The 56,952-nt window shown below is 61.8% G+C and carries 52 protein-coding genes and 2 pseudogenes (1 of these 54 only partly in view); 23 read left to right on the top strand and 31 right to left on the bottom strand.

The window, feature by feature from the left end:
• The 5 genes and pseudogenes from NKH83_RS19275 to NKH83_RS19255 all read left to right on the top strand — a co-directional run.
• Positions 1-713, top strand: partial view of an ABC transporter permease gene (locus NKH83_RS19275; protein ID WP_352801598.1) — the 3' portion only. The gene continues 115 nt to the left of window position 1, outside the view; 713 of the gene's 828 nt are visible here — the last part of the coding sequence; its start codon lies beyond the left edge, outside the window; it ends in the stop codon at positions 711-713.
• Positions 714-771: 58 nt separating this feature from the next.
• A pseudogene (locus tag NKH83_RS19270) lies at positions 772-1,647 on the top strand (NAD(P)-dependent oxidoreductase); the annotation flags it as partial.
• Between the two features lie 9 nt (positions 1,648-1,656).
• Positions 1,657-2,361: a DNA alkylation repair protein gene (locus tag NKH83_RS19265; RefSeq protein WP_352478878.1), complete on the top strand. Its 705-nt coding sequence runs from the start codon at positions 1,657-1,659 to the stop codon at positions 2,359-2,361.
• Positions 2,321-2,902 carry a GNAT family N-acetyltransferase gene (locus NKH83_RS19260; protein ID WP_352478879.1) on the top strand — a complete coding sequence of 194 codons (582 nt, stop codon included), beginning with the start codon at positions 2,321-2,323 and terminating at the stop codon, positions 2,900-2,902. Before NKH83_RS19265 ends, NKH83_RS19260 begins: the two co-directional genes overlap by 41 nt.
• A gap of 68 nt (positions 2,903-2,970) precedes the next feature.
• The gene (locus NKH83_RS19255) at positions 2,971-3,543 is read left to right on the top strand and encodes a DUF3299 domain-containing protein (RefSeq protein WP_352478880.1); all 573 of its coding nucleotides are present in this window, start codon (positions 2,971-2,973) and stop codon (positions 3,541-3,543) included.
• An 11-nt stretch (positions 3,544-3,554) separates the two neighbouring features.
• Here NKH83_RS19255 and NKH83_RS19250 read toward each other — a convergent pair whose 3' ends face one another.
• The 4 genes from NKH83_RS19250 to NKH83_RS19235 form a co-directional block, all read right to left on the bottom strand.
• Complete coding sequence (locus NKH83_RS19250) at positions 3,555-4,046, bottom strand: Lrp/AsnC family transcriptional regulator (RefSeq protein WP_006333679.1); 492 nt, start codon at positions 4,044-4,046, stop codon at positions 3,555-3,557.
• 196 nt (positions 4,047-4,242) lie between these two features.
• Positions 4,243-4,860, bottom strand: coding sequence for a uracil-DNA glycosylase family protein (locus NKH83_RS19245; protein ID WP_502895591.1), 618 nt, complete (start codon positions 4,858-4,860; stop codon positions 4,243-4,245).
• Between the two features lie 13 nt (positions 4,861-4,873).
• A complete protein-coding gene (locus tag NKH83_RS19240; protein WP_352478881.1) occupies positions 4,874-5,485 on the bottom strand; it encodes a glutathione S-transferase in 612 nt (203 codons plus the stop codon).
• Positions 5,486-5,526: 41 nt separating this feature from the next.
• On the bottom strand, positions 5,527-6,150 hold the full coding sequence (locus tag NKH83_RS19235) for a thermonuclease family protein (RefSeq protein ID WP_352801605.1): 624 nt from the start codon (positions 6,148-6,150) through the stop codon (positions 5,527-5,529).
• A 75-nt stretch (positions 6,151-6,225) separates the two neighbouring features.
• Between NKH83_RS19235 and NKH83_RS19230 the strand changes: the two genes are divergently transcribed.
• Positions 6,226-7,740 carry a sensor histidine kinase gene (locus NKH83_RS19230; RefSeq protein WP_352478883.1) on the top strand — a complete coding sequence of 505 codons (1,515 nt, stop codon included), beginning with the start codon at positions 6,226-6,228 and terminating at the stop codon, positions 7,738-7,740.
• Between the two features lie 4 nt (positions 7,741-7,744).
• Here NKH83_RS19230 and NKH83_RS19225 read toward each other — a convergent pair whose 3' ends face one another.
• On the bottom strand, positions 7,745-8,743 hold the full coding sequence (locus NKH83_RS19225) for a nicotinate-nucleotide--dimethylbenzimidazole phosphoribosyltransferase (RefSeq protein WP_254817266.1): 999 nt from the start codon (positions 8,741-8,743) through the stop codon (positions 7,745-7,747).
• A gap of 174 nt (positions 8,744-8,917) precedes the next feature.
• Between NKH83_RS19225 and NKH83_RS19220 the strand changes: the two genes are divergently transcribed.
• The gene (locus NKH83_RS19220; RefSeq protein WP_031193575.1) at positions 8,918-9,151 is read left to right on the top strand and encodes a DUF1289 domain-containing protein; all 234 of its coding nucleotides are present in this window, start codon (positions 8,918-8,920) and stop codon (positions 9,149-9,151) included.
• A gap of 13 nt (positions 9,152-9,164) precedes the next feature.
• The gene (locus NKH83_RS19215) at positions 9,165-9,869 is read left to right on the top strand and encodes a TIGR02281 family clan AA aspartic protease (protein WP_352801607.1); all 705 of its coding nucleotides are present in this window, start codon (positions 9,165-9,167) and stop codon (positions 9,867-9,869) included.
• A gap of 6 nt (positions 9,870-9,875) precedes the next feature.
• On the opposite strand, the gene dusA is transcribed toward NKH83_RS19215, so the two are convergent.
• On the bottom strand, positions 9,876-10,862 hold the full coding sequence (gene dusA / locus NKH83_RS19210; RefSeq protein ID WP_352806719.1) for a tRNA dihydrouridine(20/20a) synthase DusA: 987 nt from the start codon (positions 10,860-10,862) through the stop codon (positions 9,876-9,878).
• A 317-nt stretch (positions 10,863-11,179) separates the two neighbouring features.
• Between dusA and NKH83_RS19205 the strand changes: the two are divergent.
• Positions 11,180-11,359 (top strand): annotated as a pseudogene (locus NKH83_RS19205) (ATP-binding cassette domain-containing protein); the annotation flags it as partial.
• A 572-nt stretch (positions 11,360-11,931) separates the two neighbouring features.
• Here NKH83_RS19205 and NKH83_RS19200 read toward each other — a convergent pair.
• From NKH83_RS19200 to NKH83_RS19180, 5 genes are all read right to left on the bottom strand, one after another.
• Positions 11,932-12,886 (bottom strand): IS630 family transposase gene (locus NKH83_RS19200; protein WP_502895590.1). Its coding sequence is split into 2 segments (ribosomal slippage): positions 11,932-12,559 and positions 12,558-12,886, totalling 957 coding nucleotides; the frame shifts between segments, so codons are not numbered across the junction.
• Between the two features lie 83 nt (positions 12,887-12,969).
• Positions 12,970-14,007: a phosphatidylglycerol lysyltransferase domain-containing protein gene (locus NKH83_RS19195; RefSeq protein WP_352801643.1), complete on the bottom strand. Its 1,038-nt coding sequence runs from the start codon at positions 14,005-14,007 to the stop codon at positions 12,970-12,972.
• Positions 14,008-14,233: 226 nt separating this feature from the next.
• Positions 14,234-14,956: a glycosyltransferase gene (locus tag NKH83_RS19190; RefSeq protein ID WP_352801645.1), complete on the bottom strand. Its 723-nt coding sequence runs from the start codon at positions 14,954-14,956 to the stop codon at positions 14,234-14,236.
• Between the two features lie 108 nt (positions 14,957-15,064).
• On the bottom strand, positions 15,065-15,838 hold the full coding sequence (locus NKH83_RS19185; protein WP_352806713.1) for a glycosyltransferase family 2 protein: 774 nt from the start codon (positions 15,836-15,838) through the stop codon (positions 15,065-15,067).
• Between the two features lie 113 nt (positions 15,839-15,951).
• Positions 15,952-17,115 (bottom strand): glycosyltransferase family 4 protein, encoded by a 1,164-nt coding sequence (locus NKH83_RS19180; protein ID WP_352806710.1) that lies wholly within the window; start codon positions 17,113-17,115, stop codon positions 15,952-15,954.
• A 225-nt stretch (positions 17,116-17,340) separates the two neighbouring features.
• On the opposite strand from NKH83_RS19180, the gene NKH83_RS19175 reads away from it, so the two are divergent.
• Positions 17,341-18,321 (top strand): glycosyltransferase family 2 protein, encoded by a 981-nt coding sequence (locus NKH83_RS19175; protein WP_352806707.1) that lies wholly within the window; start codon positions 17,341-17,343, stop codon positions 18,319-18,321.
• A 29-nt stretch (positions 18,322-18,350) separates the two neighbouring features.
• Here NKH83_RS19175 and NKH83_RS19170 read toward each other — a convergent pair whose 3' ends face one another.
• The 11 genes from NKH83_RS19170 to NKH83_RS19120 form a co-directional block, all read right to left on the bottom strand.
• Positions 18,351-19,046 carry a sulfotransferase family protein gene (locus tag NKH83_RS19170; protein ID WP_352806704.1) on the bottom strand — a complete coding sequence of 232 codons (696 nt, stop codon included), beginning with the start codon at positions 19,044-19,046 and terminating at the stop codon, positions 18,351-18,353.
• A gap of 14 nt (positions 19,047-19,060) precedes the next feature.
• Entirely contained in the window at positions 19,061-19,840 is a 780-nt protein-coding gene (locus NKH83_RS19165) for a sulfotransferase domain-containing protein (protein ID WP_352806701.1), read from the bottom strand.
• 301 nt (positions 19,841-20,141) lie between these two features.
• Positions 20,142-21,320, bottom strand: coding sequence for a glycosyltransferase family 9 protein (locus tag NKH83_RS19160; protein WP_352806698.1), 1,179 nt, complete (start codon positions 21,318-21,320; stop codon positions 20,142-20,144).
• A complete protein-coding gene (locus NKH83_RS19155) occupies positions 21,310-22,494 on the bottom strand; it encodes a glycosyltransferase family 9 protein (RefSeq protein WP_352806695.1) in 1,185 nt (394 codons plus the stop codon). Before NKH83_RS19155 ends, NKH83_RS19160 begins: the two co-directional genes overlap by 11 nt.
• Before the next feature lie 9 nt (positions 22,495-22,503).
• Positions 22,504-23,685, bottom strand: coding sequence for a glycosyltransferase family 9 protein (locus NKH83_RS19150; RefSeq protein WP_352806693.1), 1,182 nt, complete (start codon positions 23,683-23,685; stop codon positions 22,504-22,506).
• Between the two features lie 6 nt (positions 23,686-23,691).
• Entirely contained in the window at positions 23,692-25,404 is a 1,713-nt protein-coding gene (locus NKH83_RS19145) for an ABC transporter ATP-binding protein (protein WP_352806690.1), read from the bottom strand.
• A 311-nt stretch (positions 25,405-25,715) separates the two neighbouring features.
• A complete protein-coding gene (locus tag NKH83_RS19140) occupies positions 25,716-26,258 on the bottom strand; it encodes a class I SAM-dependent methyltransferase (protein ID WP_352806687.1) in 543 nt (180 codons plus the stop codon).
• Between the two features lie 430 nt (positions 26,259-26,688).
• Positions 26,689-26,874 (bottom strand): DUF6894 family protein, encoded by a 186-nt coding sequence (locus NKH83_RS19135; RefSeq protein WP_502895589.1) that lies wholly within the window; start codon positions 26,872-26,874, stop codon positions 26,689-26,691.
• Between the two features lie 175 nt (positions 26,875-27,049).
• On the bottom strand, positions 27,050-27,274 hold the full coding sequence (locus tag NKH83_RS19130) for a hypothetical protein (RefSeq protein ID WP_352736519.1): 225 nt from the start codon (positions 27,272-27,274) through the stop codon (positions 27,050-27,052).
• A 249-nt stretch (positions 27,275-27,523) separates the two neighbouring features.
• Positions 27,524-27,685 (bottom strand): hypothetical protein, encoded by a 162-nt coding sequence (locus tag NKH83_RS19125; RefSeq protein ID WP_352507299.1) that lies wholly within the window; start codon positions 27,683-27,685, stop codon positions 27,524-27,526.
• A 593-nt stretch (positions 27,686-28,278) separates the two neighbouring features.
• The gene (locus NKH83_RS19120; protein ID WP_502895588.1) at positions 28,279-28,656 is read right to left on the bottom strand and encodes a DUF982 domain-containing protein; all 378 of its coding nucleotides are present in this window, start codon (positions 28,654-28,656) and stop codon (positions 28,279-28,281) included.
• A gap of 179 nt (positions 28,657-28,835) precedes the next feature.
• On the opposite strand from NKH83_RS19120, the gene NKH83_RS19115 reads away from it, so the two are divergent.
• The 5 genes from NKH83_RS19115 to NKH83_RS19095 all read left to right on the top strand — a co-directional run bounded on the left by NKH83_RS19115 (position 28,836) and on the right by NKH83_RS19095 (position 36,490).
• On the top strand, positions 28,836-29,897 hold the full coding sequence (locus NKH83_RS19115; RefSeq protein ID WP_352801665.1) for a glycosyltransferase family 4 protein: 1,062 nt from the start codon (positions 28,836-28,838) through the stop codon (positions 29,895-29,897).
• Between the two features lie 48 nt (positions 29,898-29,945).
• The gene (locus NKH83_RS19110; RefSeq protein ID WP_352478897.1) at positions 29,946-32,108 is read left to right on the top strand and encodes an amylo-alpha-1,6-glucosidase; all 2,163 of its coding nucleotides are present in this window, start codon (positions 29,946-29,948) and stop codon (positions 32,106-32,108) included.
• 175 nt (positions 32,109-32,283) lie between these two features.
• A complete protein-coding gene (locus tag NKH83_RS19105; protein ID WP_352806680.1) occupies positions 32,284-34,065 on the top strand; it encodes an alpha,alpha-trehalose-phosphate synthase (UDP-forming) in 1,782 nt (593 codons plus the stop codon).
• On the top strand, positions 34,062-34,904 hold the full coding sequence (gene otsB, locus NKH83_RS19100) for a trehalose-phosphatase (protein WP_352806677.1): 843 nt from the start codon (positions 34,062-34,064) through the stop codon (positions 34,902-34,904). The genes NKH83_RS19105 and otsB overlap by 4 nt, the downstream gene beginning before the upstream one ends.
• A gap of 128 nt (positions 34,905-35,032) precedes the next feature.
• The gene (locus NKH83_RS19095; protein ID WP_352474257.1) at positions 35,033-36,490 is read left to right on the top strand and encodes an NCS1 family nucleobase:cation symporter-1; all 1,458 of its coding nucleotides are present in this window, start codon (positions 35,033-35,035) and stop codon (positions 36,488-36,490) included.
• Positions 36,491-36,519: 29 nt separating this feature from the next.
• On the opposite strand, the gene NKH83_RS19090 is transcribed toward NKH83_RS19095, so the two are convergent.
• The 5 genes from NKH83_RS19090 to tpiA all read right to left on the bottom strand — a co-directional run bounded on the left by NKH83_RS19090 (position 36,520) and on the right by tpiA (position 41,544).
• On the bottom strand, positions 36,520-37,059 hold the full coding sequence (locus NKH83_RS19090) for a DUF1697 domain-containing protein (protein WP_352806674.1): 540 nt from the start codon (positions 37,057-37,059) through the stop codon (positions 36,520-36,522).
• An 11-nt stretch (positions 37,060-37,070) separates the two neighbouring features.
• On the bottom strand, positions 37,071-38,699 hold the full coding sequence (gene pyrG, locus NKH83_RS19085; RefSeq protein ID WP_352806671.1) for a CTP synthase: 1,629 nt from the start codon (positions 38,697-38,699) through the stop codon (positions 37,071-37,073).
• Between the two features lie 147 nt (positions 38,700-38,846).
• Positions 38,847-39,962: a L,D-transpeptidase gene (locus NKH83_RS19080; RefSeq protein ID WP_352507307.1), complete on the bottom strand. Its 1,116-nt coding sequence runs from the start codon at positions 39,960-39,962 to the stop codon at positions 38,847-38,849.
• A 199-nt stretch (positions 39,963-40,161) separates the two neighbouring features.
• Positions 40,162-40,614: a preprotein translocase subunit SecG gene (gene secG, locus NKH83_RS19075; RefSeq protein ID WP_254817294.1), complete on the bottom strand. Its 453-nt coding sequence runs from the start codon at positions 40,612-40,614 to the stop codon at positions 40,162-40,164.
• Positions 40,615-40,776: 162 nt separating this feature from the next.
• Positions 40,777-41,544 carry a triose-phosphate isomerase gene (tpiA, locus tag NKH83_RS19070; protein WP_352507308.1) on the bottom strand — a complete coding sequence of 256 codons (768 nt, stop codon included), beginning with the start codon at positions 41,542-41,544 and terminating at the stop codon, positions 40,777-40,779.
• A gap of 141 nt (positions 41,545-41,685) precedes the next feature.
• Here tpiA and NKH83_RS19065 point away from each other — a divergent pair, with 141 nt between their 5' ends.
• Genes NKH83_RS19065 through NKH83_RS19045 form a run of 5 tightly spaced genes read left to right on the top strand, consistent with a single transcriptional unit; the run spans position 41,686 to position 47,109 of the window.
• Complete coding sequence (locus NKH83_RS19065) at positions 41,686-43,578, top strand: SurA N-terminal domain-containing protein (protein WP_254817296.1); 1,893 nt, start codon at positions 41,686-41,688, stop codon at positions 43,576-43,578.
• On the top strand, positions 43,575-44,585 hold the full coding sequence (gene trpD / locus NKH83_RS19060; RefSeq protein WP_352806667.1) for an anthranilate phosphoribosyltransferase: 1,011 nt from the start codon (positions 43,575-43,577) through the stop codon (positions 44,583-44,585). The genes NKH83_RS19065 and trpD overlap by 4 nt, the downstream gene beginning before the upstream one ends.
• Before the next feature lie 4 nt (positions 44,586-44,589).
• A complete protein-coding gene (gene trpC / locus NKH83_RS19055) occupies positions 44,590-45,402 on the top strand; it encodes an indole-3-glycerol phosphate synthase TrpC (RefSeq protein WP_352806664.1) in 813 nt (270 codons plus the stop codon).
• Position 45,403: 1 nt separating this feature from the next.
• A complete protein-coding gene (moaC, locus tag NKH83_RS19050; RefSeq protein ID WP_352806661.1) occupies positions 45,404-45,904 on the top strand; it encodes a cyclic pyranopterin monophosphate synthase MoaC in 501 nt (166 codons plus the stop codon).
• Positions 45,904-47,109: a molybdopterin molybdotransferase MoeA gene (locus tag NKH83_RS19045; protein ID WP_352806658.1), complete on the top strand. Its 1,206-nt coding sequence runs from the start codon at positions 45,904-45,906 to the stop codon at positions 47,107-47,109. Before moaC ends, NKH83_RS19045 begins: the two co-directional genes overlap by 1 nt.
• Positions 47,110-47,116: 7 nt before the next feature.
• On the opposite strand, the gene NKH83_RS19040 is transcribed toward NKH83_RS19045, so the two are convergent.
• Positions 47,117-47,947 carry a hormone-sensitive lipase gene (locus NKH83_RS19040; RefSeq protein WP_352806655.1) on the bottom strand — a complete coding sequence of 277 codons (831 nt, stop codon included), beginning with the start codon at positions 47,945-47,947 and terminating at the stop codon, positions 47,117-47,119.
• Positions 47,948-48,043: 96 nt separating this feature from the next.
• On the bottom strand, positions 48,044-49,291 hold the full coding sequence (gene kynU, locus NKH83_RS19035) for a kynureninase (protein ID WP_352806652.1): 1,248 nt from the start codon (positions 49,289-49,291) through the stop codon (positions 48,044-48,046).
• A gap of 441 nt (positions 49,292-49,732) precedes the next feature.
• Between kynU and lexA the strand changes: the two genes are divergently transcribed.
• Complete coding sequence (gene lexA / locus NKH83_RS19030) at positions 49,733-50,467, top strand: transcriptional repressor LexA (protein ID WP_023674949.1); 735 nt, start codon at positions 49,733-49,735, stop codon at positions 50,465-50,467.
• Here lexA and NKH83_RS19025 read toward each other — a convergent pair.
• Entirely contained in the window at positions 50,461-52,926 is a 2,466-nt protein-coding gene (locus NKH83_RS19025; protein WP_352806649.1) for a ComEC/Rec2 family competence protein, read from the bottom strand. The genes lexA and NKH83_RS19025 overlap by 7 nt on opposite strands.
• 96 nt (positions 52,927-53,022) lie before the next feature.
• Between NKH83_RS19025 and gltX the strand changes: the two genes are divergently transcribed.
• Both gltX and gltA read left to right on the top strand, forming a co-directional pair.
• Entirely contained in the window at positions 53,023-54,444 is a 1,422-nt protein-coding gene (gltX, locus tag NKH83_RS19020) for a glutamate--tRNA ligase (protein WP_352645652.1), read from the top strand.
• Positions 54,445-54,623: 179 nt separating this feature from the next.
• Positions 54,624-55,952: a citrate synthase gene (gene gltA / locus NKH83_RS19015; protein WP_254817305.1), complete on the top strand. Its 1,329-nt coding sequence runs from the start codon at positions 54,624-54,626 to the stop codon at positions 55,950-55,952.
• 84 nt (positions 55,953-56,036) lie between these two features.
• Here the strand turns inward: gltA and NKH83_RS19010 are convergent.
• A partial coding sequence (locus tag NKH83_RS19010; RefSeq protein WP_352806645.1) for a lipid-A-disaccharide synthase occupies positions 56,037-56,952 on the bottom strand: 916 nt, incomplete at its 5' end.

The raw sequence follows: 56,952 nt of genomic DNA, 5'->3' as shown, positions 1-56,952 counted from the left end.
TTGGCATGGTCGTCTACCTGGTCGCTGCGTGGAACCCGGAGTTCTTCCAGAAATATGCACCCGGTTACATATCCGGCCTCGGCATCACCCTGTTGCTGGTTGCCATCTCGATTGTGCTTGGCGCGATCCTGTCGGTACCGATCGCCTATGCACGCATGTCGAAGAACCCGATCCTTTCGGGGTTCGCCTATGCCTATGTCTATTTCTTTCGCGGCACGCCGCTGTTGGCGCAGACCTTCCTGGTCTACTACGGGGTCGGCTCCTTCCGGCCGGAGCTCGAGATGGTCGGACTATGGGGCTTCTTCCGCGAAGCGTTCAACTGCGCGATCTTCGCCTTTTCGCTGAATACGGCCGCGTACCAGGCCGAGATCTTGCGTGGCGCGATCGAGAGCGTGCCGCGGGGCCAATGGGAAGGTGCCGCCTCGCTCGGCCTGCATAAACTACAGACGATGTGGAAAATCATCCTGCCGCAGGCGTTGATTGTGGCGCTGCGCCCCTATGGCAACGAGATCATCCTGATGATCAAGGGCTCGGCAATCGTCGCCATCATCACGGTCTACGATTTGATGGGGATTACAAAGCTCACCTATGCGCGCACGTTCGAGTTCCAGTCGTATATCTGGGCGGCGATCATCTATCTGGTCATCGTTGAAACACTGCGCCACGGCGTTGAGTGGATCGAACGCCGCATCACCATCCATCTGCACCGCTGACTCCCATCGCCTTGTCTGATCCGGTAAGAAGACCGCAAAGCAGGCTTCTAAGGGATTCGAAAACATGGCTTCGGTGGCATTTCTCGGTCTTGGCGTCATGGGCCATCCGATGGCCGGGCATCTCAAGAATAAGGGTGGTCACGACGTCACCGTCTACAACCGCACCAGGGCGAAGGCCGAGCAGTGGGTTGCCCAGTATGGCGGCAGCCTCGCCGCGACGCCAGCCGAGGCGGCCGAGGGCAAGGATTTCGTCTTTTCCTGCGTCGGCAATGACGACGACCTGCGCTCGGTGACGACCGACGCCGGAGGCGCCTTCAATTCCATGATGAAAGGCGCCATCTTCATCGACAACACCACCGCATCGGCCGAGGTCGCGCGCGAACTGGCGCAGCAGGCGCAAGCGCTCGGCTGTTCGTTCCTCGACGCCCCGGTCTCCGGCGGTCAGGCAGGCGCCGAGAACGGCATGCTGACCGTGATGGTCGGCGGCGAGCCCGACGCCTTCGACAGGGCGAAGCCTGTCATAGATGCTTATGCCCGCATGGTCGGATTGATGGGACCGGCCGGGGCTGGCCAGCTCACCAAGATGATCAACCAAATCTGCATCGCCGGCCTCGTTCAGGGCCTGGCCGAGGGCATTCATTTCGGCAAGAAGGCTGGGCTCGACATCGAAAAGGTCATCGAGGTGATTTCCAAGGGTGCGGCCGGTTCCTGGCAGATGGAGAACCGGCACAAGACGATGAATGCCGGCAAATATGATTTCGGCTTCGCCGTCGACTGGATGCGCAAGGATCTTGGCATCTGCCTCGCCGAGGCCGACCGCAACGGCGCCAAACTGCCGGTGACGGCACTCGTCGACCAGTTCTACAAGGACGTGCAGGCGATGGGCGGCAAGCGCTGGGACACGTCCTCGCTGCTGGCGCGGCTGGAGAAATAGGATTTCGCCGTGGCCGAGCTTTCGCCTCAATCCAGCGCCGATGAAATTGTCGCTCATCTGCGCTCGATCGCCTCGGAGGAAAATCGACTTGGCATGCTGCGCTACGGCATCAAGATCGAACGTGCGCTCGGTATCTCGCATGGCGTGCAGCGGCAGATTGCCAAGAAAATCAAGCGCAACCATGAGCGTGCCTTTGAGCTTTGGCAGACAGGCATCATGGAGGCGCAGTTCATCGCTTCCGTGACAGCCGATCCGGAGCGGTTCTCCGCCGCGGATGCAAGACGATGGGCGGCGACTTTCGACTCGTGGGATATCGTCGACGGGGTCTCCGATCTCTTTGTCGATACGGATTGCTGGAAGGAATTGATCGCCGAATTCGCGGTCGACGAACGGGAATTTGTTCGACGCACGGCTTTTGCGATGATGGCCTGGTCGGTGGTCCACCGGAAGAAGGAACCCGAGACGACCTTCCTCGAATTCCTGCCGATCATCGAAGCGCATGCGACCGACGGCCGCAATTTTGTGAAGAAGGCCGTGAACTGGGCGCTTCGTTCGATCGGCAAGCGATCGATGAATTTGCACGGCCATGCCCTTGCCGTGGCGCTAAAACTGGCGGCCTCGACAGACAGGACTGCTCGCTGGATCGGCAAGGATGCCGTGAAGGAACTTTCCGATGCCAAGACGCTCGAACGGCTCGCCGCCAGAAAAGCTTGACCTGAGCGAAGTGCGCTTCACGGAGGTGACGCAATCGACGCGCGCCGATTTCGAAAACCTGTTCGAGCAACCCGGCGGGCCGAAATACTGCTGGTGTATGGCTTGGCGCAATCTCGACCGCCGCGAGCATGTCGAGAACGACGAGAAGAAACGCGCGATGATGGCGCTGATCGACGCCGGCACACCGGTCGGCATTGTCGCCCAGTTCGATGGCCGGACCGTCGGCTGGTGCTTGGTCGCGCCGCGCCAGACCTACCGCAAGTTGTCACGGCAGCAGGACGACCGCGAGGCCGGGATCTGGTCGATCGTCTGCTTCTTTGTGCCGAGAGCGTTGCGCGGCGGCGGGCTGGCAAGCGCATTGCTTGATGCAGCCATCGATCACGTCTTTGCCAAAGGTGCCACGACGATCGAGGCTTATCCGGTCGACCAGGCATCGCCGAGCTACAGCTTCATGGGTTTTCGCGACATGTTCGTCGCCCGCGGCTTTCGCGAGATCGGCATGACCGGCTCGCGCCGGCATGTCATGCGGCTTGAACGTTGACCTTGGCGACAGCGGCAGCTTTACTTGCTGGCATAGGCCGCAGATCAAGGCTCAGCAGTGGAGCAGGAATGAAAAACCGTCTCAAGTCAGGCGCGACGCTGGCAGCCGCAGTGTTCGCCTCTGTTGTCGCAGGCAACGCTTGCGCCGGGACGATGCATATTTTCTGGAAGGATCTGCGCCCGGCGAGCCAGGCAGCCGCCGAAAGCGTCGGGCTGCCGATGATCGCGGCCAAAATGCCGGATCATGGCGAAACGCTGTCACTCAACTTGCAGGACAAGACCGTACAACTCGCGGGCTATGCACTGCCGGTCGATCGCGACGGTGATCTCGTCTACCAATTCCTGCTGGTGCCCTGGACGGGGGCCTGCAGCCATATGCCGACGCCGCCGCCCAACCAGATCGTCCTCGTTACGCCTGCCCAACCCTACCGGATGTCTGAGGCCTACCAGCCGGTTTCGGTGACCGGCGCCTTGCAGCCCGGCATGGAGAAGAGTCAGCTTTTTATCCTTGACGGTGTAAGTGTCATCCAGTCGGGCTACGCTGTGCGCAAGGCCGAGGTGGTCGACGTCGGCACCGTGCCGGACACGATCACGCTGCCGGTCAACTCGCCCTGGACTTTCCTCAACAAAAAGAAAAACTAAGCAGAAAAATCTCAGGCGGCGTTGGCGCCGGACTCCTTGTCGAGCACCATGTAATCCAGCGGCATCTCGGTCGTGTATTTGATCTGCTCCATGGCAAAGGAAGACGACACGTCGCGGATCTCGATCTTGGCGATCAGCCGCTTATAGAAGGCGTCGTAGGCGGCGATGTCGGGCACCACGACGCGCAAGAGATAGTCGACGTCGCCGCTCATGCGGTAGAATTCGACCACTTCCGGGAATTCCTGGATGACCTCCGAAAAGCGCCGCAGCCATTCATGGCTGTGCGAATTGGTGCGGATCGAGACGAACACCGTCACCCGCACATTGACCTTTTCATGATCGAGGATGGCAACGCGCCGCTTGATGACGCCCTCTTCTTCGAGCTTCTGGATGCGCCGCCAGCACGGCGTCGTCGACAGGCCGACCTTCTTGGCGACGTCGGCGACTGCAAGCGTCGCATCCTCCTGCAGGAGGCGGAGAATTTTTCTATCGAGGCGGTCCATTGGGTGCTCCCCTGACGCAAATCGTCAAAATGCGCGGCTTTGGCACAACGACATGCATGAAAACAAGAATTTAACGCGCGTCCCGTCATGCGACGCGCTTCGAGGAATAGATTACCATATTCCCTCTTGTTCAAGCCTATTACAAGAAAGAAATTCTGTTTAATAGCGCAAAAGCGAGTGATTTCTTGCTGAACGCTTAGCCGAGGCGATAGCGGATTTCCGATCTCAGAAAGGGCAGCAAATCCATTTCAAACCAGGGATTGCGCTTCAGCCAGCCGGTGTTGCGCCAGGACGGGTGCGGCAGCGGCACGATCTTCGGGTCAGTCGACGCTGCCCAGATGGCGCGCCAGTCCATGACTGTTTCTGTCAGCGAGGGACGGCGCGCCGCGCCCATATGCCAGCTTTGGGCGTAGATGCCGATCGTCAGTACCAGATCGACTTGCGGCATCAGCGCCATCAGCAATGCGCGCCAGGCCGGCGCACATTCGCGGCGCGGCGGCAGGTCGGCGCCCTTGGCGTCCTGACCGGGAAAGCAAAAACCCATCGGCACGATGGCAAACTTGTCCGTATCATAGAATTCCTCGCTGCCGACGCCCAGCCAGCTTCGCAGCCGGTCGCCGGAGGCGTCGGTGAACGGCATTCCTGTGATGTGGACCTTGGTACCCGGCGCCTGGCTGGCGATCAGGATGCGGGCGCTCGACGATGGCCGGAGCACCGGACGCGGCTGGTGCGGCAACGGCCTGCCGGCTGGCTTATCGACGCAGATGCGGCAGGCACGCACCCTCGCCGCCAGGGCTTCCAACTGTTCGCTCATTTGGGACTCGTTATCAGGCGGCGGCACTCGGCCGGCTGGAGATTTCCCGATGCCAGCGCAGCACGTTGGTGCACTCTTCGGGTACCTTGATGCGAGCCGGCTTCATGAAATCGATGGCGACCAGCCCGGTGATGTCAGCGATCGAATAGGCATCGCCGGCGACGAATTCCCTGCCGGCGAGCTCAGTGTCCAGAAATCTCAGGAATTCGACCGCCTTCGGCTTGTTGGCCTCGCCCCATTCGGGGATTTGCGGGATCTCCCATTCCCTCATTGCGGGGTGGATGTGCCGGAAGGCCGCGGCGACGCAGCCGAACAAATTGAACTCCAGACGTCTTTGCCACATCTCGACGATTGCCTTGCCGAGCGCCCCATGCCCGAACAAAGCCGGCTCGGGGTGCAGTTCCTCGAAGTAACGACAGATTGCGACGGATTCGGTGATGATGGTGCCGTCATCGAGCTCGAGCACCGGCAGACGCTTCAGCGGATTGCGCGAGCTGACCGGCTGCTCTTTGTGCTCCAGCGCGCCCATGTCGACGGGCATCAGCGGAACCTGAAGTCCCTTTTCGGCCAGAAAAATCCGAACCCGACGTGGATTGGGCGCGCGCCCGCCGTCGAACAGCTTCATCTCCATCCTCCTCGTCCGTCCCGACGAACTATAGGCACAACTCACCAGAAGCGAAAAATTTCACGCAGGGCATCGCCGATCGACGCCAAGGCGCCGTGCTTTCTTTCGACCAGCTCATGGCCGTGGCTCTCGCGCCAGTTCTTCGGCTCGTCGAAAGTTCCGCCCCAGATGCCGGCTTTGCCCGCGCGCGCAGCAGCTTCCTCGGTCTCGAAATCGCCAAAGGCGACCGCCCAGCCGGCCTCGACCTGTGCGCGGTTGAGATCCTTGCCGCCGGCCTTGCAGTCGCCGAGCAGCCTGCCGTAGCGGTCGCGCTGCCAGCCGCTGCAGGAGACCGCTTTGCCGGCTATCAACCGCACCAGGGATTGCCGCGCGAGCTTGCCGCAAGGATAGTCGGCACCGTCCTTGCGGCAGATTTGCGAATATTCCGGCGCATCGATGCCACGCATGCGGATGCGCTCGCTGCCGAGCGTCATGCTATCGCCGTCATTGACGGTGGCCGCACCCTCCGTCTTGCGCGTCTCCACCCGGTCGAGGCGCGCCGCCAGGAGGATCAGCAGGCCCAGCACGATGAGTGTCAGCCCATAGTCCATCAGTCGGCGCCACAGGCTTCGCGGACGTGGCGCATAGTATCGCTGGCGCGGCCATCGCGACCACGAACGGCTCATATGGCAAACCGTTGGTTAATCATTCGAACGTAGCTTAACGATTTGAAATTGCTGCCCGCGTAAATTGAAGACTTCATGCCCCTGCAACGCTCGACCACGGCGGACAAGTTTATTGTGGACCGCAGGAAACGCCATCGCAACAGCGATGTCGCGCGCGCGGTGCGCAAGACGCGCGACCGTCTTTCGCAGCAAGCCGGAAATCCCGACTTCGACCGCGAGCTGTTGAAGCTCCACGCGCTTTCGATGACCGGCGGCGTGATCGTTATCCCGCTGCTCGTTCTGGCAACGGCCGCGGCAGGCTTGTTCGCGGGCCTCGGCAAGGAGATCGGCGTCTGGGCGCTGTTCACATTCATCTGCTATACCATCGTTGCGTTCATGGCCAGACGCGTCACGCAAGCGTCCGAGCTCAACCCGCTGGAGACGCACAGGGATTTCCTGATCGGCCATTTTCTTTGCGGGCTTGGCTGGGCCTGGTTCGCATGGCTTGGCTGCGAAGCTTGCCAAATCGACCAGTTCCAGGTCGCCAAGGCGGTGGTGCTGCTGCTCGCCATGTCGGCAACCGCGATCCTGGCATCGTCCCTTCGCGGTGCGCTGTTGGCGACCTTCGCCCTCCCGGTCGCCATCTATGCCTATGCCAGTGCAAAATTATGGATGCCGGTCGAAGTGATCATGGCCGGGTTGCTGATCTCGTCGCTGCCGTTCTTCGCCTATGTGGCGCGCCAGCTCAACCGTTCCTCGCTGATGCTGTTTTCGTTCCGCTCCGAAAAGGATGCGCTGATCGCCGAACTGGAGACGGCGAAATCGATGTCGGACGAGGCACGGCGGCGGGCGGAAGACGCCAATCTGGCGAAATCGCGTTTCCTGGCCTCGATGAGCCACGAATTGCGCACGCCGCTCAACGCCATTCTCGGCTTTTCCGAAGTGATGGCCAACGAGGTGCTCGGCCCGATGAGCAACCCGACATACCGCGACTATGCCCGTGACGTGCACGACTCCGGACAGCATCTGCTCGACCTGATCAACGAAATCCTCGACCTGTCGCGTATCGAAGCGGGCCGTTATCAGCTCAATGAGGAGCCGATGATGCTGCTTTCCGTCGTCGAGGATTGCTGCCACATGATGGAGTTGAAGGCGCGCAACAAGGACATCCGCATCGTCCAGGATTTCGAAAACGCCTTGCCGCGCCTGTTTGCCGACGAACGCGCGGTGCGGCAGATTGTGCTCAACCTCTTGTCCAATGCCATCAAGTTCACCGCGACCGGCGGCGAAATCCGCGTGCGCGTCGGCTGGACGGCGGGCGGCGGGCAATATCTCTCCGTCAAGGACAATGGGCCGGGCATACCGGAAGACGAGATTCCGATCGTGCTCTCGGCCTTCGGCCAGGGCTCGATCGCCATCAAGAGCGCCGAACAGGGTACAGGGCTTGGCCTGCCGATCGTGCAAGGCCTGCTGGCCATGCATGGCGGCGAATTCCAGCTCCATTCCCGGCTGCGCGAAGGCACCGAGGCGATCGCCATCTTCCCGCTGAGCCGGGTGATGGAGGAACTGCCGGCGCTGCCGACCAAGGCGGTTGCTTCGCGCCGGCGCTGAATGCTTAACCGCCGACCGCGGCTGCCATGCCGGAGCTGGTCAGCGCGGCCGCCTTGACCAGGCCGGCGGCAAGCGCCGCTCCTACCCCCTCGCCTTGACTGACGCCCAGATCGAGCAGCGGGCGAAGGCCGAGGCGCTCGGCGGCCTTGGCATGGCCAGGCTCCGGCGACAGGCTTGCGAGGAGACAGTGATCGAGCGCGGCGGGGTTGGCGGTATGTAGGACGCCAGCGGCCGCAGTCACCGCAAACCCGTCGAGCAGCACCGGGATCTTCTGCATCCGCGCCGCCAGAATGGCGCCGCAGATCGCTGCGAATTCCCGTCCACCGACCCGGCGCAGCGCTTCCAGCGGGTCCTTGAGGCTCGCGCCGTGAAACGCGACCGCGGCATCGACCACCTCCGCCTTGCGCCTTTGCATCGCTGCGTCGGCCCCTGATCCGGGACCGACCCAGTCGGCGCCGGTGCCGCCGAACAGTGCGGTGCAAAGGGCCGCGGCGACAGTCGAATTGCCAACACCGAGGTCGCCAAGGCAAAGCAGGTCGGTGCCGCCGGCAATCGCCTCCATGCCGAAGGCCATGGTGGCGGCGCAACCGCGCTCGTCCAGTGCCGCATCCTCGGTGATGTCGGCTGTCGGAATGTGCAGAGCCAGATCGAACACCTTCAAGCCGAGATCGTTGGCGATGCAGATCTGGTTGATCGCTGCACCGCCGGCGGCGCAGAGCTCGACTGCATTTGCCGTAGCGGCGGCGGGGCGCGGCGAAATACCGTGGCGGGTGACGCCATGATTGCCGGCAAAGATCGCCACCAATGGTCGAGTCACCGCCGGCGGCGCGCGACCGCTCCAGCCGGCGAGCCAGGCGGCGATGTCCTCGATGCGGCCAAGCGAGCCTTCGGGCTTGTCTGCCTTGGCAAACAACTGGCGAACGCGGGTGTTGGCAGCCATATCTGCCGGCGGCAGGCTCACCAGGAGGTCGCGAAAATCGTCGAAAGGCAGTGCGCTGGTCATGTCGATGGCAATCGTCCTTGTGAATTGGTGAGCGGCATAGCCGCCTTGGCGGGCCGGCACAACCTCGGCAAAACTTCGAGGTATTGACGCGAACGCACCCGTTGGCGGCGCATCCCGGAGGGCTTGCATTGACTTTGTCGTTGCACCATGTGGAGGCTAGCCAAGGAAATCCTTATGACGGCCATTGAATCCCCGTGCATCTTGGTCTGCTCGATCGACATGAAAACCGGCTTCTGTTTCGGTTGCGGCCGCACGCGCGAGGAAATCGCAGCCTGGATCGACATGACCCCGCAAACCCGCCGCAGCGTCATGGCCGAGCTGCCGGCAAGGCTGGAAACGGTCGAGCGACGCCCCCGCCGGGAAACCCGTCGCAGCCGCATGGCACGCGAACGCGACGCCCTCTCGTGAACCGGCCGCACAGATGAACCGACTGCTGTGGATTCTGATCGTCGCGATCGGGGCAGGTGTACTCCTGCTCATGCTCCACGATTCCGCCGGCAGTACATTCGGCATTGAGAATTACGATTTCAGCCAGTTGATCTGGCTTGGCGCCTTAGCGGCACTCGTCGGCGCCGGCCTGCTCAGATCGGGCAGGCCGTTGGGCACCATGGCCCGCAGCCTCGGCGCCTGGGGCGCCATCGTGCTGGCGCTGATCGCCGGCTATCAGTACCGCTATGAGTTGCAGGATTTCGCCAGCCGCGTCACCGCCGGCCTTGTTCCCGGCAGTCCGCTGGCGCTGGGCGTGGAAGAAGGCCATGCCACCGTCACCCTGGACAAGGCCGGCAGCGGCCATTTCGAAGCGCGCGTCACGATCAACGGCACGCCGATCCTGACGGTTGTCGATACCGGCGCGACCAGCACAGTGCTGACCGCCGAGGACGCTCTGGCGGCCGGGTTCAATTCGGCGGCTCTCCACTTCACCATCCCGATCTCGACCGCCAACGGCATGACGCGCGCAGCGGCGGTGCGAAGCGACGAACTGTCGATCGGCGGCATCGTGCGCAAGGACATGCCCATCATGATCGCCGCACCCGGCACCCTCGGTCAGAGCCTGCTCGGCATGAATTTCATTAGCTCGCTGTCGGGTTTCGACGTGCGCGGCGACCGCATGATCTTGCGGGATTGAGTTCGCTCAGGCCGCCTCTGCGGTCCTGCCGAAATCGACCTCGGCGAAGGCTGACTTCAGCACCTCCGGTCCGGCACCCGGCCGTGTCGCCTCGGTGGAGAGGATCTGCCGGTAGCGGCGTGCACCGGGCAGGCCGTGAAACAGCCCGACCATGTGCCGGGTGACATGCCCGAGCCGTCCACCCTGTTCGATATGGCGTGCCGCATAGTTCGCCATGGCGTCGATCAGCGCGGCAAAGTCGAACGACTCAGCCGTGCTGCCGTAAAACGCGGCATCGATGCCGGTCAGTATCCCTGGCGTGTGATAGGCGGCGCGGCCGAGCATGGCGCCATCGACATGGTCGAGATGCGTCAGCGCCTCTGCGAGAGATTGAATGCCCCCGTTGATGCCGATGAATTTGTTTTGTTTTCTGGCTTTCAGCCGATAGACGCGGTCATAGTCGAGCGGTGGGATGTCACGATTTTCCTTTGGGCTCAGTCCTTCCAGCCAGGCCTTGCGGGCGTGCACCCACAGCGCGTCGGCGCCGGTCGCGAAAACACCATCGGCCAATGCATCGAGCGCCGGTTCCGGATCCTGCTCATCGACGCCGATGCGGCACTTGACGGTAACCGGTATTTTCACCGCCGCCTTCATCGCCGCAACGCAATCTGCGACGAGCACAGGCGCCTTCATCAGGCAGGCTCCGAAGGTGCCCGACTGGACGCGGTCGGACGGGCAGCCGACATTGAGGTTGATTTCATCATAGCCGAAGGCTTCGCCGATGCGCGCCGCCTCGGCCAGCTTTCCCGGATCGGCGCCGCCGAGTTGCAGCGCCACCGGATGTTCGCTGTCGTCGAAGCCAAGCAGGCGCTCGCGTGCGCCGTGGATGACCGCATCGGCCACCACCATCTCGGTGTAGAGCAGCGCCTCGCGCGTCAGCTGGCGATGGAAGAACCGACAGTGCCGGTCCGTCCAGTCCATCATGGGCGCCACGGCAACTTTGTGGCGTAACATATTCATTTTTCTAGTTTCTCTGTCTCAATCCGTCCGACACTCCGTTCGAATGACAGAGCAATTTGGCAAGAGATACAACACCTAACTAACGCGATATACGATTTTGCCGCCGCAACTGAAAGCAAATTGGCATGTCACAATGTCACTGTACGCACCAGTTAGATGCCTGCCGTGGAACGATGCACCGCCGGCGGCATACCAGTCAGCCAAGGCGAAGCGTGTTGCGGGCGATCTGCCACGCGTTCGACATGCCGCCGCGCCGCCGCCTCGTCCGGCTTGCGCGACCGGATTGCATCCATGATTTCGGTCATTCGGCGATCGCCGGCTTTCAGGACCCGACTTCCGGCGATGTCTTGCTGGAAGGAAAATCACTGCTTGCAGTGCCTTCGCACAAGCGCAACATCGGCATGGTGTTCCAACGCTACACGCTGTTTCCGCATCTGACGGTGGCCGAAAACGTCGCTTTTCCGCTGCGGGTTCGCCGCCGGCCGGACGCTTCGCAGCGATGGAGGCGTGCTTAGGATAAGTTGTGGTTCGGTCCATCATCAGCTTCGGTCGGCAAGCGCGTAACGTGTTCGACACACCGGCTGCTGATTGGATGGCGGGGGTAGCTCCTGTATCCATTGACAGTCGTCATGCTCGGTTGGAAGATGAAGAAGGTCAGCGGCGATAGCCATACGGGAAGGCAATGGTCCAACCGCCAGATACCGGACACCATCCTGGCAGCGTCGTCGCGGTCATCGTCATTTGTTTGATCATCGTTGCTTTGTTCTTCATAGGCTTCAGATACTCAAGGCCGGGCCAGGGTACTCTCGTTATTCCTGGCGGTGCGCAGCAGCAACCGTGAATCCGCCCCTTGGCGCGCGCTGATGCGGAGCCGTTCTCGGGCTGCCAAAAGTAGCCGGCGGGACTGGGGGACGCAGCAGAATGGTCCGGCGCTTCGCAGCCGGTCTTTTTGCTCCCGCCGCGGCATTCCTTTCCCACCTAAACAACCAAGCCTGGCCGGTGTGAGGTCGACCATGCCGGGACACGACGAGCCCTCATCTCCAGGCACTAGAGCGTCGGACGTTCATGTGAGTCCATATCCTGCGGCAGAGAAGTAGTTTCTGCATTCTGTTGGGGAGAAGAGATTGCAGATATCGCCAATGGCCTGCCACAGGGAGTCGATGGTTCTGATGGCCTTTGCGCGCAGATGCGCTTTAAGCTTGGCGAAGGCCATTTCGATCGGGTTGAGATCGGGGCTGTAGGGCGGCAGGAAGAGCAGCCATGCGCCTCTGGCCCGGATGGCTGCCTCGGCGGCCGGACTCTTGTGGGCTGCGAGATTGTCGAGAATGACGACATCGCCCTTTGCCAGCGTCGGAGCGAGCTGCGTTTCGACGTAGGTGTCGAAGATGCGACGGTTCATCGGCGTGTCGACGACGAAAGGGGCGGTGAGCCCATGGCAGCGCAGCCCGGCGATGAAGGTCTGCGTCTTCCAATGTCCGAACGGTGCCTTTGAGCGCAGCCGTTGGCCCTTCAGGCAGCGACGGCGCAGGCGCGTCATCTTCGTAGTGGTTCCGGTCTCGTCGATAAACACCAGCCGATGTGGCTCAAGCCGCATCCGCGGCTGGCGTTTGGCCCGCCACTGCTGGCGCGCCTTGCTGATGTCGGGTCGATCTTGCTCGCTGGCCAGCAGCGTTTTTTTTGAAGCGGTAGCCGTTCCTGATGAGCCAACGTGAGATCGAGGCGGGAGCCACTTGGACGCCTGTAGCAGTAACCAGCTCGGCGGCAAGCTCCGGCATGGTGATGTCGTCCTTCTCGGCCACACAACCAATCAGGAACGCACGATGCGGGTCGAGCTTGGAATGGCGGCGGCCTCCGCTCGGCTTGGGCACCAGGCTCTCGGTCTTTCGATAGTTCCTCATCAGGATCACGACGAACGAAACCGACACCCCAAAATGTGCCGCCGCCGCACGCCGCGAATGCCCGGCTTCGACATAACCGACAACGCGTTCACGTAGATCGATCGAATAGGGCTTGGGCATCGCAAATCACCTCCTACCGGAAAGTGAATCACGAACGCGGTCTCACTGGAATCCCTCTTGATTCAATCTGAGCGTCCGGCGCTCTAGACGGCCCTGATCAGCCGGAGCAAAGAAAGCGCTTCGAAAAAGGTCCCTTTGCGAAAGGCGAGATAGGTCGGTTCTTCGACACCATGGAACCGGCGCTTGAAGGCCGCCTGCCCCTGCAGGTTGAAGCGGGTGCGATTGACCCACGGCGAGTCATAGGCACGCTGGAAGGCGCGCCGCCAGAAATCGCTTTCGGCAAACCCGCTAGGTCCGATTTCGACAAGCGGCGACAGGCCGAGGGTGACCACGGAAACACCTTCGTCGCGAAAGCGGTCGACCGCGAATTTGGTCAGGCCGATCTCGGCATGCGCCGAGGCATCGATGTGCTTGCGCTTGAACGAGGTGGTGTAGCCGATGACCTTGCCGTCGCTGAACAGCGGATCGAAATCCAGCAAGGCCACGAGTTCTCCATCCGGACCGTGCAGGACGAAACGGCGCATATCGACGCCAAGGTGATCGGCAAAAGGCCTGTTGAGAAACCTCATCTCCCAGCGCTTGACGATGCGGTCGGCCCGCCAATTCTGGGAGAGCCTGGCAATCTCGTCGAGGAAGACGGTCCCATTGTCCTCCGCGAAGGAAAACCCCTTCCTCAAGAGCCAGCGTTCGGAATAACGCACTGTCTCATTACGCTTTCCGGAAAAGTCGTGGCCGGGCAGGACAAGCCTGGTGTCGACGCCGAGGCGGTTGACCTGATAGCCAAGTCCGGCAAGCACGTGCGCCGTCTGTCCGCCGATCTGCACGAACCACGGGCTGCCGGCAACCTCGATGAAACGTTCGATATAGTCGCGCCGATCGGCCGGGGCAGCCATTGGATCACCGAGCGCGAAGTGATGTCGCGTTTTGGTTCCGTAAGCGATGTAGCCCTGGGCATCGCCAAAGTAGTGAAGCCCCTTCTGCACGGCGGTCGAATAGGCAAGGGAAAAATCACCATGGCGACGGACCAGCGCCAGGCGCTCGACATGGTTCAGCTGTAGCCGCGGTATTTTAGGCCCGCGGTTTTCCAGGAAACGATCGAAGCGTCTTCGCAGTGACGACATGGTCGACTTTCGCGTGCCGGCTAGGCCGATGAAAGAGCTGACGGACCCCAACCGATCATATTGCCGCGAGCTGATCCTTATCTCAGCGCGTCATGCTTCCCCAGCCGGAACCGCCAGATTCCTAGGCGCAATCTGCCCCGGTCCCGTCCCGAGGCGGCACCACGCGTTGTTGCCGACGCCGATGCCACTTCGGAAGCGCCCAGGTCACCTGCCAAACACGATGCTCTTATCGAACTGCGCTCTGAGAAGATTCTGCCTGATCGGAAGCCAGGAACTCGTCGCGTTCTGCTATCCACAAGTCGGCATAGTCGACATTCTGCCACTCGGCAAACCACGGGCCGCCACTCGTATAGTGGACCGCCTTAGGTGTGCCGACAGCAGGCTTTTCGTTCCAGCCCTCGAGCCAATTCCACTCTACCGGCAATGAACCCAAATCTTTGTCGGCAACCCACTGCATTCGGTGAAGATAGGCGCCACTTTCCTGATTCACGACCTCTGGCGTGAGCGATCTGACCGAAGGATGCGCGCAATTGAACAGCATCAACGACGACCAGTTTTTCCGAGGATAGGATGTCTGGACCACGCCATCCATCTTGGTTGTGGCCTTCGGCGTATAGTCATGCTGGACGCAATAGACCGCCTTGTCCGAGTCCGTATATTTCAGCAGGCCTGCGACGTCACCAAGCCACAGGAAATCGCAATCACAAAACAGGGCCCAACCCGTGTAGTCGGCGAGAAAAGGCGTGAGGAAGCGCGTGTAGGTGAACTCCGTCGAGGCGAGTGGATCTTTTTCCCGCCAATACAGCCTGCGGGCACGCATCTCGTCTTGTTTGATCGGAATGACGGAGACAGGCGCCGACGCATGTTTGAGCAGCGAGTGTCGCGCGACGTCGTACGCGATCGGCTCACGGCTGTCCCATCCGATAAATACCCTAAACGCATCAGTCATATTCACTACCCTGGCTTTCGATTTTAACGGTCGTACACTAACTAGTTGGCGATGGCTCGGCAACAATTGCGATCAACCGAGCCGGTTTCTCACAGATTTGTCCTGGCCTCAGCCTTGCTTTTTTGGGTGGACCTGACCTCGCATTTCCAATGCGACACGCGCCCATTTCTGATAGGTGTAGCTGGCCGAATACGCGGCCACCATCGCACCAATGGAACCGTCCAGAAATCCCAGCCGGAAAATATAGCTGCGCACATAGGCCCAGACGGAACGCAAAACTGCCTTGCCTATCGAGCTTTTTTTGCCCTCGGCAAGCAGCTGCGCGGCGGATGCTTCTGCGTACCGGCCGATCTTGTCGTGGGCATCTGCCAGGTCGGTGATCGAGTCGTGCTCGATCGGCTGGGACAATCGCCCGACCTTTCCGTTCAACACCACTTTCTCGTGCACGGTGTCGTCGCTGAAGCGCCCGGAGCTGCGACGGAAGAGCCTGAGCACCAGATCGGGCGACCAGCCACTATGACGGACAATGTGCCCGCAAAAGCGCGATCTTCTCGGTATTTCGAAGCCGTCATAGGCTTTTGGGTCGGCGATTGCGGCCCTGATTTCCGTGCCGAGCGGCGCCTCCACCCACTCATCGGCATCCAGCGAGAGGATCCAATCCCCCGTTGCCGCGGTCAGCGCACGGTTTTTTTGCGCGCCGAAACCGGGCCAATCAAGGGTCATCAAAACCTTGGCCCCCAAGTCACCGGCAATCTCCCTGGTGCTGTCGCTGCTGTCATTGTCGAGAACGATGATTTCGTCCGCAAAATCCACCGAGCGAAGGCAGCGCGCGATGGACGCCTCCTCGTTGCGGGTGATGATAATGACCGAGAGCGCCGGCACGGTCAGAAGGTTCCGGCATCAAAGCTGCCACTGTCATTCGAATGCATCTGCAGCATCGGCTCCCGGCCCGTTAGCATATTGGGGCTGCTAACCTAATTCAACAAAGTCGAAAATCATTTCAGATCAAGGCTTTCATACAGCGCCATCATTCGCTTGATCATGACATTGAAATCATAGTGTTCGGCCGCCGCTCTCACCCGGGCTCCGGTTTCAGGTCGTGACGCCAACTGCAGCGCGTGGGCGAGCGCTGCTGCGAGGTCACTTTCGCTGGCCGCATCGCAAACGAGCGTCGGCTCGAACCGCTCGACAAGCTCGCGCGCTCCGCAGCCGATGCTTACCACGACGGGTAAGCCACTCGCCATCGCTTCGATGACCACTGTGCCGAAAGGATCATAGATGGAAGGCAGCACGGCAATATCGGCCGCGCCGTACCACGGCAGCATGTCTTTCTGCGGCCCCAGCATCTTGAGCCGTGCGCCGAGACCGAGCTTGTTACCGGCCTGCCTGAAGGCGTTGGCGCGCGAATCGTGGCCGATGACCCACAATTCCGGCTCGCCATCGAGCCTGGCGACAGCCTTCATCAGTGCAAGCAGTCCTTTTCGCGCAAAGCCCGAGCCGACAAACAGGACGACCGGCCTGTTTTCGTCGACATCGAGCTGCGCGCGGATCGCGGCCCGATGCTGTTGGCGCAGTTGCGGATTGAAGCGGTCGAGATCCACCCCGTTGGGAATATGGTGCACATTTTCGGCCGGATAATCATAGTGACGGACAATGTCCTCGGCGACCATCTTCGAAATCGCTATGACAGCTTTGAGCCGTGGGCTGGCATAGGTTGCGCGCTCGAGGCGCAGCGTCTGGCGGTGAAAGGGGCTCAGCGCCATTGCCGCCCTGCCAAGCCGCGTCTCGAAACGCCGCCGTTCGGCAAGATAGGCGGCATGAACGCCCTCCCCGGCCCGGAAAACATCGCAGCACGGGAGGCGATCGTTGCTCTGCACCAGCGCCGGTGGCATCTCGGCGATCTTGCGGCAGGCGGCTTGAGCAAAGGACGCCGCCCGCAGCGAACGCGGAAAGCGGCGGCCGGCGCAATGGATGAATTCTATGCCTTGATAGCGCGGCCAGTCGCCGGAGAGCACGGCCACCGACCGCTGACGCGCGGCAAATGCAGCCATGATGTGTTCCAGCATGATCTCGCCGCCGCCAAAGGGCGCATAACGCTGGCGCACGAACAGGATCGGCCTGTCGAATTGATTTTCGATGCCACGAATGCCGGCATGCATTGGGTCAGGGCTCCGGCCTTGTTGCCATCTGACGATGTCTATAGAGGCCAGCGCGCATCGGCAACAGTTGGAAAGCTCACTCGCGGAACTCAGAACAGGCCTGTGTCCATTGTCCGCGACTGCTTGCGATTTGCCTGACGGTGCTGCATGTAGAAATTAACTGCAAACAGCGGATCAGCGCCAGCTCCAGCCGGGTAGTGACCGCTATGAGGGGGAATCGACGGCTTGAGCAAAGCAACCTGGCCCGCCATTGTCCGCCGGACGATTACCGACACCGCCATATATCGGCTGAGACGCACCTTCGGAAGGCGGGCAGAAGTGTCATCGCTGCGGCCGATAACGCCCCTCAAAGTGAATGACCTGCCTTTGATCCTCGTCATCCGCAACGAGGCGGACAGGCTACGCCCGTTCCTGAAGCACTATCGCGAGCTCGGCGTCACTAGATTCGCCGTCCTCGATGATCGCTCGACCGACGGAACAGCTGAGCTTCTGGCCGAGCAGCCAGATGTCGATCTATTCAGCTCGCCGCTCACCTATTCTCAGTCGGACCTGGGAAACCTTTGGCGGCAGCGTCTTGTGCAGATTTATGGTCAGCCTCGCTGGTATCTGACCGTCGATGCGGACGAATATCTTGTCTATGACGGCATGGATCAGAATCCGCTCGGCGCGATGGCCGCCTGGCTCAAGCGGCGCGGAATGACACGCCTGCTGGCGCCGATGATCGACATGTATCCGAGCGGAAACATCTGGGACGTACCCTTCGATCCCATCGTGCCGCCATGGCAGGTTGCGGACCATTTCGACGGCAGCGGCTATGAGGTGACGAGGAGCCCTCGGCATCTCAAGATCACAGGCGGCCCGAGGACCCGGCTTTTCGCCAGGCAGCACAAGTTGACCAAGTTTCCTCTGATATATGTTGATCGCCAGACGATTTTTACGTCGATTCACGCACCGCTGCCCTACTGGCGAAACTATATAAAGGGATTGGCCGGCCTGCTTCATTTCAAGTTCTTCGCCGATTTCAACGACAAGGCGCAGGTCGCGGTGGCGGAAGGTCAGTATTGGAACGGCGCTTCCAAATATCGCCAGTATCATGAGGTATCGAGCAGTAAAGCCGCTCTCAGCGCGATGAGCGAACAGTCAATGCTGTACGAAGGCGCTCACAGCCTATTCCAAACGGGTTTGATCGACAAAATTGATTGGTAGACGGCACTCCAGCAGATGCCGAACCAACATCATGCATAACCGAACGCTTTCATGAGCTGGGCACCTCGTCCTTGTACCAGGTCCTGTAACTCGGCGTTTCCAAGTTCGGAGCGCCATCTCCCGCTCCCGTCATAGATTGGCTGATTGACCTGTTGGTTCCGGAGCACCTCGTGTGGCGTCTCGACGCTGGCGTCGGTCGGCTTGAACCATTGCTGCGGGTTCTTGTGGTAGTCGAGGAGATCCGGGCTGAAGGTCACATCAAGAAAGCCGCATATCTGCTCGACGACTTTGGCCGGATTCTCGACCAGATCCTCATAGCGATAGATCAGCACATCCGGCTTTCCCTGTTCCGCGAGAACCAGCGCATTATCGTTGATCCAGCGGTCGAGAGCCTCCTTTGGGTCGTCAAGTCGTTTGGTCAGCGACGCCACGACGTCGCGCCCATCTCGCACCGGCATGATGAAACGCGCGCCGGGTACGAGCCGGCGGATGCGGGCCACACGGCGGATATGCCGCGGTGTCTTTTCAAGCAGCACGTTCTTTCCAGCCTCGCGCGCCGCCCGCTTCAGTTTCCAGAAGCGGAACACGGCCAGTGGCGTCCACTTGAAGAAAATGTTGGTTTCCTGGAGCGGCAGGTAGACGTCAGGATGCGACGCAAGGATCGTTGCAATCAACGTCGTCCCGCTATGGCCGCAGCCGCAAATGAATCCGGTCCGCATCACCATGTCGGCAATGCCCCCTAACCCAAGGCGACCCGGGCGCGGTTATCGACGCGAGCATAGCACAAGCCGTTCGTGCTAAAGACCTTGTCCAGCTTCTCCCAATATTCGAACTTGGCCAACTGCTCGTTACAATAGGCCACGTCGTTCTCGGAAAGATATTCGCCGTAACCGCCTATCTTACCTTTGCGCACCTTGAAGCTTTCGGGATCATTCGCATCGCGCGGCTGTAATATCTTGCCGTATCGATCGGACAGATCACCGGTCGATTCACTCACTTTCATCTTGTCGAAGGTTCGGTTGTTCGCCACGTCGACAAGCGTCTGATCGTCAGCCTGCTGGTTCAGGAATCTAAGGATCGCGCGAAGGACACCGGCCGTATCCCGATGCATATCTTCATATTGAAGATACCGGATTTCGCGCATCCGGGGCATGGCTGCGAACCATTGCAGATTGAACCTGATGATCTTTTCAATCCCATGATTGTCGCTTCTGATAAAATCACTGAACGATCCGGCTGGAAGCATGTGGCGCTTCTGAACCTGAAAGTACCCTGAGACCACCGTATCTCTTGGGTCGCGAACAAGCATTATTGTTCTTCTCTTCTTGTATCGAGATTTATTCTCCTTGAGGCTCGATTTTGGTCGAAGTAACTTGTGGTCGGTTCCGTCGTGAATGTATTGAACTTCAACCCCGAGATCGTCCAGCATGACACGCAGCCACGTGCGCCCTGATTTTGGAAAGGATACGATAAGAGGAAGAGCCGGCGCTTTGGCCTGGAAAAATTTTAGAAAGGACATGGGGGAGACCTCCTTTAGATTATCAGAGCTGGCGCCCGAACCGCTGCCGGCCAGACCAACCCCATTACTGGGCGCCTAAGCCTACGGCTGATTCGAACACAAGGCAGAAATGCCGGCAAGAATTGCGATCCTCTGCGGGGCGAATTGGCCTTTACTATATCCCGGTTCGGAATGCCTTATGTTTTTTGGCCTGTTGCGACGAGTGTTCGACACGGGCGCTCCATTCAGCGATCCGTCGGCCGAACGCTTAATGCGGATCGCGTCGATGCGTATTCAGTGACGCGCTTTCGGACGACATGCACTAGCCACTCACTTTTGTGATCCATGGCGCCAGGATGGCCTCGGCCTCCCTCATCACCACGGACCAGGGGCGTTCCCGTTTCGAGACCAGCACGGCCGATGGATAGTAGGGCGTGCGGTCGCCCTCGACCGGCCAGGACCGCTTGAAGCCGTCGCCCAGAATGAAAACCGAGGGGATGCCGAGCGCGCCGGCCAGATGCGCTCCGGTATTGCTGATGGTCACCACGGCGTCCATCGCGGCAACCTGCGCGGCGAAAAGGTCCATGTCGACGAGCTGATCGACCGATCTGTCATGAAGAATGCGCTCCGGCTCACCGTTGGTCAGAACTTTCAGGTCGGTGTCGATCTGACCGTATTGCAGCGAGACGAACCGGAGGTCCGGTCGGCCGATCAGGTTACACCAGGCGGACAACGGCGGCAGGTCCTTGCCGGGATTGGAGCTGCCCCATGCGATACCGACCAGCGGTCGTCCTTCCTTCCGGTAGCGGGCGCGAAGTTCAGCGACCCGGGCCGGATCCGGCTTAAGGGGCACGAAATGCTCGCGGATCGTCGCCTCGTCGGTTTCGAAAACGGCAGTCAGATGCTGGACGCCGGCGAAGGCCTGCGCCTCGGCATAGACGGCCTTGCCGCCAGCGCCGACCGGCCGCACATCGGCAGTCGGAAAAGTGCGCTGAAAGAGCGGTACCAGGCGGCGCTCGACGAGGACGATCGAACGGGCGGCGCGCGCCAGGGCACAGCCGACGGAGCTCGCATGATGGATCGCGGTGGCCAGACCCTGCTTTTCGGTTTCCATCAGATCGATCAGCAGTGTCTGGCCAGAAATATCCTGGCCCAGCCACTCGCCATCGACGCGGCCGTTGACGATGTGGCGTCGTGCAATCCTGAGTTCGGCGGCTGCGCCATAGGCGCCCATCCGCATCAGCGCCTTGCTGAGCTCGTCGATCAGGTGGACCTCGCCCCTCGACTTCGCAATGGATCCAAGAGCCAGGGCTTTCGGCAGTGCCGCCGGCCAATCGCGGGACTCGACGCTTCGCCGATAATCCGCCATCTGATCGGCAATGTCGCCGTCACGCCAGCGAAGGAAGAGCTGCCGCCGGTGACGTCGGAACCAGACCTTGTATTTGTAGCCTGCAAGCGCGACAGCGCGGCGCAACCGGCCGAGAAGTAGGCTACCTTCCATCGCCAGCTCCGCCGATGATCTGCATGACGCGTCCGCCTGCTTCCTGCACTGCCGACGCCCAGGCTCGGCCGCCTTTTCGGACCAGTCGAACGCTCGGATATGCGGCGACGGTCTCGCCGAAGGCAGGCCAGGACAGTCGAAACCCGTCGTCGAGCATGACAATCGTCGGCACGCCGAGCGCTCCCGCCAGGTTGGCACCGGTATTGCTGATCGTCACCACTGCGTCGAGCGCCGCGATTTGGGCGGCAAAGCGGTCCATGTCCGTCAACTGATCGACGGAAGCGTCATGGATGATGCGGCCCGGCGCCTGGCGCTCGAACTCGGAGAGGGCCGGCCCGACATCGCCATATTGCAAGCTGACGAGGCGCCCCGGCAGGCTGGCGAACAGCGTCCGCCAGTCGTCCAGGGCCGGCAGATCCTTGCTCTTGTTGAGGCTTCCCCAGGCAAATCCGATCAGGGGACCTGGGCCGCCATCGAGATAGGTGCCGCGCAGCTCGGCAACCAGTCGGCGGTCCGGCTCCAGCGGAACGAAGGGCGCGCGTGCCGCCGGGTCGTCCGGCCAGAAATGCTTTGCGAGTGTCTCGAAACCGGCAACGACGTCGGCGTCCACCGCCGCCATGTCCTCTTCCCCTTCAATCCTGACATCGAGCGCAGGATATGTTCTGCGATAAAGCGGTGCCAGTCGCGGCTCGACGAAGACGATGCATCGACCGGCAGCCGCGACGACTGGACCAAGCAGCGACGCGAACTGGAAAAAGATTGCCAGGTCGCCTTCGCGACGATCGACGAGAAGCGTGCGACCCGCAAGATCACTGCCATCCCAATCGGGTCTGCCGCGCTGCTTGCTCGCCGCCATCAACTGCCAGATGCGATTTCCTCCGTCGAGACGCCTCAGTCCGCGCCCCGCTTTCTTGATCAGGCCGAGATCGCCAAGCTGCTCACCAAGCGCGCCAAGCGCCAGTGCATGGTCGCGAGCAGTTTGCCAGTCACCACGCTGCACGCTTTCCTCCATCAGCCTCATATGCCTTTCGGCACTTTCGTCGGCGTGGCGCGAGGGACGTCTAAGAAGTTCCTTTGCCCGCTCGAGAACCTTCTGCAGCCGCTTGCCGACGGCGCCCTGCGGGCGCAGATCGGCGGTTTTTGCTTTCTGAAGGATGGTTCGTCTGTTCTGCACGGCGATGTTCTATCGTCCTCGGGGAGCGTCGGAAAGCGTCGTCAGGATCGATGAGAGCCGCCGGCCGGCCTCGTCGAGCACCAGCGACCAAGGGCGCCCCTCCTTGCGAATGACAATGCCCTTCGGATACCAGGGTGTCCGGTCGCCGGTCACCGGCCATGCCGTCTGAAAATTATCGTCGATCAGGAAAACAGTCGGCACGCCAAGGGCTCCGGCAAGATGGGCTGCCGTATTGCTGATCGTCACGACAGCATCGAGTGCGGCGACCTGTGCCGCGAAACCGTCCATGTCGACCATCTGGTCGACGCCGTCGTCAAAGATCAGACGCGCGTCATTGCCGTTGCGAAGGCGCCGCAACGCCGGCTTGATCTGTCCGTACTGGAGCGAAACGAAGGTCGCTTGTGTCTGGGCGATGAACCGTGCCCATTCAGGAAAATCAGGCACGTCCTTGGTGTGGGATTTGCTGCCCCAGGAGAGGCCGACCAGCGGCAGATCCGTCATCGAGCGATAGCGCTTACGGAATGTCTCGACGTGTTCAGGATCTGCCCGCAGCGGCACAAAGTCGGCAGCAAGCTTTTCGGCATCGCGTCCGAACACCCAGGCGAGATCTTCGAAAGTCGCACGTTTGTTGGCGACCACATCCCGCTGCGCCGGGACCACGGTCGTCTTCGGGAACGTTCGCTGCAGAATTGGTACCAGGCGCGGCTCGACCCGGATTGTTGCGCTTTGCGCATAGGCAGCGGCAGCGCCGGCCAGTCGCGCGTGGCGGATAACCCGGCCAAGGCTGCGCGGGTCATCCTCCACAAGGTCGATCAGCAGTGTATCCGATCCGAGATTCTCGCCGGTCCACTCGTTCGCGCTTTTCCCTTTCCGCAGCCGGCGAGCGGAAAGCCGAAGCTCAGCTGCCCGCGCAAAGTTGCCAAGCCGTTCGAATGCCTGGCCCGCCTTCTGCATCAGCTCCGGGTCGCGATTATGATCGGCCGCGACAGCTATCTCATTGGTACCGGCTTCAAGGCCTTTCCAGTCCCTGCGAACGATCAGGGCCTCAACCTTGGCTTGCAGCTCAAGAATGGACTGCGGCTGCTTGGGACCCGAAAACAACCTGCGCACCGCCTTTTTGTACCGGCGCACCTGAAGGCCCAGTCCACCAATCACATACCGGACATAGGAACCGTGATAAAAGCTGGTCATCGGCCTTCAGCGCAATACGCTCTGCCGCAGCTTTTTGCCGCTTTCGACCATCGGATCGGGCGTCTCCAGGTGGAATATCGAACGATATATCTCGCTGTGCTTGGCAAGCTGGTCATGCGTTCCAGCATCGACAAGCTGTCCGGCGTCAAACACGAGAATACGATCGGCCGCCTTGATTGTAGACAGCCTGTGGGCAATGCAGATCACTGTGCGCTGAAATGTGTTGTCGAAGGCTGCCTCCATGACTGCCCGTTCGTTTTCACCGTCAAGCGCCGATGTCGCTTCATCATAGACGATTACCGCAGCGTTCTTGAGCAGGGCGCGTGCGATGGCGACGCGCTGTTTCTGCCCGCCCGACAGATTGGTGCCGCTCGGCCCGACAAGCGTGTCGAGCCCGTTTTCGAGCGCCGAAGCAAAGCTGGTGACCCGAGCGAGGTTCGCAGCGGACTCGATTTCCTGATCCGTGGCGTTCGGGCGGCCGTCGCGAATGTTGTCGCGGATCGAGCCTTCGAACAGGAAGACGTCCTGTGACACCAGTGCGATATTGTCGCGAACGTCGGCCAGGCTGATCTTCGAAATGTCCTTTCCGTCGATCAGGATCCTGCCCTTGTCCGGCTCCATCAGGCGCAGGATCAGATTGACGATGGTGGTCTTGCCGGCGCCGGAGCGGCCGACGATCGCCAGCTTCTCACGAGGTCGCACGTCGAAGGAAACACCCTCGAGCGCGGGGCTGTTGCCGTCATAGGAAAAGGCCACATCTTCAAACCGGATACCACCATCGACGTCGGCCAGGCGCTCGCCCGCGATTGCGAGGCGCCGCTGCTCGGGCGTGTCGATCAAATCATACATCTGCTCGACGGCGACCATTTGCTTCTGGATGTCGACATTGACCCGGGCCAACCGCTTGGCAGGCTCATAGGCAAGCAGGAACGCGGTAATGAAGGCCATGAATTCGCCGGGCGTCTTGCCGTTGCCGAGGGTCTGCCAGCTGGCGTACATAACGAAAAGCCCGATGATCACGCCGCCGCCGGTCTCCATCAATGGGCTCATCAATGCTGACGTCCGGTTGATCTGGATGCCACGTCTTTCCATCTTGCGGACGGCCTTTGCAAAGCTGGCAACCGCCTTGTCCTCGAGCTGGAAGGATTTGATGGTGCGGATGCCTTCGACGGCTTCCGTGCCGATCGACTGGACCTGTGCGGCCAATTCCGTCTCGCCCCTCGCCAGCGCCTTGAGCTTCCTGGTTATCGCGCCGACCGACAGGAACAGCATCGGCAGAACCGCCACGGATATCAGCGACATTACCGGGTCCTGCTTGACCATGACGCTGGCCAAGGCAATCAGGGTCAGCAGATCAGAGACGGCGCTGCTCGTGAGGGTGAGAATAACGGTCGCCCCGGCGCGCGCGTTGAACATGATCTTGGAGACAAATTTTGCCGGATGCTGGTTCGCGAAACGGCTGATCTCGAAATACAGCATTCGGGAAAATTGACGGTTTTGAAGGTCTGAAACGATAGCCCGGCGAATCTTCCCCGTGGTGATGGTCTGGCAGTAGGCAGCTATGCCCTTGACCAGGAAAATGCCGATGATGACGACGCTGATACCCGATACAGCGGCAGCGTCTCGCTCGACATAGATGGTGTTGATCATGACTTTCATGATCCAGGCCGCTGCCCCGGTCGCCGCAGCAGCAGCGATCGAGCACAGCAAACCTGTCACATACAGCATCTTGTGCGGCGGCAGATTTTCGCCAATCAGACGCTTGATCAGCGGATATGCTGGGCCCGTTGACACTCGTTTCTTTGCAATCATCTCGTCGCCGCCCGTTGCGATCCCGTCCGGTCTTTGTGTTGTCTTGAAGCGCGAAACGGTTTCGATCACCTGTCTGTGGCTTCGTTCCCGACCGCAGTCAATGCCGAACCAGATCCTTGCACGTCATCGGCTTACGACCGTCGGTTCCTTGCATACGAGCATAGCGGACCCAGCCACGCGGCTCTTGCGCCATTCGCCGTCGGCCGCGCTCTGCCCGGTCAGTGTTTCGCGAGGACCATGAGATGGCTTCCAAGAGGCGAGGTGTGATTGCTTTTGATTGAAAAGCCCACATCCGAAAGCACCGCGATCATCTCTCTATCCTTGCCAGGAGGAACGCGGGCAACGATCGTTTGAGCACGCCTGGCGATATCGCACAGCACGCGTCGCGCCTTGTCCGCGCCGAGGCTCCACTGCATGTGATGGTAGACCGCCAGCAGCATGACGATGTCATACTGCGGTTGGAGAACATTTTGCAGCTTCCGGCTGCCAAGATCGAGACAATCGAACCGGCTTTGAACCGGACAACCCAGGAAGATCATCCTGGCCGTCTCGATATGCGGCTTGAGAATGTCGATCCCATGGATCGAAGTCGGTCCTAGCTTGGATATCTCATAGGCGACAACACCCATGTTGCAGCCAACATCGAGAATGGACTTCCCGGCGTAGTCGACCTCTGCTGAGAACAGGCCGTCCAGTCGGTCGTCCCACGTTCCCTTGAATCTCTTTTGCTTATTTGACCACCACAAATCATTGTTCTCCAAAAGCGGCGCCGGACTGGTTTCCTTGACGGAGGACGACTGTGCGCTGGGCCTTGGCCCCGGACCAGTTGCTGGCGCGCAAACGACACTGTCCAGAACGTCCTGTAAACGTAACCGCGGGAGAAAGGAACTCCCGATCACAGCATCCTGCGAAGACGTTTCGGGAAGTTGACGAACACCAGCCCGACAGATCGACACATCGGTTGGAAACCGCAATGTCGCTTGGCGCCCCCTACCCGGGCCCTGCCCTCGAGTTCCTGAAACGTACGCCCTTTCGGCAAGGCAAGCCATGTTTGTTCTTGCTTTGTGCCGGCAGCTATGCTACTAATTTGCCTATGGTGCTGATTTGCACCAACGACCGTCTTGCCGCGAGATGCGGTTTTTCAGCCAGGCTCGATCAAAGCTCGCCCGCATTGCCGGGCTTTTTGGCCAATTAAGGTCGAGCGCCAGCCTTTTCGGCAGCTTCCGAGAAGGGAAATCGGAAAAGCAGCTTCCGGTTCTCGTCGCAGATTTCGAAGGAAAGGCCTGTCAGGACTGGGCTGCCGCTGAGCAGACCCTCGACCAGGATTTCCTTGGCCGAAGCCATGGCGTTGTCCTGGGCGGCAGACAGGCCATCCAACTCCCCTCGAAATTTTCCGTCAAACGGCCGTCATTGTTTCGGAAATGAAAAAATATCTCGCATGCCTGCTCCGGCTGGTTGGTTATGTCGTCGCGAGCGGTCTCAGAAACAGCGTTGGATTCGTACAGGACAGCACTGTACGATTTTGACATCGGGATTCATGGCATTCAGGCCTTCATGCGTCAGGTCGATCGAACAGCACCCCCAGCCCATGCTCGAACGCACATGCCGCAATCATGTCGTCCAGGGCTTTTCCGGAGACCGGGCAATTCGGCATGACAGCCGTGATCGCCATCTCAGCCGCTGCGGTGGAAACCTCATCGTGGCGCCTCTTCCTGGTCTCGATATATTGCTCGATCAGAATTTTCAGGCGCCGCGCTGCAATCTCGTCAACGACCATCGTTCTCCCTCGATTCGGCACAATGTCCGTCTTCCGGGTGAAAGGTCCGCTGCCATTGGGTAGCAGCGGACCACTCGGCTGGGTGACCCGATAGCCCGAGGCGGGGGTCTCGGACCGTCACACAATAGCTTCGAGAGGCCACTCGTTCCACAGAACGCTGCCGTTGGTAATATTCGTACACTGAACATTGCCGCAGGCAGTCCGCGACTGTGCGATTTTTCGGCTAAGCTGCCGTCGCCGGATACCGGATCAGCTCCGGCTTTGATAGCTGTAGATGCCTGCGCCGATAGCGACCGCTCCTACGGTGATCAGAATCGATGGCACCCCCATCAACGTCGCGACGATCCCCCAGACGATGGCGACGGCGATTGCGCCGGCAGTCCCCAGGACCAATCTAAGCCGTTTCGACATTATCCATTCCCCCAAAAGTGCATCTCTGGCCTTTTCCGGTCGAAATACCGCAATGCGGCACCATTGTCTGCCCTTCGTCCAACTTTCTATGCCGCCCCTGAGCACGACCGCTGAGGCGTAAGCGCTCCGTATGCGGCCCTGTTGCAAACACCCACTCGACAGCGGGGAAGCTTTGGGCGCTAGCCCGAGAAGCGAGGCGTCAGAAAGCGAGATATCTATGCAAAATTTTCGGAATTTACTCCGGTTCTCGATCATGGCGGTGGCGGCCACGACAACCGCAACCAGCGGAACAGGCGGTACCAGCGGCGGTGGCCACTCTACTTGACCATGCCGGCGACCTGGCGGCCGCCAACGGCAATCAATCCCTCATAACAACGGGAGTAGTAGCTTGACGCTCCAACCGAAATCGGCGACCGCGCCCCTCACCGGCCTCGCAGGATTGCTTGGTCTTGCGCTGGCTGTCGCGATGCTCGTCGACAGAAGCTGGCCTGTGCATTTGCAGGCCATGAACGCGTCTGTTCGCAAAGCGCATCGGTCGCCGATCGAGCGCTCCGGCTGAATGCCGTGCTCTGACGATCAGCGGCAGTTGGCGCCTATCGCCTCAACGCGTGATCGCGATGCCGATCCTCGCCGCTCATCGGCAACGGCCGATCGCCCTCGAGCAGGCGGGTGATCCGTGCGAAGCCGGTAAAAGCCTTTCGCGCTTCCTCGGCCGACATCCGGCCGGCCATGGCCGCAGCGCAGCAATTCACGGCGCACTGGTAAACCGGCCCGCGCCGCCCGGCCGGCCATTTTCGCAAGAATGCCATTGCTTCGGCAACGCTGTCGATCTCCTCCACGGGCTGTCCCTGTCCGCGCAAAATCCGCACGGGTGAAAAGAATTGCAAGCGGTCCATCATTTCCTCCCCGTCGACCGGATGCGTGCGATCGAACCCCACTAAACTCGCGAACCGGGCTTTGGTTCCCGGCAAAGAGGGCTTGGCTTGGAAAATGTTGGCGGACCAGACGAGCAGCGGTGGAAACGCCCCGCAGCCCCTATCGGATGACATCTTGCCCCAATTGGATGACATCTTGCTATGGTACGGGAACGTTAGCGCGGCTGATGCATTTCGATGCCACGAGCAGTCTTTTTTGAGGGAAATGCCAAAACATGAGAATAGCCCATGTGGCGCCGCTCCATGAATCCGTGCCACCCCGGTTCTATGGAGGGACGGAGCGCATCGTCTCCTATCTGACCGAAGGATTGGTCGAGCTTGGCCATGACGTGACCCTGTTCGCCAGCGGCGATACCAAGACCTCGGCAAAATTGGTGGCGTGTCGCGAGCGCGCGCTCCGTCTCGATCCGCGCCCGCACAAATCCGAAACCGCGGCGCATCTCGCGATGCTCGCCGAGGTGAGGAACCGGGCGCAACAGTTCGACATCATCCATTTCCATCTCAGCCACTTCCTGCATTTTCCTTTCTTCGAACACATGCCTGACCGGACGGTGACGACACCGCATGGCAGGCTCGACTATGTCGACCTGGCCCCGGCCTACGAACGTTTTCCGCGCTTTCCGATGATCTCGATTTCGCGCAGCCAGAGAACCGGGCTACCCATGGCCAATTGGCTGGCGACCATCCATCACGGGCTGCCGATCAATATCTACGAGCCGACTTTCGAGACGGATGCGGACGAGCCGTATCTGGCCTTTCTGGGCCGGCTGTCGCGCGACAAGCGCCCGGACCGTGCCATTGAGATCGCCTTGCGCTCCGGGTTGAAACTGAAGGTTGCGGCAAAGATCGGCGACGACGACCGCGCTTTTTTCCACGGCACGGTCGAGCCGCTGATCGACGGCGACCGTGTCGACTACATCGGCGAGATCGAAGAGGACAGAAAAGCGGAATTCCTCGGCAAGGCGGCCGGCCTGCTGTTTCCGATCGATTGGCCGGAGCCGTTCGGTCTTGCCGCGATAGAGGCTATGGCCTGCGGCACGCCGGTGATCGCCTGGAAATGCGGTGCCCTGCCGGAGATCATCGACCACGGCGTCACCGGTTTCCTTGTCGATTCAGTCGATGCTGCTGTCGCCTCGATACCGGAATTGCTGCGCCTCGACAGGCGACAGGTGAGAGCCGTATTCGAAAACCGTTTTTCTGCCACGAGAATGGCCCACGACTATGTGACTGCCTATGCGCGCCTGATCGGCACTCCCGGTGAAGCGAGAGCGTCCTGATCGGCGTCATTGTGGACGTTGGAAACGAAACGACAGAGCTTGTGACGTATGAATCAACTCGACGAGCGTAAGCTTGATCCCGCTGTAGCCCTTGCCTCGCTCGACGAGGTTGCGCCCCGGGAGCCGCACCGACTGTTCGCCCTCAAGCAAGGCGACTGCTTCGCGGTGGCCGACGCTTATGGCGACATCCGCGGCGCCGGCGACGGCTTTTTCCGAGACGACACGCGTGTGCTTTCGGAATTCCGGCTGACGATCGGTGGCCGGCAAATGTCGCTGCTGGGCGCATCGCTCAGCCAGGACAATGTGCTTTTCACCTCGAACCTGACCAATCTGCCGATCCAGAGTGTCGGTGGCCGCGACATTCCGCAGGGGGCGATCCACATAGAACGCGTCAGGCTGCTTTGGCAGGACCGGCTATTCGAGCGCATCACCCTTTCGAACTACAGCCAGGAATCGTCGGCCATTCGGGTTTCCTTGCATTTCGCAGCAGATTTCCGCGACATGTTCGAGGTGCGCGGTTCGACCCGGCTCAAGCGCGGAATAGCCCACGCCGCCGAGACCAGTCCGACATCCGTGGTGCTTCGATATGACGGGCTGGACCAGCTCGTACGCCTGTCGGCGATCTCGTTCTCGCAGGCGCCGGACAATTTGACCGCCAGCCGTGCGGATTTCTTGGTTGCGGTGACGAAGCGCAGCAGCGAGGTCCTCTATATCGAGGTCGGCCCGGAGGTGGCGGAGACACCCGACCGCGACCGTTTTCGGGCTGCCGCCGCCCGCGCTCGCTTCGGCATGCGCGCCAAACGCCGCCACGGTGCGACGGTGCACAGCTCCGGCCGCGTCTTCAACGACTGGATCGAACGCGCGCGCGCGGACGTGGCGTTGCTGACCACCGAGCTTGCGACCGGACCTTACCCCTATGCCGGCATACCCTGGTTCTCGACGGCGTTTGGCCGTGACGGGGTGATCTCCGCACTGCAGATGCTGTGGTTGAATCCTGGGCTGGCGCGCGGCGTACTCGCCTTTCTCGCCCAGCATCAGGCAACCGAAACGTCGCCGTTCAGCGATTCGCAACCGGGCAAGATCATGCACGAGACCCGCAAGGGCGAGATGGCGGCGCTGCGGGAGCTCCCGTTCGGCCGCTATTACGGCGGTGTCGATACCACGCCGCTCTACATTCATCTCGCTTGCGCCTATGCGGATCGTACCGGCGACATGGCGTTCGTCGACAGCCTGTGGCCATCGCTCTGTGCAGCGGCCGAATGGACGGAGGAGACAAGCCGCGCGACCGGCTTCGTTACCTACCAGCGCGGCGCCGAGACCGGCCTCGCCAACCAGGGCTGGAAGGACAGTTTCGATTCCGTCTTCCATGCCGATGGCCGCATGCCCAAGGGGCCGATCGCCCTGGTCGAGGTGCAAGGCTACGTCTTTGCTGCGTTCCGTGGGCTGGCAGCGCTCGCCCGCCGCCGCGGCGAGGACGACAAGGCCGATCATTGGGAGGAACGCGCCGAAACCATGCGCGCCGCGGTGGAACGCCATTTCTGGATGGACGATCTCAATTTCTATGCACTAGCGATCGATGGTGCAGGCGAGCTCTGCAAGGTACGGACGTCGAATGCCGGCCATCTTCTCTATGTCGGGCTGCCCGAGCCGGAACGGGCGCAGATGGTCGCCGATCAGCTGCTCTCCGCGTCGTTCCACTCTGGTTGGGGAGTGAGGACGCTGGCCGACGATGCGATATTCTTCAATCCCATGTCCTACCACAATGGTTCGATCTGGCCGCACGACACCGCCATGTGCGGTGCCGGCCTGGCACGTTACGGCGTGCGCGACAGCGTGGTCCGGCTGATGAGCGGCACGTTCGAATCGGCTGTCCATTTCAACATGCGGCTGCCGGAACTGTTCTGCGGCTTTACCCGGTCGCCGGGCGAAGCGCCGATCGCCTATCCCGTCGCGTGCCTGCCGCAGGCCTGGTCGGCGGGATCGGCCTTCATGCTGATGCAGGCCTGCCTTGGCCTCGAAATCGACGGCTGGAAGAGCGAAATCCGGGTCACCCGCCCAAGGCTGCCGATCGGCATCGACACGCTGACATTGCGGCATCTGGGTGTCGGCTCGACGGTGGTCGACCTCACATTCCAGCGTGTCGGCGACCGGGTCGTCGCCTTTCTCGCCGATCGGTATGAGGGGATGGTGCCGCTCATCGTGCGCACTTGATACCCGCCGCGCTGCGGCGCATCGAAATGACGCCCGGCATTACAATCGTCCGGAACCGATAGCCTCTTTGTGCGTTGCAAAAATGGGCAGCGGGGGATGCTGTCGTCGGCACACGGCAGCGAACCAGAAAAAAATAGAAACGGCTATCGGCCGGCCGGAGGCGAGATCACATTCCATGTCAGATTATACTGTAAACCTGCTCTGGGTTTTGCTGATTGCAAGTTTTGGCTTTTCCGCTTTTGCCATTCTCCTATCGATATCCCGCCAGCGCCGCGGCCGCGCAACGGCGGCCGCATACACGCCGAGCGAGGATGTCGCGTCGGAAGCGGCACGCAAGGTGCTGCGCGAGTTCGAAAAGAATGGCCAATCGGCCGATGCGGCACTGGTCACATGGTCGCCCGACACCTTGCGCAAGATCCTGGCCGACGACCTGCCGGACGCACAGGTCATCGTGGTGTCCAACCGCGAACCCTACATCCACAACATCAAGGATGACGGCGTGCAACTTTTAGTGCCGGCCAGCGGGCTGGTTTCGGCACTCGAGCCCATCACCCGCGCCTGTGCCGGCACCTGGATCGCCTATGGCGGCGGCACGGCAGACCGCCTCACCGTCGACAAGGACGACCGGGTGCAGGTGCCGCCAGGCAATCCGTCCTACACGCTGCGCAGGGTTTGGCTGACGGAGGAGGAATATCAGGGCTATTATCTGGGTTTCGCCAATGAGGGGCTATGGCCGCTTTGCCATATCGCCTTCACCCGCCCCGTGTTTCGCGCCGCGGACTGGGACGCCTACGAGGCCGTCAACCGCAAGTTCGCCGATACGGTGGTTGCCGAAGCCCGCAACGAACGGCCGATCGTGCTGGTGCAGGACTACCATTTTGCGCTGCTGCCGCGCATGATTCGCCAGCGCCTGCCGGACGCGATAGTCATCACCTTCTGGCATATTCCCTGGCCCAATTCGGAAGTGTTCAGCATCTGTCCGTGGCGTGAGCGGATCCTGGAGGGACTGCTCGGCAGTTCGATCATCGGCTTTCATACCCAATTCCATGCCAACAACTTCACCGAAAGTGTCGATCGCTTTCTGGAGAGCCGGATAGAACGGGCAGACGCGGCAATCTCCTATGGCGGACAGACGACCTTGGTCCACGCCTATCCCATTTCCATAGAATGGCCGGCCCAATTGCTGGCAAGTTTGCCGTCTGTCGAGGAGTGCCGCGCCCGTGTCCGCGACAGATTCGGCCTGTCAGCGGATACCAAACTGTGCATCGGAGTCGAGCGCCTCGACTACACGAAAGGCATTCTCGATCGCTTCCATGCCTTGGACGAATTGTTCACGAAATATCCCGAATGGATAGGCAAGGTGGTTTTCCTGCAGATCGCGGCGCCGAGCCGGGGGACATTGCCCGCCTACCAGCAACTCCACGACGAATGCCGCCGCTATGCCGACGAGCTCAACCGACGCTATGGCAGCGAGACATACAGTCCTATCCTGATGGTTGCCGAACATCATCGGCAGGAGCAGGTCTACGAGGTCTATCGCGCCGCCGACATCTGCATGGTCACCAGCCTGCATGACGGCATGAACCTTGTCGCCAAGGAATTCGTTGCAGCGCGCGACGACGAACAGGGCGTGCTTTTGCTCAGCACCTTCGCCGGTGCCTCGCGCGAACTGCTGGAAGCACTGATCGTTAACCCCTACGATGCGGCCATGATGAGCGAGGCGCTGTTGCAGGCGCTGACGATGACGCCGGAAGAGCAGCGCGAACGTTTGCGGCCGATGCGTGAGATGGTCCGCGACAACAATGTCTACCGCTGGGCCGGCAGCATGCTGCTGGACGCCGCGCGCCTGCGCAAACGCGGCGATCTCGACAGGGTGACCGGAACCGGCGAGCGCCCGCCATCGAACACCAACAACGTCATCTCGATGTTCGAGCGGGCACGGAAGGCAGCATCGTGAAAAGCTTTGAACAACCGCCGGCGTTGAACCTGTCGGAAGGGCAATGGGCGCTCTTCCTCGACATCGACGGAACCTTGCTGGAACACGCTGCCCATCCCGACGCGGTGTTCGTCGGCGAGGAATTGCGCAATCTGCTTGGACGCATCGAGCGGCGGCTGGATGGTGCGGTCGCTTTCATCACCGGCCGATCGATTCCCGCCGTGGACAAGCTGTTCCATCCGCTGAAGCTGCGGATCGCCGGACTGTATGGGCTAGAGCACCGGCTGACTCCGACGGGTCCCATCGATGCCGCCGACACGCCGGCCGACATCGCCGCCCTTGCCGACGAGATCGAGGCCGAACTGGGCAGCGGCAAGGTCTATGTCGAGCGCAAGGGGCCGGTCCTTGCCGTTCATACAAGAGCAGCACCGCAACTGCTTGCACCCGCAATCCAGCTCGTCGAACAGGCATTGGCCCGGCTTCCGAAGGGTTATCGGGTGCTTCCGGGAAACGCCGGCGTCGAGCTCATGCCTTTGGAAGCCGTCAAAGGTGCTGCCATCCGGCGTTTCATGGCCATTCCGCCCTTTGTCGGCCGGCGGCCGATATTCCTCGGAGACGATACATCGGACGAACACGGTTTCGAGGCGATCAATGAAATTGGCGGCATCTCCATCCGCGTGAAGCCGAACGGGCCGACGGCCGCAAACTATGCCCTCGACGATGTGACCGGCGCAATAGCCTGGCTCAAGGCCAGTTTCGAGACGTCGGCGGTCTCCGGTACTCGACCGGCCGACAAGCAGGCAGAGACCGAATCAAGGGCGAAGATCAACGTCGCAGCCACGGCATCGTCCGGTCGATAAGCGCGTTTCTCATTGAATGTCTTTAAGGCCAAAGCCGGCAAATCGTCTGCTTGCCGGTTCCCCTGCGTCAGGCTTAACCTGCGTGCCATGTGTGGAGGCGCGTGCGGTTGCAAGGGGAGGACATAGCAATGACCATACAAGGCGCATCACCGGACCTGTACAATGAGGATCTCGCCCCGGCGAAGGTTCGAAACTGGGGACCGTTCTCGATCTTCAACGTCTGGACGTCGGATGTCCACAGCCTGTGGGGCTACTATCTGGCGGCCAGCCTGTTCCTGTTTTGCGGCGGCTTCGTCAACTTCATCATCGCCATCGGTATCGGTTCGCTGATCATCTATGCGTTGATGAACATGGTCGGCTATGCCGGCGTGAAGACCGGGGTGCCCTACCCTGTCCTGGCGCGTGCCTCCTTCGGCATCTGGGGCGCCAACATACCGGCGCTGGTGCGCGCCATAGTCGCCTGCTTTTGGTACGGCGCGCAGACGGCGGCGGCCTCAGGCGCGATCGTAGCTCTGCTGATCCGCTCGCAATGGTTCGCCGACTTCAACCAGAGCACACATTTCCTCGGCCACTCCGGGCTCGAGGTGATCTGCTTCGCCGTCATCTGGGCGCTGCAGCTCCTGATCATCCAGAAGGGCATGGAAACGGTGCGCCGCTTCCAGGATTGGGCCGGACCGGCGGTGTGGGTGATGATGTTGATCCTGGCCATCTATCTTTGCATCAAGGCAGGCACCTTCGCCTTCACCAGCGACATACCGATGGATGTGCTGCTGGAAAAGACGAAGGACGCGGGCGTGCCGGGCACGCCGGGCTCCTGGACCTCACTGTTTGCGGTGGCGGCTATCTGGGTGACCTATTTCTCCGCGCTCTATCTCAACTTCTGCGATTTCGCCCGCTATGCGCCGGACAAGGCATCGCTGCGCAAGGGCAACATCTGGGGCCTGCCGGTCAATCTCATCCTGTTCTCGCTTGTCGCCGGCGTCACCACGATCGCTGCCTTCGACGTTTATGGCGAAGTGCTGCTGCATCCCGACCAGATCTCGGCGAAGTTCGACAGCTGGTTCCTGGCGGCGCTCGCAGCGCTGACTTTTGCGGTGGCGACGCTCGGCATCAATGTGGTGGCGAACTTCGTGTCGCCGGCCTTTGACTTCTCCAACGTTTTTCCACGCCAGATCGACTTCAAGAAGGGCGGTTACATCGCGGCGTTGATAGCGCTTGTGCTTTATCCTTTCGCGCCCTGGGAAGGCAGTGCTGCCTCGTTCGTCAACATCATCGGCGCGACGATGGGACCGATCTTCGGCGTGATGATGGTCGACTATTACCTGATCCGGAAGGGCGAGGTCGATGTCGAGGCGCTCTACAGGGAGAATGGCGAATTCCGCTTCCAGGGCGGCTGGCATGTCAATGCCTTCATCGCCGCCGGCATCGGCGCGGTCTTCTCCTCGATCCTGCCCAACTTCACCAGTCTGCTGCCGTCATGGTGGGGCGTCTATGGCTGGTTCTTCGGCGTGGCAATTGCCGGCGTCATCTATTACGTGCTGCGCACGATGGCACTCGGTGCCGGAGCCAGGATAGCCAAGGCTTGAGCGATTCGGGGCGGCGCAAGCCGCCCCGTTCATTCTGCGACCATCTCGGCCAGGCGGCGTACGGTGTTCCAGTTGCGCGAGGTGCCGATGCCCAGGCGTTTCTGACTGACCGCTGCAAGCAGCCGCGAACTCGGCGTCTCGCGCGAAAAGACGATCCAGATGTCGCCGCCGACAATCCGCAGCTTCTCGCCCTCGCCGGCATAGGCCTCAAGCGCCGCGGCGGCCTCGTCGCGAACGGGCGCCCGCATCACGCGCACCGCCACCTGGTCCGCGGCCTCAGCCGATTCGGCTGGGAACGGATTGCCGGCCGCCAGCTTCAGCCAGCCGTCGGCGCGGCGCACGACGATGTCGACGTGGCGGCCGAAAGTCTTTGCGAACGCCGCCTCCAGCCGCTGCTCCAACGCCGCAAGTTCTGTTTCTTGCGCCTCGAAAACAAGATTGCCAGTCGCCACCAGCGTGCGCGGGTTATTCAGGCCCAGGCCTTCGGCCATCGCCTTCAGATCGGACATGACAACCCGCCGCCCCTCGCCCAGGACAATGCTGTAGAGCAGCGCGACGTAAGTTTGCATGGGCGGCTAGTCTAGACCAGCCGCGACTGCTCTACCGCCGCCTCGATGAAGCTGGCAAACAGCGGGTGTGGATCGAGCGGCCGGCTTTTCAGCTCGGGATGGTACTGCACGCCGATGAACCAGGGGTGGTCTGGATATTCGACCGTTTCCGGCAGCACGCCGTCCGGCGACATGCCGGCAAACACCAGGCCGCAATTCTCGAGCCGCTCCTTGTAGTCGACATTGACCTCGTAGCGGTGACGATGGCGTTCGGAAATCTGGGTATCGCCATAGATCTCAGCGATCTTCGATCCCTTGGCGAGGTCGGCCTGGTAGGCACCGAGCCGCATGGTACCGCCAAGGTCGCCGGTTTCCCTGCGCTTTTCCAGCATGTTGCCCTTCAGCCATTCGGTCATCAAGCCGACGACCGGCTCCTCGGTCGGGCCGAACTCGGTCGATGATGCGTGCTCGACGCCGGCCAGCGAACGCGCCGCCTCGATGCAGGCCATCTGCATGCCGAAGCAGATGCCGAAATACGGCACCTTGCGCTCGCGCGCGAACTTCGCCGCCAGGATCTTGCCCTCCGAGCCGCGCTCGCCAAAACCGCCGGGGACGAGAATGCCATGGACCTTCTCCAGCCACGGCGCCGGGTCTTCCTTCTCGAATATCTCGCTTTCGATCCAGTCGAGCTTGACCTTCACCCGGTTGGCAAGGCCGCCATGCGACAGCGCCTCGATCAGCGATTTGTAGGCGTCCTTGAGGCCCGTATATTTGCCGACGACGGCAATGGTCACTTCGCCTTCCGGATTGTGGATGCGGTTGGACACCGCTTGCCACCGTTCCATGCGCGGCTTCGGCGCCGGATCGATGCCGAAGGCGGCCAGCACTTCCGAATCCAGCCCTTCATTGTGATAGGCCATCGGCACGTCGTAGATGTGCGGGACGTCGAGCGCCTGGATGACGGCGCTTTCGCGGACATTGCAGAACAGCGACAGCTTTCTGCGCTCTTCCTTGGGGATCGGCCGGTCGGCGCGGACCAGCAGTATGTCGGGTGCAATGCCGATGCCGCGCAACTCCTTGACCGAATGCTGCGTCGGCTTGGTCTTCAGTTCGCCTGCCGTCGGAATGTAAGGCATTAAGGTCAGGTGGACGTAGACGGCGTTGTTGCGCGGCAGGTCGTTGCCGAGCTGGCGGATCGCCTCCAGGAACGGCATCGCTTCGATGTCGCCGACGGTGCCGCCGATCTCGCACAGCACGAAATCGTAATCGTCATTGCCGTTGAGGATGAAGTTCTTGATCTCGTCGGTGACGTGCGGAATGACCTGCACGGTGGCGCCGAGATAGTCGCCGCGCCGCTCGCGCTCGATGATGTTCTTATAGATCCGGCCGGTGGTGATGTTGTCTTGCTGGTTGGCCGAGCGGCCGGTGAAGCGCTCATAATGGCCAAGATCGAGATCGGTCTCGGCCCCGTCATCGGTCACGAAGACTTCGCCGTGCTGATAGGGCGACATCGTGCCGGGATCGACATTGAGATAGGGATCGAGCTTTTTGATGCGTGCGCGATAGCCCCGCGCCTGCAAGAGAGCCCCAAGGGCCGCCGCAGCAATGCCTTTTCCAAGTGAGGAAACCACGCCGCCTGTGATGAATACATATCGCGCCATGGGAGTCATCGCTTAACGCGGCCGAATTGATTCCGCCAGAGAAAAAACCGCCGCGAAGGCTTTTTCCCAAGAAGGCGCTCTGGTCGTTGGCGTATCAAAACAAAAGGGCCGGCGAGGCCGGCCCTTTTGGCACGATCTGTCAAAGCGTCAGATGATGACGACTTTGGTGCCTACTTTCACCCGGCGGTAAAGGTCCATGACGTGCTCGTTGATCATGCGGAAGCAGCCATTGGAGGCGCTGGTTCCGATCGACTGCGGCGCGATGGTGCCGTGAATGCGCAGGTGGGTATCCTTCTTGCCGTCGTAAAGATAGATGGCGCGCGCACCGAGCGGATTGTCGCCGCCGCCGGGCATACCGTCCTTGTATTGGCCATAGTGCTTGGGTTCGCGCTTTTGCATATCCAGCGTCGGAATCCAGCGCGGCCATTCCTGCTTGTCGCCGACGGCAACCGTACCCTTGAACTGCAGGCCTTCCCGGCCGACCGCGATGGCATAACGGCGGGCGGTTGACGATGATTCGACGAGGTAGAGACGGCGAGCGCTGGTATCGATGACGATGGTGCCCGGGTTGTAGCCAGTGAATTCGACCTCCTGCGGCACGAATTCCGGCTTGACCTTGAACTGCCGCTTGGCCTGCTTCCTTTCGAGTGCGGCGTCGAGCGCGCGTGTTTCCGGAAGCAGCGACATTGACGACGAAGTTGTGCCGCCGAACAGTCCCGCGAACAGCCCGACGCTCTGCGGCTTCTGCCCCACCGGTTCGCTGCGCAACTCGCCATTGTTGCCGGTCAGGGCAACGTTCATGGCCTCGGCCGGGATCGGCTCGGCCGACTGGATCGGCGCAATCGGTTCGATGATGTTGAGGGTCTTCTTCTTCTTGGCTGGCGTAGCGTCAGCCACCTTCGCCGCCGCGAGCGGCTGGCTCTTCTTGGCAAGGAATGCCTGCCGTTCCGCATCGGCTTTGGCTTTCGCCGCCTCCCGCATCGCCAGCTTCCTGGCTTCGAGTGCTTTGGCGCGAGCGGCTTCCTTGTCGGCTGCGATCTTGGCTTCGATCTTGCGGATCTGCGCAAGGTCGTCCGGCGTCGGATCTTTCTTCTTCTTGAGAAGCTTCAATTGCGCCGCATCGCTTTTGGCAGCGACGTTGACGACGTCGGTTGTTGCTGCGGCTTTATGGGCCGAGTTTGCCGTCGGCATGGCCGCGTAAGCGGGCGCACCTAGGCTGAGCACGGCACAAAGGCCGGCAAAAATGAAGCTGCGAAGCTGCATGGGGAAGATCCGATCGTTCAATGCTTGTTGCCCACGGCATCGCCCGGCGCCCCCCAAGGACGCCGAGAATGCCGCGTGCAACCTATAATCGATTAGCCGGAAGCGCCTCAAGCGCGCGGTGCGGTCGAATCTTCGTGATCGTGCGGCATTTGCCGCGACTGTGTTCAAACGACAACAGATCGCGGCATAAGATGCCCGATTACTGGTTGGGGACCTGCGGCGTGGCCGGCGCGGTGGCGCCGTTTGTCGCTGGCGGCGTCGCCGGAGCGGTTGCCGGCGGCGTCGTTGCCGCGCCATTGCCGGACGGCGGGGTCGGCGCCGTGGTGCCCGAAGGCGGCGTCGGCGTCGTGGTTCCGGGCAATTGGTTGAGTACGCCCTTGCCTGCCCCGTCCGAGGTCGCCGGCACGCGATCGAGAATGTCGATCGGCTTCTCGCCATAGCGCGCTACGATCGACAGTGTCAGCGAAGTGACGAAGAAAGCTGCGGCCAGGATCGCCGTCGCCCGCGTCAGCGCATTGGCGGCGCCACGCGCGGTCATGAAGCCCGATCCGCCGCCGATGCCGAGGCCGCCGCCTTCGGAGCGCTGCAGCAGCACCACGCCGACAAGCGCGAGCACGACCATGAGGTGGACGACGATCAGTACGGTTTCCATAATTTATCCTGGCAAGGCCTGGTGCGGCCGCTGATTTGGAGGCGGCTCAATACAATGCTTTGACGGCATTTCCAAGCCCGTGGCCGGAATATGGGAAGCAATGCGTCCTTTGCAACGATTTCGGCGCCGGCCGTCCGCTCAAATGCAGCAAGCAGCCTTGTATCAAGCGATGTTTCGATAGGCTTCCGCGATGCCGAGGAAGTCCGCCGCCTTTAGGCTGGCGCCGCCGACCAGCGCGCCATCGACATTCCTGACGCCTAGCAACTCGACGGCGTTGGACGGCTTGACCGAGCCGCCGTAGAGAATGCGCATCTTGGCCGCCGTATTGCCGAGCTTCCGGGCCAGTTCTTCGCGGATATGCGCATGTGCCTCGGCGACGTCGGCGGCGGTCGGGGTCAAGCCGGTGCCGATCGCCCATACCGGCTCATAGGCAATGACGGTGTTGGAAGCCGTGGCGTTTGGCGGGACCGAGCCAGCGACCTGGCGCGACAGCACGTCGAGCGTGGCTCCTGCTTCGCGTTCGGCTCTTGTCTCACCAATGCAGATGATGGCCACCAGCCCGGCACGCCATGCGGCGGAGGCCTTGGCCTGCACTAAGGCATCGTCCTCCTTGCGATCGGCGCGGCATTCGGAATGGCCGACAATGACATGGCTGGCTCCAGCATCCTTCAGCATCTCGGCCGAAATGCAGCCGGTATAGGCGCCGCTTTCCTCGGTGTGGCAATCCTCTCCGCCGGCCCGCACCGGTGTGCGCGACAGAATCTCGGCGGCGTGCGCAAGTAAGGTCGCCGGCACGCAGAGCACCGCTTCGGTCTCGGCGTCGAGCCCGCTCATGAAGCCGTTGCCGATCATCCTGAGCTCGTTGAGCGAGGCGCTGGTACCGTTCATTTTCCAGTTGCCGGCGACGAGCGGGCGGATTCCAGGCGTCATGGGATTGTTTCTCCGGGCAATTTCCAGCTGGCCCTCACTATCAAAATCAGGCCACAAAGCAATCGACAGTGAGCAGGAAGGGCGCTATTGCGCTTGTTTCAGACTCGGCGCATGCGAAATGCGCAAAAATCGGAAGTACTCATGCTTGGTATGTTGAGAAGTGCGGCGGGGACCTGGGTCGCGAAACTGCTGCTGTCATTGTTGGTGTTGAGCTTCGCCGTCTGGGGTATCTCGGGACGGCTGATGGGCGGTCTTGCCGGCCATGACGCCGTGATCACGGCCGGAGGCACCAAGGTCTCTATCAACGAATACCGCCTCGCCTACGATCGCCAGCTCAGCGTCATGTCGCAGCAATTCGGCCAGCGCATCAGCCGTGAGCAGGCGACGGCGCTCGGCATCGACAACCAGGTGCTGGCGCAACTCGTATCGGGTGCCGTCCTCGACGAGCAGGCCCGCAAGCTCGGCCTCGGCCTGTCCAAGGACCGGCTCGCCGAACTGACGCGTGAAGACCCGGCGTTCAAAGGGCCTGCCGGAACCTTCGACAGGAGAACGTTCGAGTACCTGCTTCGGCAGATCGGCATGCGGCCGGAAGACTATTTGAAGAACCGCGCCCAGGTCGCGGTCCGCCAGCAGATCGTCGAGGCGGTTTCGGACGGCCTCAAGGCCCCTGATACATTCTTCAAGGCGGTCGCGCTCTATCGCGGCGAAGATCGCACCATCGACTACCTGACCTTGCCGAAATCGCTTGTCGAGCCGATAGAAGCGCCGTCCGACAGCGTGCTTTCGGCCTATTTCGAGGAAAACAAGAAAACCTACGCCGCTCCCGAATACCGCAAGTTCTCCTATGTCAGGCTCGAGCCGGAAGACATCATGGATTTGAGCGCGGTGACCGACCAACAGGTCAGCGACGACTACAACAAGAACAAGGCGCGCTACACCACGCCGGAGATGCGCACCATCGAGCAGCTTGTATTCAAGACGCCTGATGCCGCAAAGGCGGCGCTCGATTCGCTCAGGACCGGCGCGACCTTCGACAAGATCGTCGCCGCCGAGGGCAAGACCCCGGCCGACACGCTGCTCGGCACGCTGGCCAAGGACAAGATCGCTGACAAGGCGGTCGCCGACGCTGCCTTCAAGCTCAACGTCAATGAGGTCAGCCCGGTCGTACAAGGCGCATTTGGTCCCGTTCTGCTGCGCGTCACCGAGATCAAGCCGGAAGTGGTGAAGCCGCTGGCCGAAGTATCCGAGCAGATCCGCAAGGACCTGGCACTGGGCGAGGCAAGCCGCATCTTGCTGGACGTGCACGACAATTACGAGGATACGCGCGCCTCGGGCAGTTCGCTCGCCGAGGCAGCCGCCAAATTGAAGCTGAAGGTCGTCACCATCGACGCCATCGACCGCACCGGCCAACGGCCGGATGGAAGCATCGTCAAAGACCTGCCGGAATCGCCGGCGCTCATCAAGGCGGTGTTCGAATCCGAACCCGGAACCGACAATGAAGGTCTCACCACCGCCGATAACGGCTTCGTCTTCTACGACGTGAGCGCGATCACGCCGGCCCGTGACCGCACGTTGGACGAAGTCCGCCAGAAGGTCGTGGCCGACTGGACCGCGGCGGAGACCACCAAACGGCTCACCGCAAAAGCACAAGAGCTCGAGAAGCGTCTCAAGGCCGGCGCCACGCTCGAGGTGATCGCCGGTGAGCTCAAGCTCGAAAAACAGACCAAACGCGGCGTCAAGCGCGATGCTGACGACGTCGATTTCGGCAAGGAAGGGGCCGCCGCGATGTTCGGCGTCGGCGAAGGCGGCACCGGGCTGATCCCCTCGCCCACCGGCGACGGACAGATCCTGTTCAAGGTTGCCGAGGTATTCGAGCCCGCCGGGGCCGACGCCAGCTCAGTACCCCAGGACGCACAGAAATCCTTCACATCCGGCATGTCCGACGACCTGCTCGACCAGTTAGTAGCGCAGTTGCAGACGCAATATGACGTCCGCATTGATCAGACTGCCGTAACCCAAGCCCTGGCCAGATGAGCGCACTGAAGATCCACATCGCCAAGGTCGCCGCCGGCAGCGCTCTTTCTTTCGAGGAGGCGCGCGAGGCCTTCGACATTATCATGTCGGGCGATGCTACTCCGGGCCAGATAGGCGGCTTCCTGATGGCATTGCGCGTGCGCGGCGAGACCGTCAGCGAGATCGCCGGCGCTGTCGCCACCATGCGCGCCAAGATGCTGCGCGTCGAAGCCCCCGAGGGCGCCATCGACATTGTCGGCACCGGCGGCGACAATTCGCACAGCGTCAACATTTCGACCGCATCCGCCTTCGTCATCGCCGGCAGCGGCGTGCCCGTCGCCAAGCACGGCAATCGCGGACTGTCCTCGCTGACCGGCGCCGCCGATGTGCTGATCGCATTGGGCGTCAAGATCGACATCCCTCCGGAGACGGTCGGCCGCTGTATTCACGAGGCCGGCGTTGGCTTCATGTTCGCTCCGGCGCATCACCCGGCGATGAAGCATGTCGGCCCGACCCGGGTCGAGCTCGGCACCCGCACCATCTTCAACCTGCTGGGCCCGCTTTCCAATCCGGCCAGTGTCAGACGGCAGATGATCGGCGTGTTCCTGCCCGAATGGATCATGCCGGTGGCAGAAACGTTGAAGGAGCTTGGCGCCGACCACGCCTGGGTCGTCCATGGCGACGGCTATGACGAGATCACCACCACCGGCGAAACGCAGGTCGCCGAATTGGCCGGCGGCGAGATACGCAGCTTTGTGCTGACCCCGGAAGCAGTCGGGCTGACGCGTCACACCAAGGACGAGTTGCGCGGCGGCGACGCCGCCCACAACGCCCAGGCACTGCGCGACATGCTGGGCGGCGCCGCTGGCGCCTTTCGCGATACGGTGCTGATGAATGCCGGCGCCGGGCTGGTGGTAGCCGGCAAGGCGACGACGCTTGCCGACGGCATGGTAACGGCGGCGCAGGCCATCGACAGCGGCCGCGCGCTGAAAGTGCTCGACAGGCTGGTCGAGATTTCGAACGGTTAAAACCATGTCCGACATCCTGCGCAAGATCGAGGCTTACAAGCGCGACGAGATCGCGGCGGCCAAGGCACGCGTGCCATTGGTCGAGATCAAGGCACGGGCGACGGATGCCGACGCGCCGCGCGGATTTCTTTCCGCCCTTGAAGCAACGCGCAAATCCGGCGGGTTTGCGCTGATTGCCGAAATCAAGAAAGCTAGCCCATCCAAAGGCCTGATCCGCGCCGATTTCGATCCGCCGGCGCTGGCCAGGGCCTATGCGAAAGCCGGTGCCGCCTGCCTTTCGGTGCTGACCGACACACCCTCTTTCCAAGGCGCGCCCGAATTCCTCACCGCTGCGCGCGCTGCCGTCGAGTTGCCTACCTTACGCAAGGATTTCCTGTTCGACCCCTATCAGGTCTACGAGGCCAGGGCATGGGGCGCCGATGCCATCCTGATCATTATGGCCAGCGTCGACGACGCGTTGGCAAGAGAACTCGAAGCGACAGCTTTCGGGCTCGGCATGGACGCGCTGGTCGAAGTGCATGACGAGGCTGAAATGGAACGCGCGCTGCAGCTGTCGTCGCGGCTGATCGGTATCAACAACCGCAATCTCCGGACCTTCGAAACTACCCTGGAGACCTCGGAACGGCTGGCAGCGATTGTGCCGGCCGACCGCCTTCTGGTCAGCGAGAGCGGTATCTTTTCGCATGACGATTGCCTCCGGCTGGAGCGGAGCGGCATCGCCACTTTTCTGGTCGGCGAGAGCCTGATGCGTCAGCAGGACGTGGCTGCGGCAACGCGCCTGCTGTTGACGGGCAAGGCGCCGGCAGAGGCGGTCTGAGATGGCGCCCGCCCTCACCCATCTTGGCGCGCAGGGCGAAGCCAACATGGTCGATGTCGGCGACAAGGCTGAGACGGTGCGCACGGCAGTCGCGGAAGGTTTTGTCGCGATGCGGCCCGAGACGCTGGACGTGATCCTCGCCGGCGACGCCAAGAAGGGCGACGTGCTGGGCACCGCGCGCATTGCCGGCATCATGGCGGCCAAGAAGACGCATGAGCTGATCCCGCTTTGCCATCCGCTGCTGCTGACCAGGATATCTGTCGATATCGAGCCGGACGTCGCACTGCCCGGCCTGAAGGTGACGGCATTGACCCGCGTCACTGGCAAGACCGGCGTTGAAATGGAGGCCTTGAGTGCCGTCTCGGTCGCTTGCCTGACCATCTACGACATGGCCAAGGCGGTCGACCGCGCCATGGTCATCTCCGGCATCAGGCTGGTTGAAAAGACCGGCGGTAAATCCGGCGACTACAAGATCACCGGGGCCACCGAGGCAGGCCGCTAATGGCGCTGGTCCCAGTTGCCGAGGCGCTCGAGCGCCTGCTGGACGGAGCAGTTGCGCTGCCGGGCGAACGTGTCGCGCTGCTGGATGCCGCCGACCGCGTGCTGGCGGAGCCGGTTGTGGCGCTCCGCACCCAGCCGCCGTTCAACGCCTCCGCCATGGACGGCTATGCCGTGCGGGCGGCTGACATCGCGTCCCTACCCGCAAGGCTTTCGGTGATCGGCATAGCGCCGGCCGGACGCGGCTTTGCCGGAACGGTGCAGCAGCGGCAGGCCGTGCGCATCTTTACCGGCGCGCCGCTTCCCGAAGGCACCGACACTATCGTCATCCAGGAGAACGTCCGCGACCTCGGCGGCGGCAGCGTCGAAGTGACAGAGCCGACGGTGCAGGGGCGCAACATCCGCCGCCTTGGGCTCGATTTCGCCAAGGGCGATGTCCTGCTGCCCAAAGGCCGCCTGCTCGATTCGGCCGCCTTGTCGCTGGCGGCATCGGCCAATCACCCCGAGGTCGGCGTGGTCAAACGGCCGCTGGTCGCCATCATCGCCACCGGCGACGAATTGCTGCCGCCGGGCAGCGAGCTTGGCCCCGACCAGATCATCTCCTCTAACGCCTATGGTGTCGCTGCCGCCGCACAGTCGGTCGATGCGCGGGCGCTCGACCTCGGTATCGCGCCGGACCGCAGGGAGGCGATCGCGGCATTGGTTGAAAAGGCCGTGAAGGCTGGCGCGAACGTCATCGTCACGCTGGGCGGTGCCTCGGTCGGCGACCACGACTTCGTCCATGACGTGCTGACCGGGCAAGGCATGACGCTCGATTTCTGGAAGATCGCCATGCGACCGGGCAAGCCGCTGATGTTCGGGCGGCTGGGCGACGTTCGCTGCATCGGCCTGCCCGGCAACCCCGTGGCGAGCCTGGTCTGCGCTCAGCTCTTCCTGAAGCCGCTGCTGGCACGGCTCGGCGGCCGCGCCTTTCAGCAGGATATCCGTCGGGCACGGCTCGGTGCTGCCATGCCGGCCAACGATCTCAGGCAAGATTATGTGCGGGCTGTTGTCACAGACGACGCTGGTGCGCTCGTGGCGACGCCGTTCGGCATCCAGGACTCCTCGATGCTGAAAATGCTGGCCGATGCCAACGGGCTGATCGTCCGCGCGCCGTTCGCGCCTGCTGCGGCGGCGGGCTCCCCCTGCGACGTGCTGATGCTACGCTGAACCTGCCTCACTCCGAAATCAAGGTCCGGGTCAGCGGATGGTCTGGATCGGCCAAACCGTCGATGATGTTGAAATGATGCCGGTCGGGCTCGACTACGGAGCTGGTCGCGGCACCCAGGCCGATCCAGATGTTGGCCAGCAACGCGCTCTGGCGCAGGAATTCGGCGCGCTCGCCGCCGCCGGCCCAGCAGGTCAGGCGGGCCTTTTCCATCGGGCGCAGCAGCACCGGACTTTCGGCCTGCGCCTCGGCCTCATCGATCGCCAGCGTCTCGTTCATGCCGGTGCGCATGATCGGGCGCAAATCATGCACCCCCGAGATCGACACCACGTGACGAACGCGCCGGACCACTTCGGGCGCCAGCGGCGTCGTCCTGGTAACCATCCGGCTAACAAGATGGCCGCCGGCCGAGTGCCCGGTCAGCATCAGCGGCCCTGCGACCATCGCCGCCGCCTTGCCTATCGCCGCGCCGACTTCCTTGACGATGCTGCCAATGCGTATCTGCGGACAGAGCGTGTAGGACGGCATGGCAACTGCATAGCCGCGATCAACAGCGCCCGCGGCAAGATGTGACCAGAAACTCTTGTCGAATGCCATCCAGTAGCCGCCATGGACGAACACCACGACCCCCTTCGGCTTGGTGGCCGGCAGGAAAAGATCGAACCGGTTGCGTGGGTTATCGCCATAGGCCAGGTCGAGCCGCGCCCTGCCCTCGGTCGAAAGCGCCTCGCGGAAAACCTGCGCGGGCTCGACCCAGGCCGCCGGCCAGCGATCGCTGCCGGCTATGTTGGCGCCGTTGGCATAGGCGTTGTCCCAATCGGCAATGTGACGTTCGAACACCCGGCGCCCTCCCTTGCAATATGGCCTTGCAACCTAGCCGCGAGCATCGCGCGGCGCGTCGTCGCCAGCCTCACGATTCCAGCTCTCGCATGAATCTCAAGTGACAGCCGCCTTGATGGCGAAGCGCGCATCCTTCCACGCACCGGTGCGCAGGATGTCCTCAAGCACTTCGACGGCCTGCCAGACATCGGCATAGCCGACATAGAGCGGGGTGAAGCCGAAGCGCATGGTCGATGGCGCGCGAAAATCGCCGATCACACCACGTTCGATCAGCGCGCGCATGATCTGGTAGCCATGCTCATGCATGAATGAAATCTGGCTGCCGCGTTTTTCCCCGTCGCGCGTGCTTTCGAGCGTTAGCCCGTAAGCGCCGCACTTTGCCTCGACAAGCTCGATGAACAGATCGGCCAGTGCGATGCTCTTCTTGCGCACCGCAGTCATGTCGACATCGTCCCAGACGTCGAGCGCGCCCTTCAGCGTGCGCATCGAAAGGATCGGCTGGGTGCCGCACAGAAACCGGCGGATGCCGGTGCCGGCCGCATAGCCTGGCTCGAAGGCGAAGGGCCGTGCATGGCCCCACCAGCCGGTGAGCGGCTGCTGGATATCGGAAAGATGCCGCTCAGCCGCATAGATGAAGGCAGGCGCGCCCGGGCCGCCATTCAGATATTTATAGGTGCAGCCAACGGCAAAATCGGCGTTGGCTTTGTCGAGTTCGACTGGCATCGCGCCGGCGGTGTGGCAGAGATCCCAGACGATCATCGCCCCGGCTTCCTGGGCCCTGCGCGTCAGCGCCGGCATGTCGCGCAGTTCGCCCGATTTGTAGTTGACGTGGTTGACCAGCACCACGGCGGTGCGTTCGTCGATCAGCTCCTCAATGGTCGGCGCGTCGACCCCCGAGAGGTGCAGCAGCGCATCTTTTCGCGTCGAAACCACACCCTCCGCCATGTAGAGGTCTGTCGGAAAACTATCGCCCTCGGCGACGATGGCCTGCCGCTCCGGTCGCATGGCCATGGCTGCGTGCAACAGCTTGTAGATGTTGACCGACGTCGTGTCGCAGACCACCGTCTGGCCGGCCGCGGCGCCGATCAGGCGCCCGAGCTGGTCGCCAAGTTCAAGCGGCATGTTGAACCAGCCGGCCGTGTTCCATGCGCGGATGAGATCATGCGACCATTCTTCGGTCGCGGCCTTGTACAGTTCATCGAAAGCGGCACGTGAAGCAGCTCCTAGCGAATTGCCGTCGAGATAGATCACTCCTTGCGGCAGCACAAAGCGGTCACGTATCGCGCCCAGCGGATCCGCGGCATCCATCGCCTTTACGGCCACGAGATCGGGAATTCCCGTCATGATTTGCCTGCTCCCCCAAAATCCAACGCAACGCCGGACACGCATCAACTGTTCTTCCATTACCGGGTAGCGCGTAGCAAGGCTCCACCGGCGAGAAGCAGCAGGCGGTGGAAACCGGGACTTAACCCCGAGGTTGGCGCTTTGAGTTCGTTTCGTTCACGGTGCATTGACCAAACCGCACATTCGATAGGGGTTCACTTCCGTGCCCTTTGCCGGCGGACGGCCGATGCCAATGCGCCCTTCCGGGACGCCAGAAGGGCGCAAACGAAAGCAGAATCAAGGCGATGAGGCTCGCGGCGGCGAAAATACGGTACGCCGGTAGGGGACGTCGTTTGTTTCCCGAGCCTTAACGTATTCATTAAACTTTAAACAGTTGCGGAACACAACTGGAACAGATAGTGTCTGTTCTGGGTTTGTTTTCTGATTCTGTTGGGGGTCGCTATGCTGACACGCAAACAACACGAACTGCTTATGTTCATCCACGAAAGGTTGAAGGAAAGCGGTATCCCACCTTCCTTCGACGAGATGAAGGAAGCGCTCGACCTGGCTTCCAAATCCGGAATCCACCGACTGATTACGGCGCTGGAGGAGCGCGGCTTCATTCGCCGTTTGCCCAACCGGGCCCGTGCGCTGGAGGTACTACGCCTGCCTGACTCGATCGCCCCCGGCCTCAATGCGGCACGCAAGTTCTCGCCGAGTGTCATCCAGGGCAGTCTTGGGCAAGGTGCCCCTCGGCAGGGCAAGCCGACATCGTCGCGCGTCCCTGCAGCCGGCAATGACGATGATGTCGTCGCCGCCGTTTCGATCCCGGTAATGGGCCGCATCGCCGCTGGTGTGCCGATCGATGCTATCCAGCACCAGACGCATTCGATTTCGGTGCCGCCGGATATGATCATGGGCGGCGAGCATTATGCGCTCGAGGTCAAAGGCGATTCGATGATCGAGGCTGGCATTTTCGACGGCGACACGGTGATCATCCGCAACGCCGATACGGCGAGCCCCGGTGAGATCGTGGTGGCCTTGGTCGACGAGGAGGAAGCGACGCTGAAGCGGTTCCGCCGCAAGGGCGCCTCGATCGCCCTGGAGGCCGCCAATCCGGCCTACGAGACGCGCATCTTCGGACCAGACAGGGTCAAGGTGCAGGGCAAGCTCGTTGGGCTGATCCGCCGCTACTGAGTTGCGCCCTTGGTGCCGGCTTTTGGATTGTCGGCCCTGCGGTATGGCGGCAGGCCGCGCGCCGCGCGTGAAAATTTCCGCTGCACGTGCCAGGGCCGGTATGATTTTTCGACGGCGAAGCGGATTTCGGCGCGTGTTGCCGCTTGTGGATCGAAATAGACGGCCGCACTTCCCGCGCGCGCCAGTTGCCGTTTGGTGACGACGAGGACCAGCCGGTCGTAGTAGCAGGGATTATGGGCGGTGGCGTCGTCGATGACGATCAAGCTGGCGAAGGCGCAGGCTGGCCGTGCGGTATCGCGGTCCTTGGCTTGCGCAATGATCGCGCCGGATGGATGCCTGGCGAGGCAGAGACCGTCCGTGCAAATGAACGGCATGCCCGGCGGTAGGTCGGCCGGATCGGCAATGTCGAATTGCGGATCGTTCTTTCCAGGTGTTTCCGGCGCGACGATAGCCTCTGATGTGAGCGCGCGTTTCCAGTTGTCGATGGTGAACTCATTCGGGCGTGCCCGGTTGACCGCGAGCTCACCGCTGCCGATCGGCAGCGCGACCAGCCGTGCGTCCTCCGAGATCAATACGTCGGGTACGCGCGTCTGCGTTGTCGTTAGCAAGCCAGCGAGCGCAAAAGGAATTGCCGCGAGCCGCAACCAGGTCGTCGCCATGCTGGCAATGACGAGGGCGATCGTCACCAAAAGGACAGATCTCAGCGAAATCAGTCCGACCGCATCGATCGGCGAGCGCTCGGAGATCCACCCGGACAGGGCGATCATCGCCGTCAGCCCGTTGCCCATCACGTAGAGGAAAGGCCCATCCGCGCCGAACGGCATCGCCAGCGCGCTGAGCACGGCAAAGGGCATGACGACCAGTGAGACGATAGGCATGATGGCCAGATTGGCGAACAGGCTGAGCGGCGCTACGCGCTGGAAATGCCATATGGCGAAAAGCGCCGTGGCGCTCCCTGCAATGATCGAGGTCATCGCCAGGCCGCCCATGCCCAGCAGGACCTTTCGAGTGGCCAAGCGTAGCGGCGATCGCCGGGGCGGCGGCGTGGTGGCCCTGCCGGTGCGGTAATCGGACCAGCCGGCATAGGCGCCGACAAGGGCCGCCGTCGCGGCGAAGGACATCTGGAAGCTCGGACCGACCACCTCGTGCGGCGACACTACGATGACCGCGATGGCCGAGATCGCCAGATTGCGCATGGTGAGCGCGGCCCGGTCGAACAGCACGGCGATGAGCATCACCGCCAGCATGATGAAGCTGCGTTCGGCCGCCACCACAATGCCGGAAAAGACGAGGTACGCCGCAATCGAAAAAAGCGCGGCGGCGGCGGCATATTTTTTGACCGGCCGTCGCGATGAGAAGTCGGGAAACAGCGCAAAGGCACCGCGCAGCAGCGCCATGATGGTGCCGGCGACCAACGCCATATGCAGCCCCGAGATGGAGATGATGTGGTAGATGCCTGTACGCCGCATCGCTTCGTTGATCTCCTCGGGAATGCCGGCGCGCACGCCAACGATCAGCGCAGCAGCAATCTCGCCCTCGGCGCCGCCGATGCGGCTGCGGATATGGTCGGCGATGGATTCGCGCGCGTCTTCGATCGCGGAAGAAAGCCGCGCGGCAAGCGGCATGCTGCCCGACGCCACGACTTTCGGATTCCCGAGAAAGAAGCCGCTGCCGCCGATGCCCGCGAAATAGCTGTCGAAGGAGAAATCATAGCTGTCGGGCCGCACCGGGCCGGTCGGCGGCAGCAACCGCACATAGCCGGCGATCTCGGAACCAGCGGCCAGCTCAGCCGGTATCTTCATCGCCGAAATGCGGACCCGTTCCGGCATGTAGCGCAGCGTCGGCCTGGCGGTTGAGATCACATCGATCGTCAGCCTGATGCGGCCGCTAGCCATGGGTTCGTACGATACGACGCGACCCGTCAGCCGCGTCGAGATTTCAGAACCGAGCACATGCGTCCCGACACGCCAGGTCTCGAACTTGGCGGCAAGCACGCCAAGCGCGCAGAGCAGCGCCACCATGAAGCACAGGCGGGTTCTGGGCCATGACCGCGACATGACGGCACAAAGGGCCGCGAGGAGCACGATTGCGATCGGCTGCGGAAAGGCTGGCTCCGCCGACAGCGCGAAATATACGACCACCCCGCATGCGAGGAACACCGGCACCAGCAGGAAGGCGACGCCACGGTCGAGTTCCAGGCCGGCTGCCGAGGTTACGCTGTTGCGGATGCGGGACGGTGACGGGAGGCGGAAACGCCGGCGTAGGCGCACGATGGGCTCGGACGCAGGCACCGGAACCGTTGCTAGGTCGCTGGCCGGCAGCGACGGAGCATCGAAGCGCGGAGCGGGCAGCAATGCCGGTGCCGGCAGGACAGGCAGGGGAGCGGCGAACAGCAAGCGTTCGCTGACGCCGCTGCCAGCGTCCTCGCCCTCGCCCGCACCACGGCCTCGCACAGCCATCGGGTCTGCCCCTTGCGCCCTCGACCTCCTATGCTACATGAACGCGCAACGCGCGAAAGTCCGCAAACCCACTTCCTTGGCCCGCCTGAGAGTTCCATGCCCGATAAGGTCGTCACCCGTTTTGCCCCCTCGCCCACCGGTTATCTGCATATTGGCGGCGCGCGCACGGCGCTGTTCAACTGGCTGTATGCCAAGCACACAGGCGGCACGATGCTGCTGCGCATCGAAGACACCGACCGCGAGCGCTCCACCGATGCGGCAACCGCGGCCATTCTCGACGGGCTTTCCTGGCTTGGCCTGACATGGGACGGCGAGCCGGTGTCGCAGTTCGAGCGTGCGCCGCGCCATCGCGAGGTGGCCGAGGAGCTCGTTCGCATGGGCAAGGCCTATTATTGTTATGCGACGCCTGCCGAGCTGGAAGCAATGCGCGAGAGCGCACGGGCCAAGGGGCTGCCTCCCCGCTATGACGGACGCTGGCGCGACCGCGACCCGTCGGAGGCGCCGCCCGGCGCCAAGGGGGCGATCCGCATCAAGGCGCCGACAGACGGCGAGACGGTGGTGCATGACCGCGTCCAGGGCGACGTGCGTTTTCCCAACAAGGATCTCGACGATTTCATTATTCTGCGCTCGGATGGCAATCCGACCTACATGCATGCCGTCGTCGTCGACGATCACGACATGGGCATCACCCACATCATCCGCGGCGACGATCATTTGACCAACGCCGCACGCCAGACCGTAATCTACCAGGCCATGGGCTGGGAGGTGCCGTCGATGTCGCATATCCCGCTGATCCACGGTGCCGACGGCGCCAAGCTGTCGAAGCGGCACGGTGCGCTTGGCGTCGAGGCCTATCGCGCCATGGGCTACCTGCCGGAGGCGCTGCTCAACTATCTGGCGAGGCTTGGCTGGAGCCACGGCGACGATGAGATCATGTCGATTGCCGACATGATCGCATGGTTCGACATTGGCGATGTCAACAAGGGCGCCGCCCGTTTCGACTTCGCCAAACTCGAGGCGCTCAACGGCGTGCATATGCGCCGGATGAACGACGCGGCGCTGCTCGACATCTTCATCGCCACTCTGCCCTATCTCGAAGGCGGCCCGGCAATCGCCGCCCGCCTCGACGACAGACGCAAGGCGCAACTGCTTGCCGCTTTGCCCGGCCTGAAGGAGCGCGCCAAGACGCTGGTCGAACTTGTTGAAGGGGCTGCATTCCTGTTCGTCGAGCGGCCGCTGCCGGTCGACGAGAAGGCGGCGGCGCTGCTCAGCGGTGAGGCGCGCGCGATCCTGCGGGGCGCTCATGCGGCACTGGCCACGGTTTCGGACTGGTCTGCCGCCTCGGCTGAAGCCGCGATCCGCGACTACGCGCAGGCCGGCGGCCATAAACTCGGCGCTGTGGCCCAACCTTTGCGCGCCGCGCTCACCGGCAAAAGTACCTCGCCAGGTGTCTTTGATGTGCTTGCCGTGCTGGGCCGCGAGGAAAGCCTGGCGCGGATCGCTGATCAAATCGATTAGCGAACTGGCCCAAGAAGATTGGCATTGAAAGGTGTGTTTCGCAGTGCAACATTGGGCCTTGGCCTAATCTGGCGCGCAGATACAATTGCGGGCGCAAATGTGCATATTCCGATGCTTTTGACGTGTTGGGTTCAGATATTTTGCCTTTGCCGGCCTGAGGAAACAAAAAGGAGTTTGCTATGACCGAACCTGCGACGAAAATGGAATTTGGCGGCAAAACCCAGGCATCGACGGCAAAGCTGGAGCTCGGCGGCAAAACCCATGAATTCAAGATCCGAAGTGGTTCGGTAGGACCTGACGTCATCGACATCGGTTCGCTCTACAACACCGCCGGCGTCTTTACCTACGATCCCGGCTTTACGTCGACGGCGAGCTGCGAATCGGAAATCACCTTCATCGATGGCGATGCCGGCATTCTTTTGCACCGCGGCTACCCGATCGACCAATTGGCCGAGCACGGCGACTTCCTCGAAGTCTGCTATCTCTTGCTCTATGGTGAACTGCCGACCAAGGCGCAGAAGGACGATTTCGACTACCGGGTGACGCGCCACACCATGGTGCATGAGCAGATGTCGCGCTTTTTCACCGGCTTCCGCCGTGATGCGCATCCGATGGCGGTGATGTGCGGCGTGGTCGGCGCGCTGTCGGCCTTCTATCACGATTCCACCGACATCTCGGATCCTTATCAACGCATGGTCGCCTCAATGCGGCTGATCGCCAAGATGCCGACAATCGCGGCGATGGCGTACAAATACCACATCGGCCAGCCGTTCATTTATCCGAAGAACGAGCTGAATTTCGCAGCCAACTTCCTGCATATGTGCTTCGCCGTGCCTTGCGAGGAATACAAGATCAATCCGGTGCTGGCGCGCGCGATGGAGCGCATCTTTATCCTGCACGCCGATCACGAACAGAACGCCTCGACTTCGACCGTCCGCCTGGCCGGCTCGTCGGGCGCCAATCCCTTTGCCTGTATCGCTGCCGGCATCGCCTGCCTGTGGGGTCCCGCACATGGCGGCGCCAACGAGGCAGCGCTGAACATGCTGGGCGAGATCGGCCATGTCGATCACATCCCGGAATTCATTGCGCGCGCCAAGGATAAGAACGATCCGTTCCGATTGATGGGCTTTGGCCACCGCGTTTACAAGAACTACGATCCGCGTGCCAAGATCATGCAGAAAACGGCGCACGAAGTCCTGGGCGAGCTCGGCATCAAGGACGATCCGCTGCTCGACATCGCCATGGAGTTGGAAAAGATCGCGCTGACCGATTCCTATTTCATCGAGAAGAAGCTCTACCCCAACGTCGATTTTTATTCCGGCATCACCCTTAAGGCGCTGGGCTTCCCCACCACCATGTTCACCGTACTGTTCGCGGTCGCCCGCACCGTCGGCTGGATCGCGCAGTGGAAGGAGATGATCGAGGATCCGCATCAGAAGATCGGTCGCCCACGCCAGCTCTATACTGGCGCGCCGGAACGGGATTACGTGCCGATCGCGAAGCGGTGAAGATAGCGAGTAGCGAGTAGCGAGTAGTAGCTGAAGCAGCTTGGCCGTTACCGCCAGCACCATTTCCTACTCACTATTCACTATTCACCACTTCCTCACCATATCCATCACCACCCCCGCAGCAATCTCGCCTGACGGCGTGGCGGTTGCCATACGCCTGGCAATGTCGGCAAAACCGTGCTTCTGCCAGGTGCGGTAGGCGGTATCGGAGAACAGCGCTTCCAGTTGCCGCGCCAGATAATGCGGCCGCACATATTGATTGTAGTGTTCCGGCACAACCGGCCGGTCGGCAATGAGATTGGGCAAAGCTGCGCTCCATACTTTGATCAGCGGCTGCGCCATGCGCATGACCGGATCGAGCCGGTAGCAGGAGATCATCGGCACACCTGCCAGTGCAAGTTCCAGCGATACCGTCCCCGACGCGATCAACGCCGCATCCGCCTTGCCGAAGGCCTGCCATTTGCGTTCGGCATCAAGGATGATCTCCGGCTTCTCATCCCAGCTCGCAACCGAGGTCCTGACCAGGTCGGCGACGTGCGGGACCGTCGGCAACAGCAGGCGCAAGCGGTGCCCGCGCGCCCGCAGGATCGACACCGTCTCGCCGAACGGCCCGACCAGGCGTCGCACCTCGCCGCGACGCGAACCGGGCAATACAAGCAACGTTTTGACGTGATCTGCGGACAAGTCACGCGGCTGCGCCTGCGCCCTGGCGGCACTGACTATGCCCGGATCGTGTGCAAGGCGATGCCCGACATAGGTCCCGGGCGGCCCGCCCAGGCGAGCGAGTTCCTTCACCTCGAACGGCAGAATGCAAAGAATGTGATCGACATACGGTTTCATCGCCGCCGCCCTGCCCGGCCGCCAAGCCCACACGCTCGGGCAGACATAGTGGACGATCGGGATAGTCGGATCGGCGGCACGCACCTTTTTGGCGACGCGCAGCGAGAAATCCGGACTGTCGATGGTGATAAGGCAATCGGGCTTTTCACCGGCAATCGCG

Origin of the sequence: Mesorhizobium sp. M0909 (assembly GCF_040319515.1) — a bacterium.
In the GTDB taxonomy this organism is placed as follows: Bacteria; Pseudomonadota; Alphaproteobacteria; order Rhizobiales; family Rhizobiaceae; genus Mesorhizobium.
This window is presented reverse-complemented; position numbering and strand designations above follow the sequence as displayed.

What these genes read in the sequence shown, in the direction of transcription:
- NKH83_RS19110 (WP_352478897.1), top strand. Translation starts at nt 29,946, where the DNA reads ATGAATCAACTCGACGAGCGTAAGCTTGATCCCGCTGTAGCCCTTGCC.
- gltX (WP_352645652.1), top strand. Translation starts at nt 53,023, where the DNA reads ATGCCCGATAAGGTCGTCACCCGTTTTGCCCCCTCGCCCACCGGTTAT.
- NKH83_RS19045 (WP_352806658.1), top strand. Translation starts at nt 45,904, where the DNA reads ATGGCGCTGGTCCCAGTTGCCGAGGCGCTCGAGCGCCTGCTGGACGGA.
- NKH83_RS19230 (WP_352478883.1), top strand. Translation starts at nt 6,226, where the DNA reads ATGCCCCTGCAACGCTCGACCACGGCGGACAAGTTTATTGTGGACCGC.
- dusA (WP_352806719.1), bottom strand. Translation starts at nt 10,862, where the DNA reads ATGTTACGCCACAAAGTTGCCGTGGCGCCCATGATGGACTGGACGGAC.
- NKH83_RS19160 (WP_352806698.1), bottom strand. Translation starts at nt 21,320, where the DNA reads ATGGAAGGTAGCCTACTTCTCGGCCGGTTGCGCCGCGCTGTCGCGCTT.
- lexA (WP_023674949.1), top strand. Translation starts at nt 49,733, where the DNA reads ATGCTGACACGCAAACAACACGAACTGCTTATGTTCATCCACGAAAGG.
- NKH83_RS19240 (WP_352478881.1), bottom strand. Translation starts at nt 5,485, where the DNA reads ATGAAGCTGTTCGACGGCGGGCGCGCGCCCAATCCACGTCGGGTTCGG.
- NKH83_RS19220 (WP_031193575.1), top strand. Translation starts at nt 8,918, where the DNA reads ATGACGGCCATTGAATCCCCGTGCATCTTGGTCTGCTCGATCGACATG.
- NKH83_RS19245 (WP_502895591.1), bottom strand. Translation starts at nt 4,860, where the DNA reads ATGAGCGAACAGTTGGAAGCCCTGGCGGCGAGGGTGCGTGCCTGCCGC.
- NKH83_RS19025 (WP_352806649.1), bottom strand. Translation starts at nt 52,926, where the DNA reads ATGGCTGTGCGAGGCCGTGGTGCGGGCGAGGGCGAGGACGCTGGCAGC.
- NKH83_RS19150 (WP_352806693.1), bottom strand. Translation starts at nt 23,685, where the DNA reads ATGACCAGCTTTTATCACGGTTCCTATGTCCGGTATGTGATTGGTGGA.
- NKH83_RS19250 (WP_006333679.1), bottom strand. Translation starts at nt 4,046, where the DNA reads ATGGACCGCCTCGATAGAAAAATTCTCCGCCTCCTGCAGGAGGATGCG.
- NKH83_RS19105 (WP_352806680.1), top strand. Translation starts at nt 32,284, where the DNA reads ATGTCAGATTATACTGTAAACCTGCTCTGGGTTTTGCTGATTGCAAGT.
- NKH83_RS19195 (WP_352801643.1), bottom strand. Translation starts at nt 14,007, where the DNA reads ATGTCGTCACTGCGAAGACGCTTCGATCGTTTCCTGGAAAACCGCGGG.
- NKH83_RS19115 (WP_352801665.1), top strand. Translation starts at nt 28,836, where the DNA reads ATGAGAATAGCCCATGTGGCGCCGCTCCATGAATCCGTGCCACCCCGG.
- NKH83_RS19255 (WP_352478880.1), top strand. Translation starts at nt 2,971, where the DNA reads ATGAAAAACCGTCTCAAGTCAGGCGCGACGCTGGCAGCCGCAGTGTTC.
- NKH83_RS19080 (WP_352507307.1), bottom strand. Translation starts at nt 39,962, where the DNA reads ATGCAGCTTCGCAGCTTCATTTTTGCCGGCCTTTGTGCCGTGCTCAGC.
- tpiA (WP_352507308.1), bottom strand. Translation starts at nt 41,544, where the DNA reads ATGACGCCTGGAATCCGCCCGCTCGTCGCCGGCAACTGGAAAATGAAC.
- secG (WP_254817294.1), bottom strand. Translation starts at nt 40,614, where the DNA reads ATGGAAACCGTACTGATCGTCGTCCACCTCATGGTCGTGCTCGCGCTT.
- NKH83_RS19235 (WP_352801605.1), bottom strand. Translation starts at nt 6,150, where the DNA reads ATGAGCCGTTCGTGGTCGCGATGGCCGCGCCAGCGATACTATGCGCCA.
- NKH83_RS19170 (WP_352806704.1), bottom strand. Translation starts at nt 19,046, where the DNA reads ATGGTGATGCGGACCGGATTCATTTGCGGCTGCGGCCATAGCGGGACG.
- gltA (WP_254817305.1), top strand. Translation starts at nt 54,624, where the DNA reads ATGACCGAACCTGCGACGAAAATGGAATTTGGCGGCAAAACCCAGGCA.
- kynU (WP_352806652.1), bottom strand. Translation starts at nt 49,291, where the DNA reads ATGACGGGAATTCCCGATCTCGTGGCCGTAAAGGCGATGGATGCCGCG.
- NKH83_RS19260 (WP_352478879.1), top strand. Translation starts at nt 2,321, where the DNA reads ATGCCAAGACGCTCGAACGGCTCGCCGCCAGAAAAGCTTGACCTGAGC.
- NKH83_RS19065 (WP_254817296.1), top strand. Translation starts at nt 41,686, where the DNA reads ATGCTTGGTATGTTGAGAAGTGCGGCGGGGACCTGGGTCGCGAAACTG.
- NKH83_RS19165 (WP_352806701.1), bottom strand. Translation starts at nt 19,840, where the DNA reads ATGTCCTTTCTAAAATTTTTCCAGGCCAAAGCGCCGGCTCTTCCTCTT.
- NKH83_RS19095 (WP_352474257.1), top strand. Translation starts at nt 35,033, where the DNA reads ATGACCATACAAGGCGCATCACCGGACCTGTACAATGAGGATCTCGCC.
- trpC (WP_352806664.1), top strand. Translation starts at nt 44,590, where the DNA reads ATGTCCGACATCCTGCGCAAGATCGAGGCTTACAAGCGCGACGAGATC.
- NKH83_RS19225 (WP_254817266.1), bottom strand. Translation starts at nt 8,743, where the DNA reads ATGACCAGCGCACTGCCTTTCGACGATTTTCGCGACCTCCTGGTGAGC.
- NKH83_RS19090 (WP_352806674.1), bottom strand. Translation starts at nt 37,059, where the DNA reads ATGCAAACTTACGTCGCGCTGCTCTACAGCATTGTCCTGGGCGAGGGG.
- NKH83_RS19215 (WP_352801607.1), top strand. Translation starts at nt 9,165, where the DNA reads ATGAACCGACTGCTGTGGATTCTGATCGTCGCGATCGGGGCAGGTGTA.
- NKH83_RS19125 (WP_352507299.1), bottom strand. Translation starts at nt 27,685, where the DNA reads ATGTCGAAACGGCTTAGATTGGTCCTGGGGACTGCCGGCGCAATCGCC.
- moaC (WP_352806661.1), top strand. Translation starts at nt 45,404, where the DNA reads ATGGCGCCCGCCCTCACCCATCTTGGCGCGCAGGGCGAAGCCAACATG.
- NKH83_RS19130 (WP_352736519.1), bottom strand. Translation starts at nt 27,274, where the DNA reads ATGGTCGTTGACGAGATTGCAGCGCGGCGCCTGAAAATTCTGATCGAG.
- pyrG (WP_352806671.1), bottom strand. Translation starts at nt 38,699, where the DNA reads ATGGCGCGATATGTATTCATCACAGGCGGCGTGGTTTCCTCACTTGGA.
- NKH83_RS19180 (WP_352806710.1), bottom strand. Translation starts at nt 17,115, where the DNA reads ATGCATGCCGGCATTCGTGGCATCGAAAATCAATTCGACAGGCCGATC.
- trpD (WP_352806667.1), top strand. Translation starts at nt 43,575, where the DNA reads ATGAGCGCACTGAAGATCCACATCGCCAAGGTCGCCGCCGGCAGCGCT.
- NKH83_RS19190 (WP_352801645.1), bottom strand. Translation starts at nt 14,956, where the DNA reads ATGACTGATGCGTTTAGGGTATTTATCGGATGGGACAGCCGTGAGCCG.